The 57671-nt window shown below is 68.2% G+C and carries 40 protein-coding genes and 1 pseudogene (1 of these 41 running past the window's edge); 11 read left to right on the plus strand and 30 right to left on the minus strand.

The window, feature by feature from the left end; genetic code table 11:
- Positions 1 to 416 precede the first annotated feature (416 nt).
- The 8 genes from I4U41_RS17690 to I4U41_RS17725 form a co-directional block, all read right to left on the minus strand.
- Positions 417 to 812, minus strand: coding sequence for a lysozyme inhibitor LprI family protein (locus I4U41_RS17690; RefSeq protein ID WP_206862499.1), 396 nt, complete (start codon positions 810 to 812; stop codon positions 417 to 419).
- Positions 812 to 2560, minus strand: a complete 1749-nt coding sequence (locus I4U41_RS17695) for a hypothetical protein (RefSeq protein ID WP_206862500.1) — start codon at positions 2558 to 2560, stop codon at positions 812 to 814. The genes I4U41_RS17690 and I4U41_RS17695 overlap by 1 nt, the downstream gene beginning before the upstream one ends.
- Positions 2553 to 3155: a hypothetical protein gene (locus I4U41_RS17700; RefSeq protein ID WP_206862501.1), complete on the minus strand. Its 603-nt coding sequence runs from the start codon at positions 3153 to 3155 to the stop codon at positions 2553 to 2555. Before I4U41_RS17700 ends, I4U41_RS17695 begins: the two co-directional genes overlap by 8 nt.
- Position 3156: 1 nt before the next feature.
- Positions 3157 to 4602 (minus strand): hypothetical protein, encoded by a 1446-nt coding sequence (locus I4U41_RS17705; RefSeq protein WP_206862502.1) that lies wholly within the window; start codon positions 4600 to 4602, stop codon positions 3157 to 3159.
- A gap of 14 nt (positions 4603 to 4616) precedes the next feature.
- Positions 4617 to 6695, minus strand: a complete 2079-nt coding sequence (locus I4U41_RS17710; RefSeq protein WP_206862503.1) for a type VI secretion system Vgr family protein — start codon at positions 6693 to 6695, stop codon at positions 4617 to 4619.
- 97 nt (positions 6696 to 6792) lie between these two features.
- Positions 6793 to 8790 carry a protein-L-isoaspartate(D-aspartate) O-methyltransferase gene (locus tag I4U41_RS17715; protein ID WP_206862504.1) on the minus strand — a complete coding sequence of 666 codons (1998 nt, stop codon included), beginning with the start codon at positions 8788 to 8790 and terminating at the stop codon, positions 6793 to 6795.
- 3 nt (positions 8791 to 8793) lie between these two features.
- Positions 8794 to 9282: a DUF6496 domain-containing protein gene (locus I4U41_RS17720; protein ID WP_206862505.1), complete on the minus strand. Its 489-nt coding sequence runs from the start codon at positions 9280 to 9282 to the stop codon at positions 8794 to 8796.
- Between the two features lie 258 nt (positions 9283 to 9540).
- Positions 9541 to 10317, minus strand: a complete 777-nt coding sequence (locus I4U41_RS17725; protein WP_206862506.1) for an SDR family oxidoreductase — start codon at positions 10315 to 10317, stop codon at positions 9541 to 9543.
- Positions 10318 to 10409: 92 nt separating this feature from the next.
- On the opposite strand from I4U41_RS17725, the gene I4U41_RS17730 reads away from it, so the two are divergent.
- The gene (locus I4U41_RS17730; RefSeq protein ID WP_206862507.1) at positions 10410 to 10631 is read left to right on the plus strand and encodes a hypothetical protein; all 222 of its coding nucleotides are present in this window, start codon (positions 10410 to 10412) and stop codon (positions 10629 to 10631) included.
- A 309-nt stretch (positions 10632 to 10940) separates the two neighbouring features.
- Here the strand turns inward: I4U41_RS17730 and sppA are convergent, their stop codons facing one another.
- Both sppA and I4U41_RS17740 read right to left on the minus strand, forming a co-directional pair.
- Positions 10941 to 12824 (minus strand): signal peptide peptidase SppA, encoded by a 1884-nt coding sequence (gene sppA, locus I4U41_RS17735; RefSeq protein ID WP_206862508.1) that lies wholly within the window; start codon positions 12822 to 12824, stop codon positions 10941 to 10943.
- Positions 12825 to 12986: 162 nt separating this feature from the next.
- A complete protein-coding gene (locus I4U41_RS17740; protein ID WP_206862509.1) occupies positions 12987 to 14363 on the minus strand; it encodes an MATE family efflux transporter in 1377 nt (458 codons plus the stop codon).
- 135 nt (positions 14364 to 14498) lie between these two features.
- Between I4U41_RS17740 and I4U41_RS17745 the strand changes: the two are divergent.
- A pseudogene (locus I4U41_RS17745) lies at positions 14499 to 14811 on the plus strand (DUF3667 domain-containing protein); the annotation flags it as partial.
- Between the two features lie 1352 nt (positions 14812 to 16163).
- Here I4U41_RS17745 and I4U41_RS17750 read toward each other — a convergent pair.
- Both I4U41_RS17750 and I4U41_RS17755 read right to left on the minus strand, forming a co-directional pair.
- A complete protein-coding gene (locus tag I4U41_RS17750; RefSeq protein WP_206862510.1) occupies positions 16164 to 16799 on the minus strand; it encodes a DUF3106 domain-containing protein in 636 nt (211 codons plus the stop codon).
- Entirely contained in the window at positions 16789 to 17928 is a 1140-nt protein-coding gene (locus I4U41_RS17755) for a sigma factor-like helix-turn-helix DNA-binding protein (protein WP_206862511.1), read from the minus strand. Before I4U41_RS17755 ends, I4U41_RS17750 begins: the two co-directional genes overlap by 11 nt.
- Before the next feature lie 302 nt (positions 17929 to 18230).
- Here I4U41_RS17755 and I4U41_RS17760 point away from each other — a divergent pair, with 302 nt between their 5' ends.
- Positions 18231 to 20429 (plus strand): primosomal protein N', encoded by a 2199-nt coding sequence (locus I4U41_RS17760; RefSeq protein WP_206862512.1) that lies wholly within the window; start codon positions 18231 to 18233, stop codon positions 20427 to 20429.
- A 195-nt stretch (positions 20430 to 20624) separates the two neighbouring features.
- Here the strand turns inward: I4U41_RS17760 and I4U41_RS17765 are convergent, their stop codons facing one another.
- From I4U41_RS17765 to I4U41_RS17775, 3 genes are read right to left on the minus strand one after another with little or no spacing between them, the layout of a single operon-like run.
- Complete coding sequence (locus I4U41_RS17765) at positions 20625 to 23123, minus strand: spermidine synthase family protein (protein ID WP_206862513.1); 2499 nt, start codon at positions 23121 to 23123, stop codon at positions 20625 to 20627.
- On the minus strand, positions 23120 to 23869 hold the full coding sequence (locus I4U41_RS17770; RefSeq protein WP_206862514.1) for a protein-L-isoaspartate(D-aspartate) O-methyltransferase: 750 nt from the start codon (positions 23867 to 23869) through the stop codon (positions 23120 to 23122). Before I4U41_RS17770 ends, I4U41_RS17765 begins: the two co-directional genes overlap by 4 nt.
- Before the next feature lie 44 nt (positions 23870 to 23913).
- Positions 23914 to 24660, minus strand: a complete 747-nt coding sequence (locus tag I4U41_RS17775; protein WP_206862515.1) for an NYN domain-containing protein — start codon at positions 24658 to 24660, stop codon at positions 23914 to 23916.
- A gap of 191 nt (positions 24661 to 24851) precedes the next feature.
- Between I4U41_RS17775 and tal the strand changes: the two genes are divergently transcribed.
- The 3 genes from tal to I4U41_RS17790 all read left to right on the plus strand — a co-directional run bounded on the left by tal (position 24852) and on the right by I4U41_RS17790 (position 28597).
- Positions 24852 to 25802, plus strand: a complete 951-nt coding sequence (gene tal, locus I4U41_RS17780; protein ID WP_206862516.1) for a transaldolase — start codon at positions 24852 to 24854, stop codon at positions 25800 to 25802.
- A gap of 207 nt (positions 25803 to 26009) precedes the next feature.
- On the plus strand, positions 26010 to 27332 hold the full coding sequence (locus I4U41_RS17785; protein WP_242525345.1) for an MFS transporter: 1323 nt from the start codon (positions 26010 to 26012) through the stop codon (positions 27330 to 27332).
- Positions 27329 to 28597 (plus strand): NAD(P)/FAD-dependent oxidoreductase, encoded by a 1269-nt coding sequence (locus I4U41_RS17790; RefSeq protein ID WP_206862518.1) that lies wholly within the window; start codon positions 27329 to 27331, stop codon positions 28595 to 28597. Before I4U41_RS17785 ends, I4U41_RS17790 begins: the two co-directional genes overlap by 4 nt.
- 3 nt (positions 28598 to 28600) lie before the next feature.
- On the opposite strand, the gene I4U41_RS17795 is transcribed toward I4U41_RS17790, so the two are convergent.
- The 7 genes from I4U41_RS17795 to rhlB all read right to left on the minus strand — a co-directional run bounded on the left by I4U41_RS17795 (position 28601) and on the right by rhlB (position 35467).
- Positions 28601 to 29065, minus strand: a complete 465-nt coding sequence (locus tag I4U41_RS17795) for a DUF1203 domain-containing protein (RefSeq protein WP_206862519.1) — start codon at positions 29063 to 29065, stop codon at positions 28601 to 28603.
- A 136-nt stretch (positions 29066 to 29201) separates the two neighbouring features.
- Positions 29202 to 30077 carry an RNA polymerase sigma factor RpoH gene (rpoH, locus tag I4U41_RS17800; protein WP_206862520.1) on the minus strand — a complete coding sequence of 292 codons (876 nt, stop codon included), beginning with the start codon at positions 30075 to 30077 and terminating at the stop codon, positions 29202 to 29204.
- Between the two features lie 294 nt (positions 30078 to 30371).
- Complete coding sequence (gene ung / locus I4U41_RS17805; RefSeq protein ID WP_206862521.1) at positions 30372 to 31094, minus strand: uracil-DNA glycosylase; 723 nt, start codon at positions 31092 to 31094, stop codon at positions 30372 to 30374.
- Positions 31091 to 31930 carry a response regulator gene (locus I4U41_RS17810; protein WP_206862522.1) on the minus strand — a complete coding sequence of 280 codons (840 nt, stop codon included), beginning with the start codon at positions 31928 to 31930 and terminating at the stop codon, positions 31091 to 31093. The genes ung and I4U41_RS17810 overlap by 4 nt, the downstream gene beginning before the upstream one ends.
- Positions 31927 to 32892 (minus strand): permease-like cell division protein FtsX, encoded by a 966-nt coding sequence (gene ftsX, locus I4U41_RS17815; RefSeq protein ID WP_206862523.1) that lies wholly within the window; start codon positions 32890 to 32892, stop codon positions 31927 to 31929. The genes I4U41_RS17810 and ftsX overlap by 4 nt, the downstream gene beginning before the upstream one ends.
- Positions 32889 to 33575: a cell division ATP-binding protein FtsE gene (ftsE, locus tag I4U41_RS17820; protein ID WP_206862524.1), complete on the minus strand. Its 687-nt coding sequence runs from the start codon at positions 33573 to 33575 to the stop codon at positions 32889 to 32891. Before ftsE ends, ftsX begins: the two co-directional genes overlap by 4 nt.
- Positions 33576 to 33733: 158 nt before the next feature.
- Positions 33734 to 35467 (minus strand): ATP-dependent RNA helicase RhlB, encoded by a 1734-nt coding sequence (rhlB, locus tag I4U41_RS17825; protein ID WP_206862525.1) that lies wholly within the window; start codon positions 35465 to 35467, stop codon positions 33734 to 33736.
- A 294-nt stretch (positions 35468 to 35761) separates the two neighbouring features.
- Here rhlB and trxA point away from each other — a divergent pair, with 294 nt between their 5' ends.
- Together trxA and rho are read left to right on the plus strand one after the other, a co-directional pair.
- Complete coding sequence (gene trxA / locus I4U41_RS17830; RefSeq protein WP_206862526.1) at positions 35762 to 36088, plus strand: thioredoxin TrxA; 327 nt, start codon at positions 35762 to 35764, stop codon at positions 36086 to 36088.
- A 297-nt stretch (positions 36089 to 36385) separates the two neighbouring features.
- Positions 36386 to 38053 carry a transcription termination factor Rho gene (gene rho / locus I4U41_RS17835; RefSeq protein ID WP_206862527.1) on the plus strand — a complete coding sequence of 556 codons (1668 nt, stop codon included), beginning with the start codon at positions 36386 to 36388 and terminating at the stop codon, positions 38051 to 38053.
- Between the two features lie 403 nt (positions 38054 to 38456).
- Here rho and I4U41_RS17840 read toward each other — a convergent pair whose 3' ends face one another.
- Entirely contained in the window at positions 38457 to 39671 is a 1215-nt protein-coding gene (locus I4U41_RS17840; protein WP_206862528.1) for a PAAR domain-containing protein, read from the minus strand.
- A gap of 120 nt (positions 39672 to 39791) precedes the next feature.
- Between I4U41_RS17840 and I4U41_RS17845 the strand changes: the two genes are divergently transcribed.
- Positions 39792 to 41624: a monovalent cation:proton antiporter-2 (CPA2) family protein gene (locus I4U41_RS17845; RefSeq protein WP_206862529.1), complete on the plus strand. Its 1833-nt coding sequence runs from the start codon at positions 39792 to 39794 to the stop codon at positions 41622 to 41624.
- Positions 41625 to 41849: 225 nt separating this feature from the next.
- Here I4U41_RS17845 and I4U41_RS17850 read toward each other — a convergent pair whose 3' ends face one another.
- The 4 genes from I4U41_RS17850 to I4U41_RS17865 all read right to left on the minus strand — a co-directional run bounded on the left by I4U41_RS17850 (position 41850) and on the right by I4U41_RS17865 (position 48025).
- Positions 41850 to 45176 carry an ankyrin repeat domain-containing protein gene (locus I4U41_RS17850; RefSeq protein WP_206862530.1) on the minus strand — a complete coding sequence of 1109 codons (3327 nt, stop codon included), beginning with the start codon at positions 45174 to 45176 and terminating at the stop codon, positions 41850 to 41852.
- Entirely contained in the window at positions 45169 to 45438 is a 270-nt protein-coding gene (locus tag I4U41_RS17855) for a YcgL domain-containing protein (protein ID WP_206862531.1), read from the minus strand. Before I4U41_RS17855 ends, I4U41_RS17850 begins: the two co-directional genes overlap by 8 nt.
- A gap of 170 nt (positions 45439 to 45608) precedes the next feature.
- Entirely contained in the window at positions 45609 to 46622 is a 1014-nt protein-coding gene (gene cydB, locus I4U41_RS17860) for a cytochrome d ubiquinol oxidase subunit II (protein WP_206862532.1), read from the minus strand.
- A complete protein-coding gene (locus tag I4U41_RS17865) occupies positions 46622 to 48025 on the minus strand; it encodes a cytochrome ubiquinol oxidase subunit I (protein ID WP_206862533.1) in 1404 nt (467 codons plus the stop codon). Before I4U41_RS17865 ends, cydB begins: the two co-directional genes overlap by 1 nt.
- A gap of 158 nt (positions 48026 to 48183) precedes the next feature.
- On the opposite strand from I4U41_RS17865, the gene I4U41_RS17870 reads away from it, so the two are divergent.
- Positions 48184 to 50571 (plus strand): S9 family peptidase, encoded by a 2388-nt coding sequence (locus I4U41_RS17870; RefSeq protein WP_206862534.1) that lies wholly within the window; start codon positions 48184 to 48186, stop codon positions 50569 to 50571.
- 119 nt (positions 50572 to 50690) lie between these two features.
- Here the strand turns inward: I4U41_RS17870 and I4U41_RS17875 are convergent, their stop codons facing one another.
- Positions 50691 to 51584: a DUF2950 domain-containing protein gene (locus tag I4U41_RS17875; protein ID WP_242525347.1), complete on the minus strand. Its 894-nt coding sequence runs from the start codon at positions 51582 to 51584 to the stop codon at positions 50691 to 50693.
- A 37-nt stretch (positions 51585 to 51621) separates the two neighbouring features.
- Positions 51622 to 53274 (minus strand): DUF3300 domain-containing protein, encoded by a 1653-nt coding sequence (locus tag I4U41_RS17880; RefSeq protein WP_242525348.1) that lies wholly within the window; start codon positions 53272 to 53274, stop codon positions 51622 to 51624.
- 115 nt (positions 53275 to 53389) lie between these two features.
- Between I4U41_RS17880 and hemF the strand changes: the two genes are divergently transcribed.
- A complete protein-coding gene (hemF, locus tag I4U41_RS17885) occupies positions 53390 to 54313 on the plus strand; it encodes an oxygen-dependent coproporphyrinogen oxidase (RefSeq protein WP_206862536.1) in 924 nt (307 codons plus the stop codon).
- A 668-nt stretch (positions 54314 to 54981) separates the two neighbouring features.
- Here the strand turns inward: hemF and polA are convergent.
- Positions 54982 to 57671, minus strand: partial view of a DNA polymerase I gene (gene polA, locus I4U41_RS17890; RefSeq protein ID WP_206862537.1) — the 3' portion only. 85 nt of this gene lie beyond the right edge of the window; only the last 2690 of its 2775 coding nucleotides appear in the window; the start codon falls outside the window, past its right edge — the gene reads right to left on this strand; its stop codon occupies positions 54982 to 54984.

Consider the following 57671-nt stretch of genomic DNA (forward strand, 5'->3'; position numbering starts at 1 on the left):
GCATCGCCACTCCGGCAGTAGCACTGAAAGTTGAATGGAACTGCACGGAGGCAAGGCCAGTGCCGGGATCAGCTCGTCCAGCAACATTGTCGACGTCCGTTTCACAATCGATCGTGGCGCCGTATCTGGTTACGAAGCAGTAACGCCCCGTGACCTTCGCGCCCGCAGTATGCAACGTCAGCTCGAAGGTCGAGAATGGCACGCGAGCCACTGTCTCCGTCAATACCCACGGGCCCGGTCGCGCGACAAAAACCAACAACTAACAGAAGCAGAGCGAAGGACAGTTTTCGAATGCTACAGACCCTCTCGGGTTCGCCATCATTTCTCATTACATCTCTATGGCTCCCTGTCGCCATCTTTAGCACCCAATCAGCTGTTCTGCACACACATTCAGAACGATCCACTGACGCCCGCCGTTATAACCCATTGGACAGCGCCCTCAGCTCCTTCACTCTTTGGATGTTCAGCGTCATCGGACAAACAGAATTCATGGGCGATCCCACACGGCGACCCGCGATCGCGCAATGGAGCGTGCGATACGAGAGCCAAGTTTTCTGACTCTTTTCCAGGTTATCCGCGTCGTCTGGAAATCTAACCAAGTACTCGCGATGTAATGTCGCGTAAAGCGAGTTCATCTCAGATTTTGCCTTGCTGGAGATGCCCTCAGCACATGCAGTTACAACACCATTACTGATCGGCCCAAGTTCGCGCAAACACGCCTTATACTGCGCGTCGTAGCCGCCTTGATTTCCTTTCGCGCTCGCAAGACACGGAACCAACACAAGCATCATGAGCAAATGCTTAGAGCTCATTAGTTATTCCTTCCTTGTCGAATCTCTTCGAGAATTGATCGTAGATCGGATGTTGACTTCCCATTGGCGCTATTAGCGCTTCCGGCGTAGTACGACATCGAACCGTTTGATACTTCACCATTAAAGATGGTTCGCCCGGCTGGCGTAGCGATGGAAGCCCACTCTTTAGCTGCTGCATGCTGTGCGTCGTCAACGGTCCCCTCCCCGTTGATCACGAATCTTGCGAGGCGGCCACCGCCGGCCTTGTGCAGGAGAAATTCACGGAACGTTCTCTCCTGCATGTCGGCGTCGTACAGCTCATCGCCAGTTAGCCGCATTGTCCTTTTAGCTTCCTTCAAAGTAGCGAATACGGTTTGATACTTTCCGGTGGCGAACATCCGACCCCTATCGGTCCCCGAGAGTGGTTCGGTGGCAAGTATTTCGTTGATTGTTTTTGACGTCACCGTTCCCGGCGGCGGACTGATGAAGCCATGTCCGACCCGGCCACCTGCTACCCCCTTGGTCCCTGTGTTGTACGACTCGTAGCCTCCTTCTCCATGCGAAATGATGTCCCCGATTCGCTGAATCAAATCATTTAACTTACTCGCCCGAAGAGCCAGGAAATTCATGCCCAACGCACCCGGATGAAAGTGGTACACGCGGGGACTCGTCGGAAAGCCTTCGGCGCCGTCTGCCACCTCATCCCACCACGGCAGGCGCGCCGCACGCGGCATTTCGTCTTCTACCTGCTTGACCACACCGAACCCCAATGCGTCGGCGATGCTGCGAGCCACTTGCTGCTGCCGACTGGCCGGCTCCTGCGCCCATTCGCTGTCGTGTCGCACGATCAGCCGACCGACGTGAGCTGCCTTTGAGCGATTGCGAAGCGCCGCATCCAGTTCTTCTTCGCTCAGGCTCCCGTCGCCACTGGTATCAACCAGTTTGCGCAACGCCTGATACAGGGGCGTCTTTTCGGGGCGCGGGCCCTCGCGTTTGATGAAGGCGACCTTCGCCGCAAGATCTATCCACGATGCGCCGGACGCACTGTTAGGTTCATCCACTACCTCGAACCCAGGCCACTCCCACGGTGACGCCAGATGGTTGGCCTCTTCCACCCAGCCCACCGCTTCGGTACCGTTGCTGGAAGTAAGCTTGGCGACCTTTCGCCAACGCTTACCGCCCACCTCCTTAACCTCCAACCCGGCGAGCGGCAGCACCTGCGCCCAGAGGAGCGTGTGAGCGACCTTGCCGTTCGGCTCGTCCAGCAACGTGTCGCCCGGCCGCAGCAGCAGAAGAGTGCGCTCGTTGTCCGGCAGATGCTGTTTGGCCCACGACCGACTTGCGGCCAGGTACCCAGGCACGTCGTCGCCACTGAATACTTCCAAGTGCAGCAGCTTGCGGGACACTGGCCGACCGGCGATCGGGCCGGCGCGCGCAGGCACATCCTCGCCCAGATAGCCCAGGACGCTCCCTCCCTTGACCGCATGCGGTATGGGAAGGACTCTCACTTCGTCGAACACTTCCGGCGATGGATCGGGGTCGAGCTCGCCGAGGAACACCCATCCGTTCGCAGCTTCAGGCGGAATCGCTCCGTCGGATCTAACGGAGTCGATGCCCCCATCAACAACTCGTGTGATACGCGCCCATTTCCTGTCTGGTGAGTGTTGCCCCACCTCAATGACACTGTCGCGCACGAGTAGTCCCAGGCACTCGCTCCGACTTGTTGCCTGTGCGCGGATGTTGAGGCCAACGACATTCTTGTTACTCATTTCTGGATTCCACTTCAAAGAGTTCGTCTGGACATGTGGGCTCTACTTCGTAATCGAAGCCGTAGTAGAGATGGGAAACGATCCTGCCGTCCTGACGAACGAACAGATGGCTGCCTTCCTGGCTGAGACACGAAATGACTCGCATCGGTCCGGACGGAGCATGCACGGTGACGCTATCGCCGGTGGCATCCTGGGTCACCTTCGTCGCGTTGACCGTCGCTATGCCTATGAACGGCACATCGCTCATGCCAGACACGAGGTCGAAACTATGCAAGGACGCGCCAGTCTTCGCATCCAGTGCAGTTACAGCTTCCGACTCTCTCTTGTCCGCACCATCGACAGAAAGATCACGGCAGCACAACGCGTCGCCTGTCGAGGATGGGTACTGGACGGTGAGCGTGTCTCCGCGCTCCAGAGCCTGCGCCAAGTAGAGGCTTGCGTCTGAATGCCCGTAGACAACGAAGCCGACATGCGCCGATGACGGTTGTCTTGCTCCATGGAGAGGCTGATCGCTCGGTGCTTCCCGCATCGATGACGAGCAGGCACTTAACGCGCAGAGCGTTATGAGTGCGATGATTTTCCTGGTCACGTTCATGTCAATGCCCATCGTCGGACCAGTGCGGCGGGTCGCTGAGGAGCTTTATCACGCCGTAGCTCTGGCCCACCGAATGCAGATCGCTGGATGAGTTGACCCTTCGATCAAGCCCGTCGGCACCTTGGACGTCTGCGCCGATTGCCCGGGAGATTGTCATGTCGATTGCGCGCCGTTCTGTATGACGCGACGTCAACGAGGGGCGGTGCACGATTGCGAACCCTGCAACCATTTCCCTGGCAGCTTGTAGCGCTGCTTGATGATCGCTTTTGCCACCCGTGTCCAGATGGGCCCAGTCTATGTTCACACCCGCCATCTCGGGTACGGATGTCGGTGCGAAACCTTCGCGCGCGATACGCCATGAATAGTGCATCAGGTACGCCCTCTCGGGAGGGCGATAGGTCGCATTGATTGCGACGTTCGCACCGGCCGCCCTGAGCGCATGGATGAATCGTCCGACGGAACCGGCAAACGATGGGGTGAGGTCGCCAACCCGATTACTCCCGGGATAGCGTTGTACCCACTGTCTTCCGGAGCGCTCGCGCGCGAGACGTTTCCTGTCCTTCGCCTTCTCGCCCACTCGATATCGCTTCGATGGCCAGTAGCCCGGCCGTACCCAGTTCGGGTTCCTTCCATAACTCTCAAAGTCAGCTAGGTGCATGTAGAGGCTGTACAGCGTCAATGTCGGCGCCGCAGGTGTCGCAGGACGTTCCTGCTCGGCCTTGTTGCGCGCATATACGTCCGACGCTTCCGGGTCAACGGAATCGCCTCGATAGACGTGCGTGGCTATGACATCCTTGAAGCCCAGCATGCTGCGCATGCCCGTCCCCGCGAGCGGGTCGATCGCGAGCCACGTGCGTTCGATCCAACCCTCGCGCGGCAGCCCAAAGCCGGTCGTGTCTAGGACGCGTACGTAGCGCCCTTGTCCCGGCGCGATTTTTCCAATCTCCACCTTCACCGGAGTGCCGTGGCGCAACCATGCACGACGCCGGTGCCCTTGAGGATCATCGTAGAGCCACGCGCCCCAATTGCGGATGTCGGCGCCCGGGTTGTCCATCTTCACCGGCTTGGGCGGCGGTGGCGGGGTGGGCGCCTGCAACCGGTGGCGAACCAGCACGAAGCCTGTGGAGTATGGACGCAGCGCTGGGCCATCGCCCGCCGTGCCAGGCGTCGCATCGTAGTAGCGGCGGTTGATGCGGTACGCCACGACGTCGCCATCGGCAAGGCAGCGTATGCCTTCATTGAGTTCGAACGCGTTGCCGCTGGACCAGGCGATGTGCACGCCACCATGGAAAAAGCCGTGCGGACTGAGCAGGTAGTGCCCGCCCTGTACGACAGCGAGCCCATCGTAGAACAGCTGTGGATCGGTGATCTCCTGACCTTGTTTATTCTTGAACGGGTAGCCGAGACGTGAGGCCGTGATCGGCCTCGGGGTGTTTTGCGCGCTCATGCAGGACCTCCGTGTCAGTCGCCGGTGGGACGCCAGATCCAGCTGAAATCGGGAACGTCCCCTTCGGCGGGCTCGCCGAATATCGAGAAGTCGTTCCCGGCGCCGTCGGGATCCCGTTGAACGGGCCCTTTCAGGAGGATCTCGAGTCCCTCGATGGTCACGCCGCTGCCATCCAGGGTGATCGTGCCGCCGAGGCCGCAGATTCTCAGACTCTCACTCGCCTTCAGTTCGACCACGCGCGTGCGCTGGGTGATGCGCTCGCCGGCTTCGATGTCGTGGCGCTCCGCGACCTTGTGTTCGTAATGGCCGCCGGTTTCAACCTTGCGGTCGGATGCGGTCTTCTCGATGCGAACGTTGCCGACGTCCTCGATCAGGTCCTTGCCAATGGTGAGCTGCCGCGTCCGCCCGATGTCGATGACGTGATCGCGGCCCAGCGTTTCGCGGCGATCCTGGCCGATGCTCAGGGTTTCATCGTTGCCGACGGCTTCCTTGCGGTCGTGGCCAATCTGGATGGTTTCGTCGTTGCTGACGTCCTCGCTGCGGTCGTGGCCGATGCGCGTGGTCTCGTCGTTCTCCACGACGATGTTCTGGTCCTTCTGTGCATGGACGAAGATTTCTTCCTGGCCGGCTTCGTCCTCGAAACGCAGTTCGTTGTAGCCCTTGCCCTTGTGGGTCTGGGTCTTGAACGTCGTCCGCGTCTTGTGCAGCGGCAGCTCGTAGGGCGGTTTGTTCGCCGCGTGGTAGGTGCGCCCCGTGACGATCGGTTGATCGGGGTCGCCCTCCATGAAGCTGACGATCACTTCATGTCCGATTCGCGGGATCGCCATGAAACCGTACATCGGCCCCGCCCAGCCTTGCGACACGCGGATCCAGCAGGTGCTGTTCTCCGACCAGTTGCCCTCGCGGTCCCACGGGAAGTACATCTGCACTCGCCCGTGGACATCGGTGTGGATCTCCTCACCCGGTGGACCGACGACGTGGGCGATCTGCGGCCCTTCGATCACCGAGCGCGGGGCGGGCTCGGGCTTCCAGTCGTAGTGCGCGGGCACCACGGTGGCTTCGTAGCGATAGCGGGTGCCGTGTTCGGCGCCAGCGGCGTCAGCTTCCTGCGAGGTCGCCTGTTCGCCGCTGTGACGCATCGCTATCACACGCCAGCGCGCGTTGAGAGCCTCGGTCGGGTGTCCGGTCAGCTCGAATGCCAGGCCGGGCCACAGGCGCGCGTCGTCGCCTTCGATGGCCGCGTGCTCGGTGAGGTTACGAAGTCCGGAAAGCTTCGTTCGCGTAAAGGGTTTGCCCGCGGCTTCGGCCTTGTACCGGCCCGGATAGTCGTAGTGCTCATAGTCCCCGATGGCCTTGTCGTGGCTCCAGGGCCTCGCTTCGTGCTGCAGGTCATACCGAGGGTTGTGAAATGTCGCGTCCCGCTGCGTCACGCGAGTGGGCGCAAGTTGGCGGCGGTGCGCGAAGTGCCACAGGTGCGGCTGGGGCGCATCGCCGACAGGGGCGGGCTGGTACAGCACCTTGCCGTCGAGCGTCGGCGCGGTGTCGATGCGATCAGTCAGGACGAGACGGCTTTGGTTTGCCGCGTCGTGCCAGTAGACGATGCCTTCTTCCGTCGCGAGACGATGAACGAAGCGGTCGTCGTGTTCCCTGTACTGGGTGGCGTATTCGCGCGGCTCGTGGTGGCCGAGATACGTCGTTTTCGTCCCTTGAAAGCGATGCTCTTTCAGGATTGTTTCCAGGATCTCCGGCGCATTGACCTGCTGGAAGATGCGGCTGTTGTGGCGCAGTGCCAGGCGCGCGAGCGGTGATTCGACGACCGCCCTGTAGCGGGTCAGCCGGAAGCCGGTCTCGCACTGCTCGAACGCGGTGCAGATGCCGTGCACCGTGCGCACCGGCTCACCGTCGCGTTCGATGGTGAAGACCACTTCGGAGTCGAGAAGTATGTCCGACTCTATGTCGGGCTCCGAACTACCGAGCTCCAGTTCGAGCCTGAACGGCTGCGACACCCCTTCGATCAGTTCGAAGCGCACGACGTCGAGTGTCGCTCCTCGCGTTCCTCCAAACCGGAAAACCAATTCCGATTGCGCCGCCATAATCCTTTCGCTCCCTGGGACGGAGCGGCCAAGTTCGGCCGTGACGCGTCACGCGTCCACGGGAATGTTTCTCAGATTGAAGAAGTGCCACGCGGAATCACACCCCGAACGGATACGTCTCCGGCACCTCGCCCGCGTCCGTCGCCGGCGCCTCCAGCGCATCCACCGCCCTGGTTTCGTCGAACCACACATAACCATCGTATTGCCGCGCGAGCGATGCGCGCGCGTAATGGCTCTGCAATTCCGTCGCGGGCCGGTAGATCACGCCGATGAAGCGCTGCAGCAGCGGCTCCGACAGCGCGCGTCGCATCGCATCATCATGGCCTTCGCACAGGTCGAGCAGGAAGCGGGGGACGCCGCTTCCGTGGCACAGATGCTCGATGCTGCCGGTGCGCGACGGGCGAACGTCCATCACTTCCATCTCGTCGCCCCAATCGTGCGCGGCGGCCACGGTCCCGGCGTGCGTGCCGAAACCGACCAGCGCGACCTCGCCGGAATGCCGCTGCCGCACGAGCTGGCCGATGTTGTGTTCGCCGCGCGACTGGCCCATGTCGGTGTGCCGCGCATCGCCGATGTGCGAGTTGTGCGCCCACACCACCGCGCGCGAACGCGGGCCGTGCGCCTGCAGCAACGCGTCGAGGGTGTCGGCCATGTGCTCGTCGCGAAGGTTCCAGCTTTCCGCGCCGCCGTAGTACATCACGCGGTAATAGCGTTCGGCGGAGGCGACCAGGCGCGCGTTCTGCGCGGCGTCAAGATGATCAAGCGACAATCCGTCGACGATGCCGAGTCGATGCTCCAGCAGTTCGCGACACTGGCGCACCACCGCTTCCTCGCACAACGCGTGGCCCGCACGCAGCGCCGCGCGGCCGTACACCTCGGGCGAGCGCTGCCATGGCGTGAGGCAGCCGTAGCGCTCGCGCGCGACGACGGCGGCTTCGGGATCGACGCGATCCAGGTATTCCAGCACCGCCTCGATCGACGCGTTGAGACTGTAGATGTCGAGCCCGTAGAAGCCGACCTGCGCCTCGTAGTCGCGGCCTTCGTTGTACTGGCGCATCCACGCGGCCAGCGCGGCGATCTCGCGGTTGCGCCACATCCATGCCGGAAAACGCGTGAACACCGGCCCATGCGGGCGCCTGGGCAGGTGCCGCACATGGCGGTTGATCACCGACGCATCGGGCCAGTCGGCCTCCACCGCGACGAGGGTGAAGCCGTGGCGTTCGACCAGCCTGCGCGTGATCGCGGCGCGCGCGGCGTAGAACTCCGACGTGCCGTGGCTGCATTCGCCGAGCATCACCACGCGCGCCTCGGCGAAACGTTCGAACGCGTCGGCGAACGCGTCGTCGTCCACGTCGGGCAACGGGATCGCGTGTTCGGCGATGAGCGAGGCCGCATCGTCCCCACGCGCCGCCGCCGGAACATGGCGGCTCGCGGCGCGGCGGCCGTCCTCGGCCCAGCCCTGCTCGCCCACCAGCGGCACGAACATCACCGCGCCCAGGCTTTCCTGCTCGAACGTGTCTTCGCCCGTGCGGCGGATCTTCAGCAGTTCCTGCACGAGCCCTTCGTCGCCGACCGGAATCACCAGCCGTCCGCCGATCGCGAGCTGCTCGCGCAACGCCTGCGGCGGCGCCGGCGCGCCGGCCGCGACGAGGATCGCGTCGAACGGCGCGCCTTCCGGCCAGCCACGCGTGCCGTCGGCGGTGTGCACGTCGATGTTGTCGTAATCCAGCCGCGCGAAGCGCGCGCGCGCTTCATCGGCCAGCGATGCGTGACGCTCGATCGTGTGCACGTGTCGCGCCAGGCGCGACATCAGCGCGGCGGCGTAGCCGGAACCGGTGCCGACTTCCAGCACGCGATCGTTCGGCGAGATCTCGGCCGCTTCCAGCATCAGCGCGACGATGTACGGCTGCGAGATGGTCTGGCCTTCGCCGATCGGCAGCGGGCTGTCCTCGTAGGCGAACTCCTCCATGCCCGGATCGACGAAGCGTTCGCGCGGCACCTGCGCCATCGCGGCAAGCACGCGTGCATCGCTCACGCCGCGACCCGCCAGGTGGCTGCGGACCATGCGCATGCGGGCGGCATCGAAACCGGCCATGCATCAGCCCTCGCGCTTGCGCGTGCGCGCGGCCTTCTTCGCCGCGGCCTTGCGGCCTGCCGCGCCCTTGGTGCGCGCCGCCTTCTTCGCGGCGGCGGAACGCTCGCCCGCGGTGCGCTTGCCCGCCGCCTTCTTCGCCTGCTTCGACAGCGCGGTCTTGCTTGCGGCGCGCGTCCCTTCCTTTTTCAACGCCTTCTTCGTCGCGCGCGAACGTTTCGCCGCCGGCTTGTGCGGATGCTCGCCCGCTTCCAGGTCCTTGCGCGCCTTGCGTCTGGTCTCCGCCGGCGTGTCGTCGGACGGCTGCACCTTGACGCCGGCGCGGCGCGCCTTCGACAGACCGATCGCGATGGCCTGCTTCGTCGATCTCGCGCCGTGCTTGCCTTCGCGGATGTGCTCGATTTCCTCGCGGACGAATTCGCCCGCCTGCGTGCTCGCCGACTTGCCTTCTCGCTTGTCGCGGCGCGCGCGTTCGAGGGTGCTTCGCTCCGGCACGTCATCACCTCCCGCCTCAATGGGTGGTGCCATTGATTCGCGATGCGCGTTACGTCGCGGTCATGCGCGGGCCGGGCAGCCTTCACCTGTTTGTATCCTGGGGCGGTGTACGCTCCATCGTGCCTTGAAGGGTGATACGACCGTTTCGCAACACGACATGTTCGTTCACGATCTTCAAGGTGGACAGCAGGCTTCACGCCTGCCATCGGCCGCCGGGCGATTCAGCACCGCTCGGCGGCTTTTCGTTTGCGCACGTATTCAGAAGCCGTAGCGCAGGAAGCCGCCGTCCACCGCGATGCATTCGCCGGTGATGTAGCCCGATGCGGGCAGGCACAGGAACGCGACCGCCGCCGCCACTTCCTCCGGCTCGCCGATGCGTCCAAGCGGTGTGCGCAGGAGCACTTCGTCGAGGTAATCCGGATCGGCGAGTTTGTCGGAGGTCCGACGCGTGCGGATGTACCACGGCGCGACCGCGTTCACGCGCACGCCGTCCTCGGCCCACTCGACCGCGAGGTTGCGCGTCATCTGGTGCATCGCCGCCTTGCTCATGCCGTACGGTGCGCCGGTGCGCACGTGCGTGGCGCCCGACACGCTGCCGACGTTGACGATGCTCGACGACGCGTGCTTCGTGAGCAGCGGATGCGCGTAGCGCGAGAGTTCGAACGCGGAGAACAGGTTGACCTCGAACACCTGCCGCCATTCGTCCTCGGTGTAGTCGGTCGCCGCCTTGGTGAGGTTGCCGCCGGCGTTGTTCACCAGGATGTGCAGGCCTTCGCCGAAGTCCTCCACCCAGTCGAGCAGTTCGCGACGCTGTTCGTCGTCGGCGACGTCGGCGACGAACGCCTGCACTTCGCGCTCGGGGAAATCCTCCAGCAGTTCGCCGCGCACGGCGTCGAGCCCGGCGACGTCGCGCGCGGCGAGCAGCACGTCGGCGCCGAAGCCGAGCAGTTCGCGCGCGACCGCGCGACCGATGCCGGCGCTGCCGCCGGTGACCAGGGCCAACTGCCCGTCGAGTCGCCAACGTTTGGGATCCATCGCCGTCTCCGTGATTGGGGGCCTGCACCGGTTACTTGCCGCGCGTGGCGGCCGGCGTAGCATAGCGGCGGACCAGCCACGAGGGTGCGGGAATGGTGCGGACGCTGCTGACGGGAATGACGGTGCTGGCATTGCTCGCGGGCTGTTCCAAGCCCCGGCCGCCGGAGAAGGAGCGGCCGGTCGAGCCGCAGGCGACGCAGTTGCGCGATGCGATCAACGCGCCGATCGACAAGGCGAAGAACGTCGAGAAGCAGTTGCAGGAGGCGGCCGATGCGCAGCGTGCGGCAATCGATGCGCAGGAGGGTGGGGGTTGACCGGTTCTTCGAACCGGTCGGATCGGAAGAGGCGCGGATCGGCGCGGGACGATTGGAAGCTTCCGCTCTGGTCCATGCCATTTTTCTGATGTGATTCGCGTCGGACGTTTTGCCGCGCGTTTGTTCGTCATTCCAGCGAACGCTGGAACCCATCCGGCTCTTCGGCCAGGCGAAGAAAGCAGCGTGCCGTGAGCGTCGAAACCCGGCACGTCCCGCCTCCTCACCCAACCCCTCTCCCGTCGGGAGAGGAGCTCAAAGCGCCCGCGTCGTTACTTCTACCGTCGATTCCGAATCCCGAATCCCGGCGACTCAGAAACCGCAGAAGCAATAAGCCAACGCCTTCACCGGCACGCCGCGCGTCGGCGTGATCGCGCCTTCGAGGAAGCGCAGGTCCTGCGCCGTCTGCGGCGAGGCCTTGGCGATCAGCGAACGCGCGATGTCGGAATCGCGCATCAGCGCGCCGCCCGCACGACTGGCGATGAAGCCGGTGAAGAAGCGCTCGAACGGCGTCGCCGCCTTTTCGATGTAGCGCACCTGGTAGTCGCCCGCCTGGCCGAGTTCGGCGCGCTTGGCGGCGAAGGCGACGGCCTGCTGGAGGCCGCCGAGTTCATCGACCAGGCCACGTTCCTTCGCCTGCGCGCCGGTCCATACGCGTCCGCGCGCGATGGCGTCGACCTGCTCCACCGGCTTCTTGCGCGCGGTGGCGACGCGGCCGGTGAAATCGCGGTACCCCTTCTCGATCACCGACTGGATCACCTGCCCGACTTCCGGCTGCAACGGCCGGGTGATGTCGAACGCGCCGGCGAAGCGCGTGGTGCCCACGCCGTCGCTGCGCACGCCGATCTTCTCCAGCGCGCGCGGGATCGTCGGGATCAGGCCGAAGATGCCGATCGAACCGGTGATGGTGGACGCGTCGGCGTAGATGCGGTCGGCGTCCATCGAGATCCAGTAACCGCCCGATGCGGCCAGGTCGCCCATCGACACCGCGACCGGCTTGCCGGCCTTCTTCAGGCCGACGATCTCGCGGCGGATCTGCTCGGAGGCGAACACTTCGCCGCCGGGCGAATCCACGCGCAGCACCACGGCTTTCACGTTTTCGTCGTCGCGCGCCTCGCGCAGCAGCTCCGCCGTGGACTCGCCGCCCACGGTGCCCGGCGGCTGCTCGCCGCCGCGGATCTCGCCTTCGGCCACGACCACGGCGACCTGCGGACGCGGATCGACCGCGCTGATGCCGCTGTCCAGCTGGGTGAGGTATTCGTCGAGCGACGCCTGGCGATAACCGCCCGGCGCGTCCTCGTCGGCGACGCCGCGCTGCGCCAGCAGGTCATCGACTTCCTCGCGCGTCTTCAGGCCGTCGACCAGCCTGGTCTGCAGCGCGAACTTCGCCAGGTCGCCCTGCGCGCCCTCGATGCCGGCAGGCATCTGGTCGATCTGCTGCGACAGCCGCGCCGCGTCGAGCCTGCGCGCCTTCGCGACGTCGGCGAGGTAGCGCTGCCACACGTCGTTCATCCAGTACAGGTCGGCTTCCTTCGCTTCGGGCGAAGCCGCGTCGAGCACATAGGGTTCGGCCGCCGACTTGTATTCGCCGACCTTGAACAGGTGCACATCGACGCCGAGCTTGTCCTGCAGGCCTTCGCGATAGAACGTGCGATAGCGGCCCAGGCCTTCCAGCAGCATGCCGCCCATCGGGTCGAGATAGACCTCGCTGGCCTGCGCGGCGAGCAGGTACTGCTTCTGGTCCATCATCTCGGAGAAGGCGACCACCTGCTTGCCGCTGGCCTTCACCCGCGCGATGGCGTCGGCGGTCTCGCGCAGCGATGCCATGCCGGCGGCCTGCAGCTTGTCGAGGTTGAGCACGACGCGTTCGACGCGCTTGTCCTTCGCCGCGGCATCCAGCGCGCGCACGAGGTCGCGCAGCTGCACTTCGCCGCCCTTCTCGCCGAGCGCGCGTTCCAGCGCGCGGGTCAGCGGATCGCTGCTGAACTGTTCGACCAGGTTGCCTTCCGGCGCGATCACCAGCGTCGTGCGCTCGAGCAGCGGCTTGGTGCGCGGTCCCGCCATGAGGATGGCGAGGAACAGGAACAGCAGCAGCAGGAACAGCAGGTTGAGGACCAGCCGGCGGGTGAAGTTCATCGCATCCCACACGCCGATGAAGAACCGGGCGATGGGGCCGCGACGCGGAATGTCGTTCATACGGTCTCCTGGATCACGCCACCAGCCTAAACGCGCGCGGGCGCGGAATCACCCGCCATTCGTAACACGGTGGTTTGGGAGGGGGAGTGAGGGGGCGGTACTCGGGATTTGAGGCGTATCGGCGCTTTTCCAATCCCGAATACCGACTCCCGAATCCCCGCTTCACGGCCCCCGCATCACCAGGCGGTCCGGATGGCTCGACCGCACGAACCGCACGCACAGCAGCACCGCGGCGAAGGTCAGGCCGGCGATCAGGCCGATCCACATGCCGCGCGGGCCCCAGCCCAGGCCCAGGCCGAGGCCGGCGCCCAGCGGCATGCCGATACCCCAATAGGCAATCGCGGCCAGCACCATCGGCACGCGGGTGTCCTTGAGCCCGCGCAGCGCGCCGGCGGAAAGCACCTGCACGCCGTCCGGGAACTGGAACGCCGCCGCGTACAGCAGCAGCGAGGCGGCCAGCGTCGCGACCGCGGCATCGGCGGTGTAGAAGCTCACCAGCAGGTCGTTGCCGGCCAGCAGGACGATGCCGGAGAACAACTGCGTCCCCAGTACGATCGCGTAACCGGCCTTCGCCGCACGCCGCACGCCGTGGAAATCCGCGCGCCCGAGCGCATGGCCCACGCGCACGGTGGTCGCCTCGGCAAGCCCCATCGGCACCATGAAGCACAACGCGGACAGGTTGATCGCGATCTGGTGCGCCGCCGCCGGCACCTGGCCCAGCCGGCCCATCAGCAGCGCGGTGGCGATGAACAGGCCGCCTTCCATCAGCACCGTCACGCCGATCGGCAGGCCCGTCGCCAGCAGCCCGCGGATGGTCGGCCAGTGCGGCAGGTCGAAGCGTTCGAACAGTTTCAGGTCCGCGAACCGGCGCGAACGCTTGAGCACGATGAAGAAGCCGATCGCCTGCACCCACAGCATGATCGCCGAGGCGAGCCCCAGCCCGCCGGCGCCCATCTCCGGGAAGCCGAACTTGCCGAAGGTCAGCGTGTAGCCCACCGGCAGCAGGATCAGCAGGCCACCGGCACTGAGCACCAGGGTCGGCAAAGTCCAGTGCAGGCCTTCGCTGAGATAGCGCATGCAGAAGAACAGCGTCAGCGCGATCACGCCCCAGCGGATGCCGTGCAGGAATTCGGTCGCGCCCGGGATGATCTCCGGCGCGATGCCCATCGGTCCCAGCGCGTGCGGGATCAGCGTGAGGAAGGCAAACAGCACCAGCCCCAGCCCCAACGCGAGCCACATCGCCTGCCGGAACAGGCCGCCGATGTCCTCGCGGCGGCCCGCGCCGTCGAGCTGCGACACCGACGGCGGCACCGACAGCAGCGTGCCGATCGGCACCATCATCGGCAGCCACCACAGCGCGGTGCCGATGGTGACCGAGGCAAGCGTGGTCGTGCCGTGGTGGCCGGCCAGCACGTTGTCGACGAAGCCGATCAGGCCCGTGGATACATGCCCGCCCACGAGCGGCGCGGCAAGGATGGCGGTGGTGCGGATTTCGCCGAACAGGCCGTTGCGGCCGGGCGAGACGGAAGCGAGCGACATCGAAGCAACCAGACGCACGACTACGGCCGCGCGACCGCATCCAATGTCGGGCGCTGGCGCCGGGTCGCGGCGGCCCGGTATCTTAACCGCTGCCAATGAATGTCTGTGTTCGTGCGCCGGGGAGAGCGTTGACACATGAGTTCCAGCACCGGCCACGCGCCTCACGACGTCCATCCGACCCATTGCGAGAACTGCGGCGCCGCGCTGCAGGGCCACTATTGCCACGATTGCGGGCAGTCCGTGGTGAACCCGATCCGCCACGCCGCGCACGCGGTGGAGGAAGTGTTCGAGGCGTTCTGGCACCTGGACGGCCGCATCTTCCGCACCCTGCGCGACCTGCTGTCGCCGGGGCGCATCGCCATCATTTACCTCTCCGGCCAGCGCGCGAAGTACGTCGCGCCGCTGCGGCTGTTCGTGGTGCTGAGCGTGCTGACGTTCTTCGTCGCGCAGCTGGTCATCCACGTCGATACGCGGGACACGTCGGTCGAACTGCTCGACCAGGGCGTGGAGAAGAGCGCCCACCGCGCGCAGAACGTCAACCGCGAGAACAAGAAGTTCACCACCGCGACGAGCATCGAGGACGTCGAGCGCATCCGCGCCACCGAACTCGCCGAACTCGCCGAGGGCCGCGATGCGGTCTCGACGATGCTGCCGCACGTGCGCAAGCCGTTCGAGATCGCGATGACCGACGTCAACGCCGCCGCCGATCGCCGCGTCGCGGAGCTGATCCGGCAGCACGATCTCACGCCGCGCGAGGTCGAGCGGGAAAAGGCCGCCGCGCAGCGCGAGATCGACGCCGAACGCAGGCAGGCGCGGGCCATCCCGGAGATGGACAAGGCCAAGACGCTGGCCGAGCTGGAAACGCTGCGCAACGATCGCCTCAAGCGGCAGCAGGCGGAGCTGGCCGCGCTCGCGCCGGCGCAGACCGCCGAGCGCCGGCGCATGCTGATGGAGATCCGCGAGACCAACGAAGCGGCCGGATGCCGCGCGGCGCAGCTGCAGATCGCGGTGGCTCGCGGCAGCGAAGGCACGCGTACGCGCAAGACGGTCGACGACGCACGCATCTACGGCGAAACCAACTGCGACGGACGGCTGACGCTGTTCGGCAGCAACGAGCCGTGGGACGAGGAACTCAACCCGGTGACGATTTCCTGGGCGCCGCGCTTCGTCAACGCGTGGATCAACCGGCAGATCGCGCACGGCAAGGACAACATGGCGCGCGTGCAGCACGACTACGGAATGCTGGTGAAGGCGATGCTCGGCGCGGTGCCGTCGGCGCTGTTCCTGCTGGTGCCGGTGTTCGCGCTGCTGCTCAAGCTGGCGTACCTGGGCTCGAAGCGGCTGTACCTGGAGCACCTGGTCGTCGCGCTCTACAGCCATGCGTACCTGTGCCTGGCGATCCTGACGTTCTTCCTGCTGATCGCGCTGGACAACGCGATCGAGCCGAAATGGGCCGGTTTCGGCTGGATTTCCGGCACGCTGGAACTGCTGCTGTGGCTGTGGATGCCGATCTACCTGTGGATCATGCAGAAGCGCGTGTACGGCAACGGCTGGCTGCTCACGTCGCTGCGCTATTTCGTGATCGGCAATCTGTATTTCGTGCTGCTCGGCTTCGCGGTGGTGTTCATCACGCTGGCGAGCATCGTGCGGATGTGAGGCGCGCGAGGGCTCGGGCAACGGCCCAAGGCAACGCCCGCGTTTGTAGCCCGGGTAAGGCCGAAGGCCGCACCCAGGGTCGCGTCACGTCGAGGGATTCCCGGGTGCGCTTCGCTTAGCCGGGCTACAACGGCAACGCAGCGCTCAGTGCTGCAACCGCCGCCACAACCAGTCGCCGCGCTCGCTCGCGCTGACCGACACCAGCTCGCGCCGCAATTCCGCGCGGGCGGCCGGTGGCGTGCGCTGCGCGAGGACGCCGAGGTCGCGCCGCTGCTGCGGCGTCATCGATCGCAGCGTGCGCAGCAGCGCCGCGTGCTCGGCTTCCGGCACCTGCGCCAGCAGCGGCTGAAGGGCGACGTAGTCCGCGCCGAGCGACGGACCGAACAGCCAGCCACGACGTTCGCTGCGATCCATCGCCTCGAACTGCGCGCGCCACGCGGCCTGCACGTCCGGCGCCATCGCCGCGTACTGCGCGGCGGCGGCCTGCGCCTGCGCGCGTTCGCCAGGCGACAGCGCCTGCCAGGCCTGGTAACGCTCGCGACGCTGGTCGCGCTCGGCGCGCGGCAGGGCGTCCCACTGCGCGGCGCGCTGCCGGAAGGCGGCCTGCTCCGCGGGCGGGAATCCGTCCCAGCGGCGCGCGTTCTCGCGCACGCCGGCCTGGGCCGCGGGCGGCAGGCGTTCGAGCAGGTCCTTCAACTCCGGCGGTGTCGCGACGGCAGTGGCGGTCGCCAGCGTCAGCGCGAACAAGAGCCCGCGACGGCGCGACAGGTCACGGCGCATCTTCGGTCTCCGCCTGCGTCTCGCCGGCGATGCCGTCCGCCACCGGCGACGGGGCGACGTTCTCGTCGGCCGGCGCATCGACCGGCGCGGCCGGCGGCGCCGGCGCGGTGACGCCCGCCGCCTGCTGCGCGGCCAGCCAGCTGTTGAATTCCAGGTCCTGCGCGGCGGCCTCGCCCTGCGGATCGGCGAGCAGCGCGAAATCGCGATGGGTGATCATCGCGGTTTCCTCGCCAAAGCCCGACGCGGGCGAATCGGCTTCCGGCAGCGGCTGGACTTCGATCCGGCGCGAGCCGCCGACGCCGTCGACCGTCGAACCGATCGGCAGGAAGGTCGCCGCCAACCCGGCCACGCACAGCGCCAGCAGGCCCCAGAGCAGCGGCATCAGCCAGCGCGGACGCGACGCGGGAGTCGCGTCGGCCCGGGGTGCCGTCGCTCCGGTTTCGCCCCGCAGCACGGTTTCGCGGGCCGAGCTCAGGCGCACCAGCCGGTCGGGCGGCAGGGTCTTGATGCGACGGTGGATCTGCTCGCGCAGCTGCTGCCAGGCGAGCGGGTCGGCGCGCCCGTCGGCGTGGTGAGGGAGCGCCCGCTGGAGCGCTAGCCGGTAGCTGGGCAGCCCCACGCCGAGCACCTCCGCGGCCTCCTCCTCCGACAGCCCGGCGGCGACGCGCAGCAGCAGGGCCGCACGCGGGCCGCTGCCGAGTTCGCCGAGCCGGTCGGTGGCCTCGACCGCGATGGCAACCGCCGTCCGGTGCTGGAGCCGCGGCTGGGCCAGCAGCAGCGACCAGAAGCGGCGCGGCCATTCGGCCATCGGAAGGCTGCCGGCCTCCGGCCGGAACTGACGCATGGCGTCGGCCAGCGCGGAATCGCCCGCGGTGGCATCGCCGGCCTGGAGCTCCGCCAGGACCGCGCCGCGGCGCTCGATCCCGCGCAGGAAAGCGGACAGCGCCGGGGCGCCTGAAGGACGGGGGGAAGCGGACGGAACGCTCATCGGGACTGCATCACCATGCGCCGATGATAACGACGCGGCCCGGTGAAATTCCGCTTGACATTGCTGAGCCAGCCGCTCCTCCAAGCGGGACGCGGCCTTCGCCGGAAAAGCGGTTGTGCACAGCAGTAATCGGACCGTCATGCAGGGCTTCCTGAACGCGGCCTTCAGCTGGGTGACAACCGTGTTTCACGCCTAAGCTCATGATTTCAAAAGAAATATCGGCTTTGGCACTTTTTTCACCAACATAGCTGCGAGGCTTGTTTTCCGGGAATCGGGCCCCGCTCGCAACCCGCCATGCACAGATTTATCCACAGATCGTGTGGATAAGGACGTTTTCGCTTTGTGGCCGGGCACTTGCGTGATTTTTGTCACAGACGGTGCAGCAATGCCGCGCAAGCTTCGCGGCGGCTTTCGTGCCAGACCGGGCCCGGTAGACTTCGCCGATGCCCGACGCCCTCACGACCCCGCCCGCCGTCTGGCGGGTGGCCCTGCCCGTGCCGCTGCCGCGCCTGTTCGACTACCGGCCGCCGGAAGGCGAGGCGGTCGGCGGGGACGACGTCGGCCTGCGGGTGCGCGTGCCGTTCGGCAGTCGCGAACTGGTGGGGATCGTCGCCGAAACCGGGCCCGCCGAGCCGGATGCGCCCGAGTTGAAGCACGCCCTCGCCCGGCTCGATGCGGAGTCGGTCCTTCGCGGCGAGCTGTTCGAATCGCTGAACTGGCTGGCGCGCTACACGCACGCGCCGCTCGGCGAGGTGCTGGCGACCGCGCTGCCCGCCGCGCTGCGCCGCGGCGAGCCGCTGCCCGATACCCACGCCTGGGCCTGGCAGCTGACCGAAGCCGGCCAGACCGCCCGCGAACGCCTGCGCGCCGGCAAACCGCGCCGGTTGGCCGACCTGCTCCAGACCGGCGCGCTGGACGAGGACCGCCTCGACGTCGAGCTCGAGGACTGGCGAGCCGCCGCCCGCGCGCTGGCCAGGCGGGAGCTGGCCGAGCGCATCGCCGTGCCCGCCGTCGCCTATGCGGTGGAACCGCGTCCCGGCCCGGAACTGCATGCCGAACAGCAGGCCGCCGTCGACGCCATCCTCGCCGCGCGCCACGGCTTCGCCGCGCTGCTGCTCGACGGCGTGACCGGCAGCGGCAAGACCGAGGTCTACCTGCACGCCATCGCCGACTGCCTCGCGCGCGGCAAGCAGGCGCTGGTGCTGGTGCCGGAGATCGGCCTGACCCCGCAGACGCTGGCGCGGTTCCGCGCGCGCCTGGGCGTGCCGGTGCACGCGCTGCATTCGGGCCTGGGCGACGGCGAACGCGCGCGCACCTGGACCGCCTTCGCGCGCGGCGAGGCGCGCGTGGTCGTGGGCACGCGGTCGGCGGTGTTCCTGCCGCTGCCGGAGGCCGGGCTGATCGTGATCGACGAGGAACACGACGGCAGCTTCAAGCAGCTCGACGGCATCCGTTACCACGCGCGCGATTTCGCGCTGGTGCGCGGCAAGGCGCTGGGCGTGCCGGTGCTGCTGGGCAGCGCGACGCCGTCGCTGGAATCGCTGCGCAACGCCCACGCCGGCCGTTACGAACACCTTCGCCTGCAGCAGCGCGCGGGCCAGGCGCAGCCGCCGGCGGTGCGCGTGTGCGACGTGCGCAAACGGCCGCTCGAAGCCGGGCTGTCGCCGGAAATGCTCGATGCCATCGCGCACGCGCTCGACGCCGATGGCCAGGTGCTCGTCTTCAAGAACCGCCGCGGCTACGCGCCGGTGCTGCTCTGCCACGACTGCGGGTGGAGCGCGCAATGCCAGCGCTGCGACGCGCCGATGACGGTGCACGGCGGCGGCCGGCGCCTGCAATGCCACCACTGCGGCGCGCGTCGTCCGGCCCCCAACGCCTGCCCCGACTGCGGCGGCCTGGCGCTGCAACCGCAGGGCGCGGGCACCGAGCGTATCGAGGAGGTGCTCAGCGCGCGTTTTCCCGACGTGCCGGTACTGCGCATCGATCGCGGCACCACGCAGCGTCGCGACGCGCTCGAACACGCGCTGGCGAAGTTCGGCACGCAGCGCGGCATCCTGGTCGGCACGCAGATGCTGGCGAAGGGGCACGATCTGCCCAACCTCACGCTGGTCGCGGTGGTCGGCGTCGACGAAGGGCTGTTCTCGGCCGATTTCCGCGCGCCGGAGAAGCTCGCGCAGCTGCTGATCCAGGTCGCCGGCCGCGCCGGCCGCGCGCAGCGCAAGGGCGAGGTGCTGCTGCAGACGCATCATCCGGGCCATCCGCTGCTGGCGACGCTGCTGGCCGGCGGCTACCACGCGTTCGCCGACGTGGAACTCGAACAGCGGGAGATCGCCGGGTTCCCGCCGTTCGCGCACATGGCGATGTTCCGCGCGGAGGCGCAGCAAGTGGATGCATGCGAGGCGTTCCTGCGCATGGCACGCGAGGTGCTGCGCGACGTGCACGCGCCACTCGACCTGCACGGCCCGCTGCCGGCACCGATGCCGCGCCGCGCGGGATACCAGCGCATGCAGCTGCTGCTCTCCGCCGCCGACCGCCGCAGCCTGCATGCGGCACTGGAAGCCGCGCTTCCGGCGATCCATGCCTCCCCGGAAGCGCGGAAGGTTCGGTGGTCGCTGGATGTGGATCCGGTGGATCTGTATTGATCGGGACGCGGGACTTTGGAAAGCTGATCACGTGAGCTTTCTTCATCCGCCACCGTTTCCGTCGTCCCGGCGAAGGCCGGGATCCAGGCCCGTAACGCAAGGCCACTCCCTCACCGGCAATCCACCACTCCGTCATTCCAGCGAAAGCTGGACCCATTTTGCTCTCGCTCCAGATCGTCATTCCGCGAACCAGCCCTAACGCACATCACCCCGCCACACCCACGCTGCCGCCCCATACAACACGACCGCGATCACCAGCGTCGCCTGCAAGCCGATCGCGATCGCCAGCAGCAACGCCAGGATCGCCGCGATCACCGACGCGCAACCGTTCAACCCCCACGCCCACGGCACGAACGCCGGCGCGCTGCGCGACAGCCGCGCGAGACCGAGCGGAAACGGCATGCCCATCGCGAACGCGAGCGGCGCGATGCCGATGAACCCCAGCAGCGCGCGCAACGCCAACGGCCACGACGACGCCAGCGCATGCGCCGCCGCGAAGACGGCGATCTGCCACGCAAGTCCCAGCACGATCGCCCGTACCGCCCACGCGATGCGCGAGGCGAGCGCGGCGTCATCGGGCTGCGATCCGGACATCCAGCGTTGCGCATGCAGGCTGCCGAGCCCCGCGCACAGCAGGATCGCGGCGAGCCCGACGTTCGCCGCCAGCCATGGATGCCCGACCAGCAACGTCAGGCGCGAGAGCGTGGCGATCTCTACCAGAAGGAACGCCAGCCCCAACGCGAGGAAGTACGCGCCGACGCGCAGCCGCGAAGGCGGCGCCGCGCCGCCATCGCGCGACAGCGCGCGCAACGGCAGCAGCACGAGCACGAGCGCCAGCACCATCGCCTGCACCAGCGTCGCCACCAGCACGAGATAACCCGAATCCAGCAGCACAGCGCCGCCCTGCGCGCGCAGGCGCCACAGCTCCGGCAGGCTGCGCCAGCGGAAGAAATGCCCGAAGTACGGGCGATCGTCGCGCGCGGGCTCGATGTCGAAGCGGTACGCGCGGACGTACGCGCGCGCGTCCGCCGACAGCAGCGCCTGCACGCCGTCGAACAGGGTCGACGGTTCGAGCAGGTGGAAGCGTTCGTCCGCACGCGCACGCCATCCGGGCGCGTGCACGACATCGAATCCATGACGGTCGGCGAAACGCAGCAGCGCGCCCGCCGCTCGCGGCTCGATCGCGGAGCGCGAGAGCAGCCACGTGCTCGCATCCCAGTTGCGGATCGCCGCCACGTGGCGCGACGGATCGGCCACGCCTTCGCCACGCAGCGCTTCGACGACGGTGCCGAAGAGCTTGAGTTCGTCGCGTGGCGGCTGCTTGCTCCAGCGCGTCGCGACCACCATGCCGTGTGGCGTGAGCGTTCGCAGGTAATCGCGCATCGCCTCGACGGTGAGCGCGTACTGCTCGCTCGCCGACTGCACGCCCGCGCCGCCGCTGGCGAAGGATTCGCCACCTGCGAGCACGACCAGGTCGTAGCGGTCGCGGATCGTGCGGACGAACGCGCGCGGCTCGGCGACGAAAGCGCTCACGCGCCGGTCGTCGAAAAGATGGCCCGAGTAGGCGCCGAAATCCCCGCGAATCCACTGCATGCGCTGGGCGGACCCTTCGACCGCGTCGACATGACGCGCGCCGAGCGTGAGCGCCTGCAGCACCTCCATGCCGCCGCCCGCGCCGAGCACGAGCACGCGATCGGGCGTGCGCATGCGATACGGCAGCGCCGAGGTCATCGCTTCGAGCCACTGTCCGTCGGAGTGCCCATCGTCCCGCACGATCGGCGACATCGCATCGCCATCGGTGTAGAGCGCCAGTTGCGCCGGCGGCTCGGCGGCGTGCGACAGGCTCAGGCCCGGCGCGTACCGGATCGGCACGCGCGGGCTTTCGACCATCGCGAAACTGCCGTAGGGATCGGATCGCTCGGCGATCACGCGCGCGCCCGGCAGCAGCAGCGTCTTGCTCAGTCCCTTGAACTCGTTCGGGCGCGGCGCGAGCAGCTGCGTGGGCCAGGTCATCAGCAGCGCGAGTGCGACGACGCATGTGGCCACGCGCACCGCGACGCTGCGTGCGATCAGCCACGCCGCCACCGGTCCGCACAACGCCGCGATCAACAGCCCGTAACGCACCGGACATGCACTGGCAGCGAGCGCGGCGAGCGCGCCGATCGCAGCGCCGACCAGATCGGCGCCGTACAGCGCCGGGATGCGCGATCCGTGTCGCGCGAATGCGAGGCCGAAGCACGCCGCCGCGAAGAAGAACGGCACCGACAAGGTGAGATACAACGCGCCGAGCCACAGCAGCTGGCGCGGATTCCACACCAGTTCCAGGCCGTTGAACGGAATGGCGCGCGCGATGACCAGCGTGATCGCCGCACTCGCCGCGAACAGCAACGCGCACCCGGCGAACGCCGCGTCGAAATCGCGTGCGAGCCGCGCGTGCCGCGCGCCGCGCAACCACAACGCCAGCCACGTACCGCTGGCGCCGTGGCCGAGCAGCGCGAGGCTGATGATCATCACCGCGAACGGATGCCAGTGCGCGATCGCGAGCCATCGCATCAACAACAGCTGCCACGCCAGCGCGGCGGCCGACAGCAGCGCGATGGCGATGGGAAGCGCGATGGAATGTCCGGCGGCCCGTGCATCCGCGCGTTCGCCGGCGGACGCGAAGCGCAACGCCGCGGGGTCGGACGCGCTCACGGGCCACCGGTGAGCGGCACGAAGCGCACCGGCAGTACCTGCCGCGTGCGCACGCGACCACGCGCGTCCTTCTCCACCAGCAGCAGCGTCTGCGTGAAAAAGCTGCTGCCCACCGGGATCACCATGCGTCCGCCGGGCTTGAGCTGTTCGACGAGTGGCGGCGGAATCGACGATGCCGCGGCGGTGACGACGATGGCGTCGAACGGCGCGTGTTCCTTCCAGCCGTAATAGCCGTCCGCCGTGCGCGCCTGCACGTTCGGATAGCGGCGCAGGCGCTGCGCCGCCTGCTTCGCCAGCGGCGCGACGATCTCGACCGTGTACACCTTCGCCTGCGTTTCGGCGAGCACCGCCGCCTGGTAGCCCGATCCGGTGCCGATCTCCAGGATCGCCTGCCCCGCGCGCGGCTTCGCCAGCGTGGTCATCAGCGCGACGATGTACGGCTGCGAGATCGTCTGCCCGTGGCCGATGCCGAGCGGCCGGTTCTCGTAAGCGTCGTTGCGTTCGCTTGCCGGCACGTACTCGTGGCGCGGCACGCGCGCGAGGACGTCGAGCACCGCCGGATCGATCCGCCTCGCCGTGCCCGCGTCGGCGCGCGACTGTTCGCGCAGTTCGGCGATGAGCGCGGCGCGCGGCGCGGCATGGGGATCGGCCGCCCTCGCCGGCGGTACGAGCATCGCCGCGACGAACAACGCCAGCGCCACCGCGCAGCGATGCGGGACCCGCGCGAGGGCGACGCCGCCGTCCATGGCGCGAGTCTAGGCCGGGGGGCGTTAGCGTCCCGGCAACGCGGTCATTCCTTCTTCGCCGCGGGCGGACGCTTGCGCGGCCGCAAACGCACCCACACGACCTGCTCGTCCTGGCGCACTTCGAACACGCCGGTGGCCTCGATCAGGTCGCGCAGCTTGCGATAGCCGTAATTGCGCGAATCCAGCGAGGCGCGGTTGGCGATCTGGTGGCCGACCGCGCCCAGGTGCGCCCAGCCGTCGTCGCCGCTGGCGGATTCGACCGCGCCGCGCAGCACGCGCATCAGGCGCGTGTCTCCGCGCAGTTCCTTCTCGGGTCTGGGCAGCGTGGCAGGCGCTGCGGCCTCGCTGGTCGGCTGGCCCAGGGCTTCCAGGTAGGTGAACTTCGAGCACGCGTTCACGAACGGCAGCGGCGTTTTCTTCTCGCCAAACCCATACACCTTCACGCCATCGGTGAGCAGGCGCATCACCAGCGGGGTGAAGTCCGCGTCGCTGGACACGATGGCGAACGCGTCGAGGTTGCGCGCGTACAGCAGGTCCATGGCGTCGATCACCATCGCCATGTCGGAGGCGTTCTTTCCGGTGCTGTAGGCGAACTGCTGGATGGGGCGGATCGCGTATTCGTGCAGCGTCGCCTCCCAGCCCTTCAGGTGCGGGCTCTTCCAGTTGCCGTAGGCGCGGCGCACGTTGGCCGCGCCATAGCGGGCGACCTCGGCCAGGATCACGTCGATCTTGCCGGCCGGCGCGTTGTCGGCGTCGATCAGCAGGGCGATGCGGCGCTCGGGTTCGGCCATGGCGGATTCCGGGGACGCGCCGGGGCGGCGTTGCGGCGAGCCTATCGCAGGCGCTTGCGTCCGGTGCAACGCGGCCGTCACGACCCGGTCCCGCAATGCGCCACGACAGGCGGGGTAGCGCTACCCCGTGCACGCGCGATCCCCCACAATGGGGCGGAACCCTCGACACGACCCTCGACAGCAACCCCACCATGACCAACCAGCTCGAACAACTCCGCGCCTACTCGGCCGTCGTGGCCGACACCGGCGACATCGATGCGATCGCCCGCTTCCACCCGCTCGACGCCACCACCAATCCCTCGCTGCTGCTCAAGGCCGCCTCGCTGCCGCGCTACGCGCCGCTGATCGACTCGGCGATCTCGCAGGCACGTGGCACCGATCTGGTCGCGCGCGTGTCCGACGCCGCCGATCTGCTGGCGGTGACGGTGGGCGTGGAGATCCTCAAGCTCATCCCCGGCCGCGTTTCGACCGAAGTCGACGCGCGCCACAGCTTCGACACGCAGGCCACGCTGGCGCAGGCGCGCAAGCTGGTCGCGCTGTACGAACAGGTCGGCATCGGCCGCGAGCGGCTGCTGATCAAGATCGCCTCGACGTGGGAAGGCATCCGCGCCGCCGAGCAGCTCGAGCGCGAAGGCATCAACTGCAATCTCACGCTGCTGTTCTCCTTCGCCCAGGCCGTGGCCTGCGCGGAAGCGGGCGTGTTCCTGATCTCGCCGTTCGTGGGCCGCATCCTCGACTGGCACCTGGCCAACGGCGCCGGGAAGCCCGCGACGCCGCAGGACGACCCGGGCGTGCAGTCGGTCACCCGCATCTGGCAGCACTACAAGCGCCACGGCTTCGACACCGTGGTGATGGGCGCGAGCTTCCGCAACACGGGGCAGGTGCTGGCGCTGGCCGGTTGCGATCGCCTGACGATCTCGCCGGATCTGCTGCACGCGCTGGCCGATGCCGAAGGCGAGGTGCCGCGTGCGCTGGTGGACAGCGGCGAACGCGCGCCGGCGCCGGCACGCATCGACGAACGCACCTTCCGCTGGGACCACAACGAGGACGCGATGGCGACCGACAAGCTCGCCGACGGCATCCGCAAGTTCGCCGCCGACCAGCGCAAGCTGGAGGCGATGCTGGCGCAGCGGCTGGGGTAAGCATTCAGGCTGCCGCGTGATGCACTGGAAGCCCGGCGCGTGCCGGGCTTCCTGCTTCTGTAGCCAGGGTAAGGCCGAAGGCCGCACCCGGGTGGGGGCCGCATCGACGCAACCCGGGTGCGCTTCGCTTACCCGGGCTACAAGGGCGGCGTCAACGCGTCATCGGGTTCGTTCGGGCAAACTATCGGCATGGATGCCACCGCCCCGATGACACCCACCCAGCGCCTGCGCAGCATCTTCAGCGGTTCGGTCGGCAATCTGGTCGAGTGGTACGACTGGTACGCCTACTCCGCGTTCGCGATCTATTTCGCGCCGCACTTCTTCCCCAAGGGAAACACCACGGCGCAGCTGCTCGACACGGCGGCGGTGTTCGCCGTGGGCTTCCTGATGCGTCCGGTCGGCGGGTGGCTGATGGGCCTGTACGCCGATCGCCACGGCCGCAAGGCCGCGCTGATGCTCTCGGTGCTGCTGATGTGCGCCGGCTCGCTGCTGATCGCCCTCGCGCCCGGCCACGAGCGCATCGGCGTCGCCGCGCCCGCGCTGCTGGTGTTCGCGCGATTGCTGCAGGGCCTCAGCGTGGGCGGCGAGTACGGCACCTCCGCGACGTACCTGAGCGAGATGGCCGAATCGAAGCATCGCGGTTTCTGGTCCAGCTTCCAGTACGTCACGCTGGTGATGGGCCAACTGCTCGCGCTGGCGCTGCTGGTGCTGCTGCAGCGCGCGTTCCTCACCGAGGAGCAACTGCACGACTGGGGCTGGCGTATCCCGTTCGTGGTCGGCGCGCTGTGCGCGCTGACCGCGCTGTGGCTGCGGCGCGGCATGCAGGAAACCGAATCCTTCGCCGTCGCCAGAACGCGCGAGCGCACGCAGCGAGGCAGCCTGCGCGTGCTGCTGCAGCATCCGCGCGAAGTGCTCACCGTGATCGGCCTCACCATGGGCGGCACGCTGTCGTTCTACACGTTCACCACCTACCCGCAGAAGTTCCTGGTGAACACCGGCGGTTTCAGCAAGGCCGATGCGACGCTGATCTCCGCGATATCGCTGTTCGTGTTCATGCTGCTGCAGCCGCTGGTCGGCGCGCTGTCGGACCGCACCGGGCGGCGTCCGATCCTGATCGCCTTTGGCGTGCTCGGCACGCTGTTCACCTACACCATCCTCAGCGGCATCGCGGCCTCGCGCACGGTGATGGACGCGTTCTTCTGGGTGATGTCGGGCCTGCTGATCGTCACCGGCTACACATCGATCAACGCGGTGGTGAAGGCCGAGCTGTTCCCCGCGCACATCCGCGCGCTCGGCGTCGGCCTGCCGTATGCGCTGACGGTGTCGGTGTTCGGCGGCACGGCGGAATACATCGCGTTGTGGTTCAAGCAGATCGGCCACGAATCGTGGTTCTACGTCTACGTGACCGCATGCGTGGCGGCGTCGCTGTGCGTGTATGCGCTGATGCGCGACACCCGGAAGCACTCGCGCATCGACCGCGACCACGACATCGCCGACCATCTCGACTGCAACGCAAGGGAACGCGCATGACGGATTCAAACGCACGTCCGCACGCGATCATCGTGGGCGGCGGCTTCGGCGGCCTGTGGGCGACGCGCGCGCTCGCCGGCAACGACGTCCGCATCACGCTGATCGACCGGCGCAACCACCACCTGTTCCAGCCGCTGCTCTACCAAGTCGCGACCGCCGGCCTGTCGTCGCCCGACATCGCCGCGCCGCTGCGCCACATCCTGCGCAACCAGGACAACGTCGAAGTGCGACTGGGCGAAGTCATCGGCCTGGACATGCAGGCGCGCACGGTGTCGCTCGCCGATGGCGATGCGTTGCGCTACGACTACCTGCTGCTCGCCAGCGGCGCGACGCACGCGTACTTCGGCCACGACGAATGGAGCAAGGATGCGCCCGGCCTGAAAACGCTGGACGACGCGCTGGCGATCCGCCGTCGCCTGCTGCTCGCGTTCGAACGCGCCGAAGCCTGCGACGATCCCGCCGAACGCGACGCGTGGCTGAACTTCGCCGTCGTCGGCGGCGGCCCGACCGGCGTGGAGCTCGCCGGCACGCTGGCGGAGATCGCCCGCCACACGCTCACCCGCGAGTTCCGCAACATCGATCCCTCGCACGCACGCGTGCGGCTGATCGAAGCCGGGCCGCGCGTGCTCGCGTCGTTTCCCGAATCGCTTTCGGAGAAGGCGCGCAGGCAGTTGCAGAAGCTCGGCGTGGACGTCGTCACCGGCACGCCGGTGAATGCGATCGATGCGAACGGCTACACGCTCGGCGACACGTTCGTTCCCTCGCGCACGGTGCTGTGGGCCGCGGGCGTGGCGGCCTCGCCGCTGGGCGCGCTGCTCGGCGTGCCGCGCGATCGCGCCGGCCGCGTGCCGGTGGAGGCCGACCTGAGCGTGCCCGGGCATCCGGAGATCTTCGTCGCCGGCGACCTCGCCAGCGTGCAGCAGGACGGCAAGCCCGTGCCCGGCGTCGCGCCCGCCGCGAAGCAGATGGGCGCGCACGTGGCGAAGGCGATCCAGGCGCGGCTGGCGGGCCGTCCTTCGCCCGCGTTCCGCTATCGCGACTTCGGCAATCTCGCGACGATCGGCCGCATGGCGGCGGTCGTCGACCTGCACGGCTTCAAGCTGTCCGGCCTGCTCGCGTGGTGGTTCTGGCTCGCGGCGCACGTGTTCTTCCTCATCGGCTTCCGCAACCGGCTGATCGTGCTGCTCAATTGGGCATGGTCGTACTGGAGCTACCAGCGGCACGCCCGGATCATCCTCGGCCGCGACGCACCGCCGCCGGGCTGATGTTCATGCACGCGTGACGCGGCACGCGTAGCAGCCGTAACGCGCGAAGTGCACGTGCAGGTAGCCGACGTCGGCGCGATCGAAGAAGCGCGCGATGAGCGATTCAATCGCCGCGCCTTCGACGACGTCGGCGATGCGCATCATGCCGTCGTCGCCGTAGGCGCGGATCGAGAGCGGGCGGCGGCGCAGTTGTTCGGGAACTTCGCCGATGGCCGGCGTCGTGTCCGTTGCGTTCTCGCGCACGAAGATCGGGCCGGATGCGCGATACGGCGTGGCGACGGCATGGTGCTCGTACGGCAACAGCACCAGGCGTTCGCCCGGCTCCGCATCGCGCAGGCTCACGCGACAGGGAAACGATGCGGCCTGGTCGGCGACGACGCGGCGGATGTCGCGCGCGGCGAGTTCGTCGTCGGTGAGCGCGAACAGCGGCGCGAACCGTGCAGCGGGCAGTGCGTGGATGCGGAACATGACGGGCTCCTGTTGGATGCCGTCATGCTCGCCGCGACGCGCGGGGTTCGATATCCGATCCTTGCGGCGAGTCGCGGGGCCGCAACGAAGAACGGCCCGGTTTCCCGGGCCGTTTCGCATGCATCGCGTTGCCGACTTACGCCGCGAACAGCGCGCGCATCTTCTTCAGCGCGTTGGCTTCGATCTGGCGGATGCGTTCGGCGCTGACGCCGTACTCGTCGGCCAGTTCCTGCAGCGTGATCTTGCTTTCCGAATCCAGCCAGCGACGCTTGACGATGTCGCGCGAGCGCTGGTCCAGGCCCGACAGGCCTTCGCGCAGCAGGGCGAGGTGGTTGTCCTCCTCGTCCTCGCGCTCGTACGCCTGCGAGGGGTCCTCGGCGTCGGCGCGCAGGTAGGCGACCGGCGACGGCGGCGCGTTGTCGTCGTCCTCGTCCGGCGCATCGAAGCCGATGTCGCGGCCCGACAGGCGCGATTCCATCTCCAGCACTTCGCGCTCGGACACGTTGAGGTCCTGCGCGACGGCGCGGACTTCCTCGGCGTTCATCCAGCCCAGGCGGGTCTTGGACTTGCGCAGGTTGAAGAACAGCTTGCGCTGCGCCTTGGTCGTGGCGACCTTCACGATGCGCCAGTTCTTCAGGATGAACTCGTGCATCTCGGCGCGGATCCAGTGCACCGCGAAGGACACCAGGCGCACGCCCTGGTCGGGGTCGAAACGCTTGACCGCCTTCATCAGGCCGATGTTGCCTTCCTGGATGAGGTCGCCCATCTGCAGTCCGTAGCCGTTGTAGCCACGGGCCACGTGGACGACGAAGCGCAGGTGGGAATGCACCAGCTCACGGGCGGCGTCGAGGTCCTCTTCGTCGCGGAAGCGGCGTGCCAGGGCCTGTTCGTCCTCGGCGGTGAGCACCGGGATGCGGTGCACGGCGTTGACGTAGGCATCCAGCGAACCGAGCGCGCTCGGCACCGGGAGGTTGTTGGAGACCAGCGGGAGGGACAGGGTGTTCTGGGTCATGGGGGGCATCTTAGCAGTCGATATGGTGGTCTGCTAAAGGTCGAAAGGGCCTCAGTGTTTCATGGATGGGATAAAGCGAGGAACGAGCCAGGACGGAACGAGAAGTGAGAGGAAGCGGCGTCGCTTCGCGTCTTGTTGGCTTGCGAATCAATCATTTGGGCCGTGAGCGGGGCGTCGGGACCACGTGACCGCACGCCCGTGGCACGGGCCATTCATAGACCGGAACGGGGCCGGAAAGTTCACGCGAACGAACGCCGGGCCGCCGGGGCCCCGATGAGCCCGCCCAGCCCGCGTTCAGACCCGCAGCGCGGCCCGGCCAGGGAGCGACCAGTCGATCGGCGTCTTGCCATGGCGGGCGAGGTACTCGTTGGCGGCCGAGAAATGGCCCGAGCCGATGAAGCCCCGATGCGCCGACAGCGGGGAGGGATGCGGCGCCTTCAGCACCTTGTGGCGACGCGGGTCGATGACCTTGCCCTTCGCCTGCGCGTAGCTGCCCCAGAGCATGAACACCAGGCCCTCGCGCTCGCGGTTGAGCACGTCGACCACGTGGTCGGTGAAGCCTTCCCAGCCCTTGCCCTGGTGGGCCCCGGCCCGGCCTTCCTCCACCGTCAGCACGGCGTTGAGCATCAGCACGCCCTGCCGCGCCCACGGCAGCAGGCAGCCGTGGTCCGGCCGCGGGAGGCCGAGGTCGCGCTGGATCTCCTTGAAGATGTTGTCCAGCGACGGCGGCACCGCCACGCCGGGCTGCACCGAGAAACACAGGCCGTGCGCCTGGCCGATGCCGTGGTACGGGTCCTGGCCGAGGATGACGACCTTGACCTCGTCGAAGGGCGTCGCGTCGAAGGCCGCGAAGATGTCCGGTCCCGGCGGGAAGATCCGCGCGCCGGCCGCCTTGCGTTCGCGCAGGAAGGACGCGAGCTCCCGCATGTCCGGCCGCTGCAGGTAGTCGCCGATCCTCGCCTTCCACGACGGGTCCAGCCGGACGCGGTCGTGGCTGCTGTCCGCCGCCTCGTTCATGCGTCCAGCGCCGCCTGCTCCGGCAGTCGCGCCAGGCGCAGCTGGAACAGCGTCTTCGTCACCAGCAGGCGTTCCTCGATCGGCTTGAGCACCAGATCGTTCGCGCCCGCGCGGATCAGTGCGCTCTGGTTGTCGGCGTTGCCGTCGCCGGTCATCACCAGCACCGGCAGGCGACGCTTGCCGTGGCCGTAGTCCTCGCGCAGGCGGGCGAGCAGGTCGTTGCCGCCCAGTGCGCCCTTCAGGTAGACGTCGGTCAGCACGAGATCGCAGCCGATGTCGTCCTGTCCACGGTGCGTTTCCAGGTAGTCCAGCGCCTCTTCCACGCCGACGAAGTGCAGCACGGTCAGGCCGTGGCGTTCGAGCATGCGCTTGGTCGCCAGGGCGACGACCTTGCTGTCCTCGACGTAGAGCACGCGCGCGCCCGGGATCGGCTGCGGCTGCACGTAGCCGCGGATGAACGCCGCCAGCGCGGTGTGGCCAAGCGATTTGTCGAAGTAGTCGGTGACGTCTTCGGTGAAGCGGCGCGATTCCAGGTGCGACTGCGCATCGCCGGAGACGACGATGATCGGCACGTACGCCTGCCCCGCCGATTCGCGCACGGCGCGCGCCAGCGCGATGCCGTCGCCGTCAGGCAGCACGAGCGAGGTCGTCACCAGGTCGACCGCGCCGTTCGCGAGCGCCGCGCGCGCCTCGGCGATGTCGGCACAGGGCACGACGACCGCGTCGGTGAGTTCGCGCGCGAGCACGTCGCCGATCAGCTTGCGCACCAGCCTGGAGCCGTCGACCACCATGATCCGGGGCGCGGCGTTGGCGAGATGGCGGAGGTCCTGGCTCATGTCGTCGGTCGCGTCTGGCGCAGGTAGTGGCCGGTCACCAGGCCGGCACCGATCCAGCCGAGCAGGCCGGCGCCGATCACGATCGCAATGGCGTCGACCAGATCGAAACCACGCAGCGCGAAGCGGCTTCCGTAACTCTGTGCGAGCGCGGCGAGCGGCTCGCGCAGCGCGTGGTCGGCGGCGGTGAGCAGCGCCAGCGCGAGCACGCCGGCGACCAGGCCGTAGCTCAGGCCCAGGTACAGGAACGGCCGGCGGATGAAGCCGTCGGTGGCGCCGAGCTGCTGCAGCACGGCGATTTCCTCGCGGCGCGACTGGATGTCCAGCCGCACCGTGTTGCCGACCACCAGCAGCGCGCCCAGGCCGAGCAGCAGCGCCAGCACCCACGCCAGGCGCACGCCGAAGCGCAGCCACTGGTCCAGGCGCTGGCGCCACGCGGCGTCGTGCTGGACGACGTCGACTTCGGGCAGCGTGCGCAGCGAATCGGCGAGCATCGTCTCGTCGCCCTTCGGCGTCACGATCAGCACGCTGGGCAGCGGATTGCCTTCCACCGCGGTGATCGCCTCCGCGAGGCCGCTGCTGCGGCGCAGTTCTTCCATGCCCTGCTCGGGCGTGCGCAGGTCCAAGGTGGCGATGTCGCCACGGCCGCGCAGCTGGTCGGCCAGCGCGCGGGCGCGGTCGAGCGTGATCTGGGGCTTGAGGAACAGGCTGATCTGCCGCGACTGCTCCACGGTGCCGGTAAAGCGTTCGACGTTGCCCAGCGCCGCCCACAAACCGAGCGGCAAGGTGATCGCCACCGCCATCACGCCGATGGTGAGCGCGGTCGCCCACGGCTTGCGCAGCATGCGGCCGACGCTGGCGACGAGGCTGTAGACGTGGTGGTCGAACCACGTGGCAAGCCGGGAACGCGCGCCCGAATCCGGGCGCGACGGACGGGTCGATGCATTGGCGGTCGGCGCGCTCACTGGGCCAGGTCCTCCGGCGAGATGTCGTCGACCAGGCGGCCCTGGTTGAGCACCAGCACGCGCTTCTTCATGCGCTTGACCAGCGCGAGGTCGTGGCTGGCGACGAGCACGCTGGTGCCGAGTTCCGGCAGCGATTCGAACAGCGCCATGATCTCGGCCGACAGCGTGGGATCGAGGTTGCCGGTGGGTTCGTCGGCGACCAGCAGGCGCGGTTCGCCGACGATCGCGCGGGCGATGCCGACGCGCTGCTGCTCGCCGGCCGACAGTTGCGACGGCAACGCGTTGGCGCGGGCGCCCAGCGACACCTTGTCGAGCACCGCGCGCACGCGCTTGCCGATGTCGCCGCGACGCATGCCGCGCAGGATCAGCGGCAGCGCGACGTTGTCGGCGACGCTGCGATCGCCGAGCAGGCGGTGATCCTGGAACACGACGCCGACGTCGCGGCGATGCAGCGCGATGCGGCGGCCACGCACCTTCAGCAGGTTGCGGTCGCCGAACACGACGGTGCCGCGGCTGGGACGTTCGGACAGGTGGATCAGCTTGAGCAGCGTGCTCTTGCCGGCGCCGGAATGGCCGGTGACGAACAGCATTTCGCCCTGCGCGACGTCGAAGCTCACTTCGCTCAGCGCGTCATGGCCGCCGTCGTACCGCTTGCTGACGTTGTCGAAGCGCAGGACGCTCATCGCTCACCGGTGAACACACACGTGCCGCCCAGTATCGGCGGCACGGGCGGCGCTGGCTAGGGCGAAATCGACCGCGGCGCGCAAACCGCGACGCGGTTCGCGACGGACGCGATCATCAGAGCCGGGCCGCTCGCATGGAACGGCGCCTGGGGGGTTCCTCAGTGCTGGCTGCGCGGCGAACGCGAGATCAGCGACTTCAGGCCACGGCCGATGCGATGCAGCAGGCCGAGCTTGTCGCCGTCTTTCGCGGCCGGCTTGCCGGCGGCCTTCTGCGCATGGACCTGGGTCGGCGACTTCGGTCCGGTCTGCGGGGGCGCGGCGGCCTGCGTGGCGGCGTCGGCGCCTTCGATGCGACGACCGCCACGACGGCGACGGCGCTTGCGCGGGGCGCGTTCGGTATCGCCCGTCGGCGGCGTCGCCGCCTCGACGGCCTGGTGCGCCTGCGCGGCGGCATCGACCACCGGCTGTGGACGCGGCTTGCGCTCGCCACGCGGCGCGCCATCGCGGCTTTCGCCGCGACCACCTTCACGACGCCCGCCTTCACGACGGCCCTCGCTGCGACCGCCGCCCGGCTTGCCGCCACGGCTGCGGCCACCGCCGCGGCGTTCTTCATCGGCCGCTCGCTGTTCACGCGCTTCCTTGAAGATCGAACCGATGCTTTCGTTCTCGCCCTCGCCTTCGGCGCCTTCCGGCACTTCGCGCGGCGGGCGCGGGATGGCGACCAGCAGGTCGGCCTCGACCGCCGCCACCGGCAGCTTCTGTTCGATGTAGGCCTCGATGTCCGGCAGCGACATCGCATAGCGCTCGCAGGCGAAGCTGATCGCGTCGCCCTCCGCGCCCAGGCGCGCCGTGCGGCCGATGCGGTGGACGTAGTCCTCCGCGTCGAACGGCAGGTCGTAGTTGTAGACGTGCGAGACGCCGTCGATGTGCAGGCCGCGCGCGGCCACGTCGGTGGCGACGAGGATTTCCAGCTGGCCCTTCTGGAAGCGGTTGAGCAGCGTCTCGCGCTTCTTCTGCGGCACGTCGCCGGACAGCACGCCGACGCGGTAGCCGCCCTTTTCCAGCGCACGCGCGACACGTTCGACGAACGCCTTGGTGTTGACGAACACCATCGTCCGCGCGCCTTCGCTGCGCGAGAGCAGGCCGAGCAGCAGCGGGATCTTCTCGTCGTCTGCCGGGAAGAACACCTTCTGGCGCACGCGCGCCGCGGTGACGGTCTCGGCCTCGACGACGAGCTTCTCCGGCTCGTTCATGTGCTCGTACGCCAGCTCCAGCACGCGGTGGCTGAGCGTCGCGCTGAACAGCAGCGTCTGGCGCTCGGTGCGGATCGGCATGCGGCGCAGCAGGAAGCGGATGTCCTTGATGAAGCCCAGGTCGAACATGCGGTCGGCTTCGTCCAGCACGCACATCTCGCAGGCGTGCAGCGACACGACCTTGTGCTGCTTGACGTAGTCGATCAGGCGGCCGGGCGTGGCGATGATGATGTCGGCGCCCTTCTGCAGCAGCTCGCGCTGCTTGTCGTAGTCGACGCCGCCGTAGACCAGGGCGAACTTCAGGCCGAGGTCGGAACCGAACTTCACCGCGTCCTTGTGGATCTGGATGGCGAGTTCGCGCGTCGGCGCCAGGATCAGCGCGCGCGGGTCTTCCGGCTTGCGCTCGGCCAGCGCCGGGCGGGTCAGCAGGCGGTTCATCACCGCGACGAGGAAGGCCAGCGTCTTGCCGGTGCCGGTCTGCGCCTGGCCGGCGACGTCGCGGCCCTGCAGCGCGATGGGAAGCGTCAGCGCCTGGATCGGCGTGCAGCGGGTGAAGCCGGCGGCTTCGAGCCCGGCCAGCAGGCTCGGATGCAGGTCGAACGAGGAAAAGGAAACGTCGGTTAGAGGCTTGTCGCTCATCAGCTTGGAAGTCCGCGCGCGCCGTGCAGTTGCGGCATGCAATGTTGCGTTGGCGCGCTTGCGTGGGTGGCGTCCGCATCGCAGACTGCCGGGGCCGGGCCCGCTCGGGCGCCGGCTCGGAAAGGGGTCGGGAACCGGCCGGATCGGACCGCTGGTCCGGGCTTGAAGTCCCCGCGAAACGCCCCAGTTTACCGTAACGACCGATCCGGCACGCCCGTCGGGCAAGCCGGGCCGATCAACCGCCCGAAGGCCGGCCCAGGGCCGGCCGTCATGCCCCACCCGCAGGAGAGTCCCGTGAGCGAGAAAATTTTGCACGTTGGCGATGCCGACTTCGACGCCGCCGTGCTGCAGTCGTCCGAACCGGTGCTGGTCGATTTCTGGGCCGAATGGTGCGGCCCGTGCAAGATGATCGCACCGGCCCTGGACGAGCTCGCCCAGGCCTACGACGGCAAGGTCAAGATCGCCAAGGTCAACGTGGACCACAACCGCGCCACGGCGATGAAGTACCACGTGCGCTCGATTCCGATGCTGCTGCTGTTCAAGAACGGCCAGGTCCAGGCGACCCAGATCGGCGCCGTCGGCAAGGCCCAGCTGAGCCAGATGATCGACAAGGCGATCTGACGCCTTCCGCTGCACCGGCCCTCTCCCGGCGCGGGAGAGGGCAAGGGCGGGACTGCGACCGCCCAACCGCCTGTTGCTTCAGGCTTTCCTGCCCACCCCGGCAGACGTGAACGCCTCCTGTCCCGGCGCTTGCCGCCGCGCGAAGGCAGTGCTAGTTTCATTCCACCCGGCGTTCCTGACCTTCCGCGACGTAGCCCGTACGGACCCGTCTCGCGCCGCACCCCACTTTCGAAACCATCGTCCCTGACGTTCCGCTCGCCCTCTGCGAGCGCTCGCCGCTTAGCGAGGATTCCCTGCTTGTCCGATAACACCCCTGACGCCGGCGAAGTCGCCGAGAAGCGCGTGCGCAAGGCGCGCGTGAGCAAGGCCGCCGACAACGCGCCGTCCGCCGTCTCCACCGAGTCCGCCCCCAGCGAAGCGCCCGCGCCGCGCGCCGAAGCCCCGGCTCCGGCCGCCGAAGCCGCCGCGCCGTCCGAGTCCCGCGCCGAAGGCGCCTCCGCCCACGGCGGCGAAGGCGGCCAGTCGCGCGAAGGCCGCGATTTCGAAGGCGGCAACCGCGGCAATCGTCGCGACCGTTTCCGCAACCGCCGCGAGCGCCAGCGCGAACGCTACCGCGACCAGAACGGCGGCATGCAGGACGACGGCGGCAACGGCGAACAGTTCGTGCCGCGCCCGCATCCGCAGGTGCCCGAAGGCTTCCCGCAGTACTCGCTGGGCGACCTCAAGCGCATGCCCACGCCGAAGCTGCTGGAGATCGCCGAGCAGCTGAACATCACCGACGGCGTCGCCCGCGCGCGCAAGCAGGACGTGATCTTCGCCCTGCTCAAGGTGCTGACCCGCCACGGCGAAGGCGTGGCCGCCGACGGCGTGCTGGAAATCCTGCCGGACGGCTTCGGCTTCCTGCGCGCCGCCGAGGCCAGCTACCTGGCCGGCCCGGACGACGTCTACATCTCGCCCAGCCAGATCCGCCGCTTCAACCTGCGCACCGGCGACCACCTGTCCGGCCGCATCCGCTGGCCGAAGGATGGCGAGCGTTACTTCGCCCTGGCCGTGGTCGACACGATCAACGGCGAGCCGCTGGAAGCGTCGAAGAACAAGGTCCTGTTCGAGAACCTGACCCCGCTGTTCCCGCGCAAGCGCTTCCGCCTGGAGCGCGGCGACGGTTCGACCGAGGACATCACCGGCCGCATCCTCGACCTGATGGCGCCGCAGGGCAAAGGCCAGCGCGCGCTGATCGTCTCGCCGCCCAAGGCGGGCAAGACGATGATGATGCAGCAGGTGGCCACGGCCATCACCAGCAATCATCCGGACGTCCACCTGATCGTGCTGCTCGTCGACGAGCGCCCGGAAGAAGTGACCGAAATGCAGCGCACCGTGCGCGGCGAAGTGGTGTCCTCGACCTTCGACGAACCCGCCGGCCGCCACGTGCAGGTCGCCGAAATGGTGATCGAGCGCGCCAAGCGCCTGGTCGAGCACAAGAAGGACGTCGTGATCCTGCTCGACTCCATCACCCGACTGGCGCGCGCGTACAACAATGTCGTGCCGTCCTCCGGCAAGGTGCTCACCGGCGGTGTCGACGCGAACGCGCTGCATCGTCCGAAGCGTTTCTTCGGTGCCGCGCGTAACGTGGAGGAAGGCGGTTCGCTGACCATCATCGCCACCGCGCTGATCGACACCGGCAGCAAGATGGACGAGGTGATCTACGAAGAGTTCAAGGGCACCGGCAACTCCGAAGTGCACCTGGACCGCCGCATCGCCGAGAAGCGTGTCTATCCGGCCATCAACATCAACCGCTCCGGCACGCGTCGCGAAGACCTGCTGATCGAGCCGGAACTGCTGCAGAAGATCTGGATCCTGCGCAAGCTGCTGCACGGCATGGACGAGATCGGCGCGATGGAGTTCCTGCTGGACAAGATGAAGACGACCAAGTCGAACGACGAGTTCTTCAGTTCGATGAAGCGTTGAGGTCCGTCGAAGCAGTACAAGAAAAACGCCCCGCATTGCGGGGCGTTTTTGTTTTGACCGACAGTGAGCCTGCGGAGAGCAGGCGACGCTAGTTCAACAACATCAAAACGAAAGGAAGTGAGGCCCAGGCAATCGCAAGGTAATGCAGGACCATGGAGAACCGAGCCTTTCGAAAACCCGCCCACGAGGCGAGGGCGAACAAGATGCATCCGGGCGGGAAATAGAGCATCGCGCCCCAGATTGCATACGCGTATATGTCGCGACCGATTCCATTGACCCTGGTCGCCTCCGCGTCTACTTGAGCTGTCCATATACAGATTACGCCGACGCAAAGGAACACCCCAGCCAGGACGGCGTCCGCCCATGCAACCCATCGTTTCACTTCCTTGCTCCCGAACTCACGTTACCGGCCCCCATTCGGCAGAAGATTTCGGCTTCTCGGGAAGGCGATGAAATCAAGTAAGACTCGGTAGAACTTCGCCCAGTCATCTACTTGCTTTCCGCTTTCAGTGAGCGCCCCTTTGTGTCGCTTGTTGACTAGGCCCGTATGGATCAGGAAGTAGTCCGCAATAAGGTCGCCTTGCTGCTCCATATTGAAATCCTGAAGCCGGGGAATGGAGCCGTCAGCGTTCGTGAGCTCATAGCTGTAAACATCCCCAACCACCCTCCCTGGGAAAAGCATTGCACCATTGAGCCGAACGGAATAACCAAGCTGGGCTTGCCACACATGCACGATTTCGTGGATGAGCCACCATCTATCGACGACGCTCTCCCTTGAGAAGTCCTCCTTATAGCCTGCTTGACTGAAGTAGATCTCACCATCAGGCGCCATTGCGGTTTTTGCGTCTTGCATGCCGAACCACATGTACTCTTCGTTATGAATCTTTACCTTGTTGTAGTCGATGGCGTCTCCGAATACAGATCGCACCATGGCGATCTCGCCCGTCGTCAGGTTCCTTGACTCGCCTTCAAGAGTTACCGTTGAGCTCGAGTAGCCGACGCGATCCGAATTCGTACGCACGTCCCTTATCGCTACGGTCCGGGCACCAATCGGAGCCCTCCTGGCGCAACAGGGCTGCATGCGCCCGGACGGAAGGAATGTCGCCTCGACGACGGGAATGGGCTCTCGGGTCACAAGACGCGCGGTGTTTCCATCGGCGTCGGTAAGTCCAGAGAAGGTTTGGCCATTCGCCATCGTTAGCGTGTAACGCGTTTGACCGAGGGCCTTCCCTCTTTTGGACACGAACCGGATCTGCTCGTCGTAAGTCCCATCGCCAAGTGTGGAGACGGACGACGCTGCAAATGCGGCTGCTGCCCCAGGGTTGATTCCTCGTGATGACGGACTCACGGCAGCGAACGAATTCCGGACCGTCGAGATCAGCCCACAACCACACTGCAGCCGACTGAGATCCTCGACGGCAGCGCGCTTTCCGTTGTCTATCCAGCCGTCGTAGCCTCCAACGATCTTGAACACGCCACCGTGGGCCGGGCACTCCGCAAGATCGCCCTCCAGTGAAGCTGGCGTTCCGTCGATTGTGAAGAACGGACCACCGCTTGCGGTCATCACCTTGCCGCCGCTCGTGGTGGGATCGCCAAGTCGGATGAAGCCGAGTCGCACCGCTCCTCCCTTCCGGCCGCCAGGCCGATGCTGTGGAAGGAATGAACGTGACGAACCCATCATCCAGCAGCAACGAGAAATAGCCTCGCAGAAGGCATAATTCCCAAAACGGAGGCGATCATGCACGGCGGCGGTCTGGAACTGGCACTGGTATTCCTGCTGGCCGCGGTCATCGCGGTGCCGGTGTTCCGGCGTTTCGGGCTGGGCGCGGTGCTGGGGTACCTGGCCGCGGGCGTGACGCTCGGGCCGTACGGACTGCGGTTCGTCGCCAACGCGGAGCCGGTGCTGGCCGCGTCGGAAATCGGCGTGGTGATGCTGCTGTTCGTGATCGGACTGGAGCTCTCGCCGTCGCGCCTGAGGGTGATGCGCAAGCCGATCTTCGGCGCGGGCGGCGCGCAGGTCGCGCTGAGCGCGCTCGCCATCGGCGGCGCGGCGATGGTCGCCGGCGCGTCGTGGAAGCCGGCGCTGGTGATCGGCATGGGCCTGGCGTTCTCGTCCACCGCGATCGGCCTGCAGCTGCTGTCCGAACGCAAGGCGATGACCACCGATCACGGGCGCCTGTCCTTCGCGATCCTGCTGTTCCAGGATCTCGCGGCGATCCCGCTGCTGGCCGCGATTCCCCTGCTCGGCCGCGCCGCCGCGGCCGACACGCAGCTGGGCTGGGCCGAAGTGGCCCGGGCGCTGGGCGCGATCGCCGCCGTCGTCATCGGCGGGCGCTTCATCCTGCGCCAGGTGTTCCGCATCGTGGCGCGCGCGCAGATGCCGGAAGTGTTCACCGGCGCCGCGCTCCTCGTCGTGCTCGGCACCGCGTGGATCATGCAGGGCGCGGGGCTGTCGGCGGGCCTGGGCGCGTTCCTCGCCGGCGTGCTGCTGGCCGACTCGGAATTCCGCCACGAACTCGAAGCGCAGATCGACCCGTTCAAGGGCCTGCTGCTCGGCCTGTTCTTCATGGCCGTGGGCATGAGCATCGACCTCAACCGCGTGCTGTCCGAGCCGCTGCTCATCACCGGGCTGGCGCTCGCGCTGTTGCTGGTGAAGTTCTCGATCCTGTATTTCGTCGGCCAATTCCCCGGCGGCCTGAACACGCGCGAATCGCTGCGCCTGGGCGCGGTGCTCGCGCTGGGCGGCGAGTTCGCCTTCGTGGTGTTCAACGAAGCGGTGAAGGCGGCGCTGATCGACGATCCCACGCGCGACCGCCTCGTCGCCGCGGTCGGCATCTCGATGGCGCTCACGCCGCTGCTGGTGATCGCGATGGCGCGCGCGATCTCGGCCGCGCCGCGCGCGCAGGAGCGCGCGTTCGATTCGATTCCCAACGACCAGCCCGAAGTGCTGATCGCCGGCTTCGGCCGCTTCGGGCAGATCGTCGCGCGCCTGCTGGTGGCGCAGCACACGCGCTTCATCGCGATCGAGCACAGCGCCGACCAGGTCGACTTCGTTCGCCGCTTCGGCAACCCGGTCTACTACGGCGACCCGGCCAAGCCCGAGCTGCTGCGATCGGCCGGCGCGGACCAGGTGAAGGTGTTCGTCATCGCCATCGACAGCATGGAGGAAAGCCTGCGCACGGTGGAGACGATCCGGCGGCTGTATCCGAACGCGACGGTGTTCGCCCGTGCGCGCGATCGCCGCCACACGTGGGAACTGATGGACCTGGGCGCGCGCGCGATCCGCGAGACGTTCTACAGCAGCCTGAAGATGGGCGAGAAGGTGCTGGTGGAACTGGGCGTCGCCGAGAACGTGGCGCGCGACCACGCCGAGCAGTTCCGCGAACACGACCTGCGCCTGCTGCACGCGCAGTACCTGATCCGCGACGACGAGGACGCGCTGCTGCAATCCACGCAGGATGCGCGGCGCGAACTGGAAGAACTGTTCGACGCCGATCGCGGTACCGGCGTGCTGAACGAGATCGCCGATGCGACGCGCAAGGACATGGCGTCGGTCGACGAGGAAGAGTGACCGGTCGCGCGGCGACGCCGCTCCCGTAGCCCGGGTAAGCGCAGCGCACCCGGGGAACACGCCTGTTGGGCGAGACCGTCAACGGTCGCAGCCAGCGCGCCGGAAGAAGGCACGACTTCGCCCAGCGACGTCACGTCGTCGCGGCACTTGAGCTCGCTTGGCGCTTCCGCATAACCCGGGTGCGCTTCGCTTACCCGGGCTACAAAAGCGCTGTTTTGTCGGAACCTAGCGCGGCTCGCGCAGGAACCTCGCCATCGACAGGTTCTGCCCCGGGGCCGCGGGCGCGAATTCCGCCGCGATGTCGATGAAGCCGCGCATGACCGCGATCTCGCGCGGCGTGCGGTTGAGCGCGTCGCGCAGGTCCGGGTCGGCGCCGGCGCGCAGCAGGAACTGCACCACGCGCGGCAGGCCGTGCAGCGCGGACAGGTGCAGCGGCCCGAAACCGCGCGGGTCCTTCGCATCGAGCGACGCGTCGTGGTCGATCAACAGTTGCAGGCCGGCGATCAGCACGTCCTCGTCGGCATCGCTGCCCGGTTCGGCGCGCGCGCCGAGCAGGAGCAGCAACGGCGTCGCGCCCGCCGCCGGCTGGTCGGCATCCACGCCGGCCAGCAGCAGCGTGTCGAACAGCGCGACCAGGCGCGAACGCTCGCGCGCGTTGAAGCCGTACATCGCCGCGCAATGCAGCGCCTGCCGGCCCTGGGCGTCGCAGGCCTGCACGTCGGCGCCGGCGGCGAGCAGGCGCGCGGCCAGATCGGTGAGGCCCAGCGCGCACGCGACCATCAGCACGGTGAGATCGCCCGGCAGGCGCTGTTCCAGCGGCGCACCGGCGGCAAGCAGGCGATCGACGATGTCCGCGTGGCGCATGCTCACCGCGGCCGAAAGCGGCGTCGCGCCGGAATTCGCGGTGCGCTGCGGATCCGCGCCGCGCGCGAGCAGCAGGTCGACGACGGCGCGATGCCCGCCGCCGGCCGCGCGCAGCAGCGCGGTGCAGCCCTGCGTGTCGGTGGCATCGACCGGCAGGCCGAGGTCGAGCAGGCGACGCACCGCATCGGCGTCGCCGACGATCGCCGCGGCCGGAATGTCCTGCGCCTGCAGCGGACGGCGCGGCAGCGGCCAGCCGCGCCAGTCGAGCCAGTCCGCCAGATCGCGACGCCCCGACGACAGCGCGACGCCGAGCGGCGTCTGGCCGTCGGCGGCGAGCAGGTCGGGCGCCGCGCCATGCGCGACCAGGCGCTTGAGCATGCCGTCGCGCCCGAGCGCGGCGGCGAGGTGCAGCGCGCTCATGCCATGGCTGTCGCGCGCGTTGAGGTCGGCGCCGATCGCGAGCAGGCGATCGAGCAGCCGCGCCCATCCGAGGCGGACGGCGAGTGCCAGCGGCGGATCGCCCACCGGCGAACGCGCGAACGGATCGGCACCGCGATCGAGCAGCTCGAGCGCGAGGTTCTCCAGCGTCGTCGAATCGCGCGCGCCGCCCTGCGAGGCCGCGAGGAAGCGCGCCAGCCCGCCGGCACCCGCCGGCGACACCGCACGTTCGAGCAGCGCGCGCAGCGAGGTTTCCGCCTCCGGCATGCGGGCGAGCATCGCGTGCACCGGCGTGTCGCCCTGCGGATCGCGCACGTCCGGATCGGCGCCCTGCGCGAGCAGCCAGCGCACGCGCTCGGCCGAACCGATCGCGTCCTCATCGTGCAGCAACGCGCCGCGTTCCTTAGCGCTGAGCAACTGCGCGAGGCCGCCGAGTTCCTCCGCTCGACCGTCGCGCAGGCCGTCGCGCAAGAGCACGGTCGGCGCGCGATCGGGCAGCGGCGCATCGTCGTCGGCATCGCTGAGCGCGGCCGGCAGCGGATAGGCGCGATCCAGCGCGGCGACCAGCGACCAGCGGCCGGCTTCGGCGGCGCGGTCGATCGCGCGCTTGCCGTCGGCATCGCGGTGTTCGGCCTCGCTGCCCAGGTCGAGCAGCTTCTGCACCAGCGAAGGCGATGCGGATTCGGCCATGCACGCCAGGATCAGCGCGGTGCGACCGCGCGCATCGGCGCTGGCCACCGCGTCGGCACCGGCGCGCGGAAGGTGTTCGAGCAGGCGGTCGATCAGCGCCTCGCGCGCGGCACGCGCGGCCTCGAGGAACGGCGTGCGTCCGTCGTGGTCGCGGATCGACGGATCGGCGTGCGCGCCCAGCAGCGTCGTGGCGATGTCGAGGTGCCCGGCGAACGCCGCCTCGTGCAGCGCCGTACGGCCGCGGCGATCGCGCGCGTCCACCTTCGCCTTGTGCTTGAGCAGCAGCGCCACGCCGGCCGGATCGTCCTCTTCGCCGCCGGCCGCGGCGAGCAGCGCCGGCTGGCCGTCGCCCGGCTCCGGGCGCGCGCCGCGTTCCAGCAGGAATTTCGCCAGGCGCCAGTTGCCGACCGCGCAGGCCATGCCGAGCGGGGAAAGGCCATCGCGGTTGAGCGGGTCGAGTTCGGCCGCCGCATCGCGCAGCAGCGCGGCGACGCCCGGGTCGGAACTGCGCGCGGCGTGATGCAGCGGCGTGTTGCCTTCGGCGTCGGTCAGGCGTGGGTCGGCGCCGTTGGCGAGCAGGGTCATCACCGCATCGGGGCGGCCGTGCCAGCTGTCGCGCGTGGCGGCCAGCAGCGGCGTCATGCCGGCGTGGCTGGCGTTGAGGTCGACGCCGTTGGCGATCAGCGCGCGCAGCAGGCGCAGGTCGGGCAGCACGGCGGCGAGCACAGCGAGGCTGCGCTGGTCGCGATCGTCGGCCGGCGGCGGCGCGGTGACGTCGGCGCCGAGTTCGATCAGCTCCAGCGCGCGCTCCACGCGTCCGGCGCGCGCGGCGGCGTAGAGCAGCGGTGCGAGCGGTTCGCCTTCGAGGACCGCGACCGGCTCATCGGATTCTTCCTCGTCCTCGTCGGCATCGAAGGCGAAGCCCGGCAGCGGATCGGCCGGCTCGATCTGCTGGAGCAGCGCATGCAGCGCCGGCGCGCCGAACGCGAGCACCGCCGCAAGCGCCCAGCGGGCGCCGCTCCCGAGCCATTGCGGCCACGCCAGCAGCAACACGGCGGCGGCGATGACCAGCACGATGCCCGCCACGCCGAGGCCGCGCCACGCGCCGAGTTCGAGCTCACCCAGCGCCTGCGAATGTTCGCGCAGCGGTCCACCGTCGCGTTCCAGCCCGAGCCACAGCGGCCACACGCGCCACAGGCCGAGCAGCCCCGCGCCGACGACCACGCTGACGCCGAGCGCGGCGGCGAGCGATCCGCTCGCGAGCAGCGACGACAGCGGCCAGGCGAGCAGCGCGGCGAGCACCGCGACGGCGCCGATCCAGACCAGCGCGAGCGCACCGGCATCGCGCAGCGCGTCGCGGCGTTCGGGCAGGCCGCCGTCGCGCCAGGCGCGCACGGCCAGTGCGTTCAACGGCTGCGCGAGCGTGCCGGCGATGGCCGCGACCACGCCGCCGAATCCGGCGAGCAGGCCCAGCACGATGCCGCCGGCGAGCAGGCCGCCGACGCGCAACGGCAGCGACGCGGCGCGGGGCGCGCGGACGGAAGGCGTCGGCTCAGGCATCGGTGCCCCAGTCCTCCCGCATCGGGTCTTCGACGGAGGGCGGGAACTGCAGGTGGAAACCGCGCATGACCAGGTTTTCGCGCACCACCGCCACGTCTTCGCGGGCCAGCTTGCGCTCGGGGGTCAGGGCGACTTCCAGCACGAACTGCAGCGTGCCCAGCTGCGTGCGGAGCGGTTCGGGCAGGCGCGCGAACTCGTCGCGCTGCGCGAGATAAACGTAGGTGTCGGCCTTGCGGAGGCTCTTGTAGACGTAGGCTTGCATCGGTTCCGGCGGCGTGCGCACGCGGGGGGACGGCGCGGCGAGATTTTCGCCACAGCATAACGTCGGAACGCCGGGATTCGGGATTCGGGATTGGGGTTTCGTAAAGCGCGCGTGTGAAGGCGTCCGCGAATCGGCGCCCGACCGCGTCATCGCGAATCCCCCATCCCGATTCAGTGATACCCCGCGTCCGCCGCCACCTTTCCCTTGAACACGCTGTAGGACCAGTACGTGTAGCCCAGGATCGCCGGCAGCAGGATGATCAGGCCGACCAGCACGAAGCCCTGCGACGACGGCGGCGAGGCCGCATCCCAGATCGTCAGGCCCGGCGGCACGATGTGCGGCCAGATACCCAGCACCAGCCCGATGAAACCCAGCGCGAAGAAGCTCAGCGTCAGCACGAACGGCGTGGCGTCGCGACCGTGGCGCATCGCCGCGCGCCACAGCGCCCAGGCGTTGGCCAGCGCCAGCAGCGGCACCGGCGCGAGCCACCAGAAGTTCGCGCCTTCGAACCAGCGCGCCATGATCCGCGAGTCCAGGAACGGCAGCCACGCGCTCACCAGTCCCATGAACGCGACGACCACCAGCACCAGCGGGCGGGTGAGGCCGCGCGCGATCTCCTGCATGCGGCCTTCGGTCTTCAGGATCAGCCACGTGGAGCCCAGCAGCGCGTAGCCGAACAGCACCGCGATGCCGGTCAGCATCGAGAACGGGCTGAACCAGCCGAACGCGCCGGCCATGTACTTGCCGCCCTGCAGCGGCATGCCTTCCACCAGCGCGCCGAGGATCACGCCCTGCGCGAACGCGCACACCATCGAGCCCAGCGCGAACGCCAGCCCCCACGCGGGCTTGGCGCGGTTGGCCTTGAAGCGGAATTCGAAGGCGACGCCGCGGAACACCAGCGCGATCAGCATCAGCAGCACCGGCAGGTACAGCGCCGAGAGCACCACCGCGTAAGCCTTCGGGAACGCCGCGAGCAGCCCCGCGCCGCCCAGCACCAGCCAGGTTTCGTTGCCGTCCCAGATAGGCGCGGCGGTGTTCATCATGTGATCGAGCTGCTGCTCGGTTTCCGCGAACGGCGCGAGGATGCCGAGCCCGAGCACGAAGCCGTCGAGCACCACGTACATCAGCACGCCGAAGCCGATCACGCCGAACCAGATCACCGGAAGCACGGTCGCCATGTCCATCACACGCCCTCCTCCAGGTTCTCGCCCGCGGCGGACAGCGGTCGCGCCGGCGTCTTCTCGCCGCCTTCGGTGTGTTGCGGCGGTTCGTGCGGCAGCGGGCCCTTCTTCACCAGGCGCGTGAGGTACCACATGCCGGCGCCGAACACGATCGCGTACACGACCATGTAGACGATCAGCGACGTCATCACGCTGGCCGCGGCCAGGGTCGGACTCACCGCGTCGGCGGTGCGCAGCAGGCCGTAGATCACGTACGGCTGGCGGCCGATCTCGGTGACGTACCAGCCCGACAACATGCAGACGAAGCCCGCCAGCGTCAGCAGGCGCCAGCCGCGCAGCGCCAGGCGCGATTCGTACAACCGCCCGCGCCAGAACTGGAACAGCGAGAACAGCGCGAGGACCAGCATCAGCGTGCCGAGCCCGACCATCACCCGGAACGCATAGAACACCGGCTTCACCGGCGGGCGTTCGCTCGCGGGCACCGATTTCAGCGGCGTGATCTCGCCGCTCCACGAATGCGTGAGGATGATGCTGCCGGCGCGCGGAATCGCGAACTCGAAGTCGTTGCGCTCGGCGCGCTCGTTCGGCACGGCGAACACCACGAACGGCATGCCGTGGCCTTCGGGCTCGCTCTCCCAGTGGCCTTCCAGCGCGGCGACCTTGGTCGGCTGGTGTTCCAGCGCGTTCAACCCGTGCAGGTCGCCGACGACGACCTGCGCCGGCACCGTGATCGAGGCGAACAGCACCGCCGCCTTGAGCATGCGTTTGCCCGCGTCCACGTGCACGCCGCGCAACAGGTACGACGCGCCCACGCCGCCGATCACGAAGCATGTCGTGATGAACGCGGCGAGCACCATGTGGGCGAGCCGCACCGGGAAGGAGGGATTGAAGATGATCGCGAACCAGTCGTCCGGATGGAACACGCCGTCGACGATGCTGTAGCCCTGCGGCGTCTGCATCCAGCTGTTGGCCGAGATGATCCAGAACGTGGAGATCAGCGTGCCCAGCGCGACCATCGCGGTCGACAGGAAATGCAGCCGTTCGCTCACGCGCCCCCAGCCGAACAGCATCACGCCCAGGAACGTCGCTTCCAGGAAGAACGCGGTGAGCACTTCGTAGCTCAGCAGCGGCCCGAGGATGTTGCCGGCCTGTTCGCTCAGCGTCGCCCAGTTGGTGCCGAACTGGAAACTCATCACGATGCCCGACACCACGCCCATGCCGAAGGACACGGCGAAGATCTTGATCCAGAAGAAATACAGGTCGCGCCAGAGCGTGTCGCGCGTGCGCAGCCAGCGCCATTCGACGAACGCCAGCCAGCTCGCCAGGCCGATGGTGAAGGCCGGGAACAGGATGTGGAAGGAAATCACGAACCCGAACTGGATGCGCGAAAGCAGCAGGGCGTCCACGGCGTCACTCCATCGAAGGGGGCCGGGCGCAGAGTGTGCGCGCCGTCGCAGTGGGTGTCTTCGGACAGAACGTCCCACCCATGACGCATGGCCCGATCCGGCACAGCGGTGGGCTGATACGCTGCGGGGGTTTTGTCCAACCGTGCCGGTCCGACCTCATGCCATCGAGTCCCATCCGCCTCACTTCCCTCGCGTTTTCCGTCCTGTTGTTCAACAGTGCGCTGCTGGCCAGTACTGCGCAGGCGCAGACGCCGGTCACGCTGACCCAGGCGATGGCCGATCCCGACTGGATCGGGCCGCCGGTCGAACAGGCCTGGTGGGCCTGGGATGGCCAACGCGTTCAGTACCAGCTCAAGCGTGAAGGGGCCGCGATCCGCGACACCTACCAGCAGCCCGTCGCCGGCGGCGCCGCCACGGTGCTCGACGGCGCCGCACGCGCCGATCTCGACGCTCCGCGCGCCGTGCTCGACGCCTCCCGCACGCGCACCGCGTTCGTGCGCAACGGCGACGTGTTCGTGCGCGACCTGCGCACCGGCGCGCTGACGCAGGTCACGCGCACCAACGCCGACGAGGCCACGCCGCAGTGGAGCAGCGACGGCAACCTCGTCTTCCGCCAGGCCAACGACTGGTACCAGTGGCGCGCCGGCCGCGGCGTGAGCCAGGCCGCGGTGGTGAAGGCCGAGAAGGATCCCGCCGCGCCGCCGAAGGCCGACGACCTGCGCGAGCGCCAGCTCGCCACGATCGCCACGCTGAGGAAGGACAAGGAACTGCGCGACGCCGCGCGCGACCAGAGCGACGCTTGGCGTCGCGCCGATCCCACGCGCGCGCCGGCGCCGACGTACCTGGGGCCGGACGTCGTCGTGGCCGACAGCGCGCTCTCGCCCGACGGCAAGTGGCTGCTGGTCGTCACCACCGCCAAGGGCGCCGAGGAAGGCCAGGCCGGCAAGATGCCCAAGTACGTGACCGAATCGGGTTACGAGGAATTCGAGGACGTGCGCACGCGCGTCGGCCGCAACGCGCCGCTGCCGCACAAGCTGTGGCTGGTGGACGTCGATGCGTCGAAGGCGACCGAACTCAAGTTCGACACGCTGCCCGGCATCAAGGACGATCCGCTCGCCGCGATGCGCAAGGCCGCCAAGCAGGAACCGCTGAAGGGCGATCGCGCCGTGCGCATCGAAACCGACGGCGACGGTTCGGGCCCGGCGATCCACTGGAGCGGGGATTCGCGCAACGTCGCGCTACTGGTGCGCGCGGTCGACAACAAGGATCGCTGGATCGCCAGCGTCGACCTGGCGAACGCGAAGCTCGTCACCCGCGACCGCCTCACCGACAAGGCGTGGATCAACTGGGGTTTCAACGACTTCGGCTGGACGCGCGACGGCGTGCTGTGGTTCCTGTCCGAACGCAGCGGCTATTCGCACCTGTACGTGAACGATGGCGGCAGGTCGCGCCAGCTCACCAGCGGCCAGTGGGAAGTCTCGGCGCCGGCGCTTTCGCCGGACGGCGCGACGTTCTTCTTCGCCTGCAACCGCAAGTGGCCGGGCGATTACGAAGTGTGCGCGGTGCCGGTCGCCGGCGGCGACGTGCGCGAAGTGACCTCGCTGGACGGCGTGGAGGACTTCTCGTTGTCGCCGGATGGTTCGAAGGTGCTCGTGCGCCATTCGGCCAGCTACATGCCGCCGCAGCTGTCGGTGGTGAGCGCCGCCGGCGGCAACGCCACGCAGCTCACCGACACGCGCAAGCCCGAGTTCAGGAACCGCGAGTGGATCCAGCCCGAATACGTGCAGGTGCCGAGCAAGCACGGCGCCGGCGTGGTGTGGGGCAAGTTCTACGGGCCGAAGAACTACGAGCCGGGCCGCAAGTATCCGATCGTGATGTTCGTGCACGGCGCGGGCTACCTGCAGAACGTGTCGGAGCGTTATCCGAATTACTTCCGCGAGCAGATGTTCCACAACCTGCTGGTGCAGCAGGGCTACGTGGTGCTCGATCTGGACTACCGCGCGTCCGAAGGCTACGGCCGCGACTGGCGCACGGCGATCTATCGCCAGATGGGGCATCCGGAGCTCGAGGATTACCTGGACGGCCTGGACTGGCTGGTCGCCAACAAGCAGGGCGACAAGGACCACGCCGGCATCTACGGCGGCTCGTACGGCGGCTTCATGACGTTCATGGCGCTGTTCCGTTCGCCGGGCACGTTCAAGGCCGGCGCCGCGCTGCGCCCGGTGGCCGACTGGTCGCAGTACAACCACGAGTACACCAGCAACATCCTCAACACGCCCGAACTCGATCCGGAGGCCTACCAGGTCTCCTCGCCGATCAACTTCGCCGACAAGCTGCAGGACAACCTGCTGATCGCGCACGGCATGATCGACGACAACGTGTTCTTCAAGGATTCGGTGATGCTGAGCCAGCGCCTGATCGAACTGCGCAAGGACAAGTGGGAGATCGCGCCGTATCCGCTGGAGCGGCACAGCTTCACGCGTTCGGACAGCTGGTATGACGAGTATCGGCGGATCTATGAGTTGTTCGAGCGGACGTTGAAGTAACGTCTGCTGCGGTTTAGCCCCTCTCCCATCGGGAGAGGGGTTGGGGTGAGGGGACGGGGCGTGCGATGCAGTGATGTGCCGATGCTTTCGTCAGCGGTACGGCGTCGTGCACGCCACCCTCACCTCCCCGCAGTCGCACCCGCAGCCGATGCCGCCTCGCTCCAGCTCGAATCCGGATCGAACGCCTTCATCCCCTTCGCCAGCGCTTCGCTGCCCGGGCCCAAGTCCTTCTCGAACACCTGCCCGTCCGGCCCGATCATGAAACTCATCACGCCGGTGTCGCCGTATTTCGCCGGCCACGCGATCAGCGCGAAGCCGCGCGTCATCCGTCCGTCGATGCGGTAATCGCGCGCGCCGCCCGGCGCCGACGCGCCCTGCGACGTGAGGATGCGATAGCGATAGCCGAGGTAATCGCCCTTCGGCAGATCGTCGCCGAACAGCGGACCGAGCGGGCTCACGTCGCCGCTGCCGTCGTCGGGCCAGTACAGCCCGTCGTGCCGTCCATCGCTGCTGAGGATGTGCTGCGCGTACTCGAGCACGCCGTCGCCGTCGTGATCGCGTCCGGCGTAATCCAGCTGCGCGTCGCGATACGCCTGCACCGCCTGCAGCACCGCAAGCTCGTTGCGGCCGATCCGGCGCACACGCATTTCCTCGCCGCCGGCCTTCGGATCGAACCGCCAGCCGCCCTTGTCCTGCTTCAACGGGATCGGCAGCGTCCAGCCGGCGTCGCCGACGGCGAGCCTGGCCTGCGCACCCTCGGTCACGATGCGATGCGAGCGCTTCCATTGCGTGAGGAACGCATCCACGTCCTCACGCTCGACGCCTTCCAGCGGAATGTAATCGCGCCATTGCGCGCCGAGCACTTTCTGCAGCGCCGCCTGGTCGCGTTGTTCGACCGCGGCGACGAACGCATCCGCCGCCGCGTCGGCGGTGGGATAGGCGCTCTGCGCGAACACCGGCGACAGGCACAGCGCGATCGGCAAGGCCAGGACGATCCGGGTTGCACGCTTCATCGAAGGACTCCTCATCGAACCTGCGATCGAATGGCGATCAACCGCGCCGCCGCGCGCCGCCACCGCCGCGCGACTGACGCTGCACCTGATGTCCACCGGCCCGCGCCGATTGCGGTCGCTGCTGCATCTGCCGGCTCTGCTGTCCACGCTGGACCTGCGCGTGCGTCTGCTGCGGATGCCTCGCGCCCTCGAACGCGTTGTTGCGCGAGACCTCGTGCGCCGGGCGGTGTTGCGCGTGGTCCTGCAGGCGCGGCTGGCTCGCCTGCGAATGCTGGAGGCTGCTCGCATGCGTCCCGCGCGCCTGATTGCGCGCCTGCTGGTTCGCGTGCGTGGTACGCGGCCCGGCATCGCGATGCTGCGCCTGCTGGCCGCGCGATTGCGCCACCTCGCGCGCGTGATCGCGCGAGCCATCGCGTGAGACCTGCTGCGTGCGCGCCTGTGCGGTTTCGCGCGCCCGTTCGCGCGAGGCATCGCGCTGCAGGCCCGCACCGCCCTGCCCGGCCCGCGAATCCAGGCCGCCCGGAGGTTCGCGCAGATCGCGTCCGGCTTCGCGCGCACGTTCCTGCGCCTGGCGATTGCTCGCGGCCGGCGTTTCGAATCCGCGCCGCTGCATTTCCTGCCGCGCGCGATCGCGACTGGCCTGGTGCGCCGCGTCGTTGCCGCGGAACGCCTGGCGCTGCTCCGCGCCCGGCAGCGGACGCTGGCCGAACTGCTCGCGGCTGCGTGCATCGCGATACGGCACGTCGCCACGGAAATTCGCGTCGTGCTGCCACGTGCTGCGGCTCGCGTCGATCTGCCGGTTGACGTTGATGTTGTTGTAGCGGTTCACGTCGATGTCGACGTCGCCGCCGTGCCAGTCCCAGTCGCCCCACAGCGCGTCGGCGACCGCGACGCCCGTGCCGAATGCGAGGCCGGCCGCTAGCACGCTTCCCGGATACCACGCCGGCGCCGGCGGGTAGTACGCGGGCGGATACGACGGATAAGGCCACGACCCGTACACCGTGGTCGGGTTGTAGCTGGGCACGTAGACGACTTCGGGATTCGCCGGCTCGATCTGGATGATCTGCGTCGGCGGCGGCGGAGGTGGCGCCTCGCCCTGGACCACGACGGGCGCTGGCGCGGGTGAGGCTGGCGCTGCCACGACCGTCACCTTCTGCTGTTCCGAACTCTGCAGGTTGCCGGCGGCCTGCGCGGCGCGGCGCAGGCGTTGCACCGCGTCCATCACGTCGCCGGGCTGCGCGAGGAACGCGTCGCCCAGGCGTTGCACCCAGCCGGGATCCTGCGAGAGCGTCGACATCACCTGCGGGAAGGCCACCAGCGACTGCACGCTCGGATCCCACGGCTGGTCGGCCACGAGCTTCACCGCCGCATCGCCCTTCGCATCGGGATGCGCCTTCGACCACGCCACCGCATCGGCCACGTTGCCCGGATACGTGGCCGCCATCAGCACCTGCGTGAGCAGCGAATCGGGATACAGCGCGATCGGCGCGACCATCTGGTCGAGTTCTTCCTGCCCGAACACGCGTTCGGCCTGCGCCGTGGCGGCTGGTGCGGCCGGCGATGGCATCGCGGGCGCCTGCGCGGCGGGCGGCGCGGTGGGCGCGTCGGGCGCGGCCTCGCGCTTGCACGAGACCGCCGACAACGCGGCGATCAGGGCGGCGGACAGGACACACGGGCGGAGCATGCGCATCACACACCTCCCACACCTTGGCATCGGCGATGCCCGGCGAACGCCGGTCCGTCGACGGCTCCCTGAACGGAGCGGCGGCTATCATGCGCGCCTGCCCCGCTATGTCCCTGTGAACATGAGCTCGCCTGCCCCGGCCTTCGACGACGTCCGCGCCTACCTCACCGACCTGCAGGACCGCATCTGCGCGGCCATCGAGCACGCCGACGGCAGCGCGCGCTTCCGCGAAGACCTGTGGCAGCGCGCAGAAGGAGGCGGCGGGCGCACGCGCGTGCTGCGCGACGGCGCGGTGTTCGAACAGGCGGGCATCGGTTTTTCCGACGTGTCCGGCACCAAGCTGCCGCCGTCGGCGACCGCCGCGCGGCCTGAGCTCGTGGGCGCGTCGTGGCGTGCGGTCGGCGTGTCGCTGGTGTTCCATCCGCGCAATCCGCACCTCCCGACCACGCACGCGAACGTGCGCCACTTCCGCGCCGTGCGCGATGGCGAGACCGTGGCGTGGTGGTTCGGCGGCGGCTTCGACCTGACGCCGTTCTATCCGGTCGACGAGGACGTGCTGCACTGGCATCGCGTCGCGCGCGAGCTGTGCGAACCCTTCGGCGGCCAGGCGCGCTACGAGAAGCACAAGCACTGGTGCGACGAATACTTCTTCCTCAAGCATCGCAACGAAACCCGCGGCGTCGGCGGCCTGTTCTTCGACGACCTGCACGAGGACGCCGATGCCGACTTCGCCTACCTGCGCGCCGTGGGCGACGGCTTCCTCGACGCGTACCTGCCGATCGTCGGCCGCCGCAAGGACACGCCGTACGGCGAGCGCGAACGCCAGTTCCAGCTCTACCGTCGCGGGCGCTACGTCGAGTTCAACCTCGTCTTCGACCGCGGCACCCTGTTCGGCCTGCAATCGGGCGGCCGTACCGAGTCGATCCTGATGAGCCTCCCCCCGCTGGTGCGCTGGGAATACGGCTTCGCGCCGGAGGAAGGCAGCGCAGAGGCGCGCCTGGCCGATTACCTGCGCCCGCGCGATTGGTTGGACGAACTGGTCTGAGCTTTCGATCGCGCTTGGCGGACGCGCTGCGGGCCTGGATCCGGCCCTCGCCAGGATGACCTTGGAGACGTCGGGGTAGAACCACGGGCGCCAGGCAACGTCGGGCGGAGCACATCGGATAGGCAGTCGCGCCCCGGGTGCGCTTCGCTTACCCGGGCTACAGAACCGGAGCTTTCGATCGCGCTGCGGGCCTGGAGCCCGGCCTTCGCCGGGGTGGAGGAAAGCGCGCGCAGCAGACAGGCACGCAGCACCGATCGAAGCACCAGCCCCCTTGGTAAGGGGGCGCGGCGGCAGCCGCGGGGATTGGAAGCATCGGCGCGGGGCCCGAAGTTTTGCCTCGCAAAACTTTGGCTTTATTTCTGGCGACGCCAGAAATAAAAAGCCCCGCAGGCAGGGGGGGCCGGCGGGGCTGGGGAGCGGGACCTGGGGAGGGGTCTTCGCTCCGGGATCACTCCAGGGGAGGGAGAGATCGGCGACAGGCGTTGCACCTGTCGCGACCTATATGACCATTCCGTACATGGATGGTTCGTGAAGATCCGGGTTAACAATTTGTTGGATTCAGGGTGCATTCACCCAGCTGAAAACGTTTTTCCCCGGGGATTCCGGCAGGAGCGGTCGCGCGCGGCCGATGGCACGGAACCTGACGGTCACACCATCCCGACGAACGGTCAGTGCGCCTCGTCCCAGTTGGCGCCGACGCCGGTGTCGACCACCAGCGGAACCCGCAGACCCGCCGCCCGCGCCATCCGCTCGCGTGCCTCATTCACCAGCGTATCGACGAAGCCGGTCTCGACCTCGAACACCAGTTCGTCGTGCACCTGCAGCACCATCAGCGCGCGGTCGCGGTGGTCGGCCAGCCAGCCGTCGATGGAGATCATCGCCAGCTTGATGATGTCCGCCGCCGTGCCCTGCATCGGCGCGTTGATCGCCGCACGTTCGGCACCGGCACGCAGGCCCTGGTTGCGCGCGTGGATGTTGTCCAGGTAGAGCCGGCGCCCGAACACGGTTTCGACATAGCCCTGCTCGCGCGCCTGCTGCCGCGTGCGCTCCATGAAATCGCGCACGCCCGGGTAGCGACTGAAGTACAGCGCGATGTAGTCCTGCGCCTCGCCGCGCGAAATGTTGAGCTGCCGCGCCAGCCCGAACGCGCCCATGCCGTACATCAGGCCGAAGTTGATCGCCTTGGCCGCACGACGCTCGTTGTGGGTGACATCATCGAACGGCTTGCCGAACACCTCCGCCGCCGTCGCACGATGGATGTCCGCGCCGGATTCGAACGCGCGCAGCAGGCTCGGATCCTCCGACAGGTGCGCCATGATCCGCAGCTCGATCTGCGAGTAGTCGCAGGCGACGATGCGGCGCCCTTCCGGCGCGACGAACGCCTGACGGATGCGGCGCCCGTCGTCGGTGCGGATCGGGATGTTCTGCAGGTTCGGATCGCTCGACGCGAGCCGTCCCGTCGCCGCGCCCGCCTGGTGGTAGCTGGTGTGCACGCGGCCGGTGTCGCGGTTGACCATCTCCGGCAGCTTGTCGGTGTAGGTGCTGCGCAGCTTCGACAGGCCGCGGTACTCCAGGATCACCCGCGGCAACTCGTGCTGGTCGGCGATCGCTTCCAGCGCTTCCTCGTTCGTCGAAGGCGCGCCCGACGGCGTCTTCACCAGCGCGGGCAACTTCAGTTCGTCGAACAGCAACTGGCCGAGCTGCTTGGGCGAATCGAGGTTGAACGTACGACCGGCCAGTTCCGTCGCCTTCTGCTGCGCGGCGAGCATGCGCTTGCCCAGGTCGGCCGACTGTCGGCGCAACTCGTCGGCGTCGACCATCACCCCGTTGGCTTCTACGCGTTCGAGCACCTGCACCAGCGGCATCTCGATCTCGTGGTACACGTGCGCCAGGCCCGACACCGCTTCGACCTTCGGCGACAGCACGCGATGCAGGCGCAGCGTGACGTCGGCGTCTTCCGCGGCGTAACGCGTGGCGTCCTCGATGGACACCTGCGAGAACGGAATCGACTTCGCGCCCTTTCCCGCGACGTCCTCGTAGCGCACGGTCTCGTAGCCGAGATAGCGCTTGGCCAGCGAATCCATGTCGTGGCGCGTGGCGGTCGCGTTGTAGACGAAGCTCTGCAGCATCGTGTCGTCGGCGTAGTTGCGCACGTCGATGCCGTTGCGACGCAGCACGTGCAGATCGTACTTGCCGTGCTGGCCCATCTTCTTGCGCGTGGGATCCTCGAACAGCGTGCGCAACGCGGCCAGCGCTTCGGTGCGGTCGAGCTGCTTCGGCGCGCCCGGATAATCGTGGCCGAGCGGCAGGTACGCGCCGCGACCGGGTTCCGCCGCGAGACTCAGGCCGATGAGGTTGGCCTGCATCGGGTCGAGCGAATCGGTTTCGGTGTCGAACGCGAACTCCTCCGAGTCGCGCAGGCGCGCCAGCAGGTCGTCGAACTGCTCCGGGGTCAGGATCGCCTCGTAATCGCCCTTCGCCGACAGCGACGGATCGACTGCTTCCGCCGGCGCGCCGGAACGCGCGTGGCCGGCCGCGGTATTGCGAAGGCCCGTCGGGCTGTTCGCGTGATCCTCGACCACCGCGCCCGGGCCTTCGAGTTCGCGCAGCGCCTGCTTGAAGCCGTAGCGCGCGTACAGCTCGCGCAGTTCGTCGACATGGCGATCGCGCAGCACCAGGTCGGTCGGCGCGCGATCGAGCTCGACGTCGGTCCTGATGGTCGTCAGCGTCCGGTTGAGCGGCAGGCGCGGCAGCGCGGCGCGCAGGTTCTCGCCGATCTTGCCCTTGATGTCCTGCGCATGCGCGATGACGTTATCGAGCGTGCCGTATTCGCCGAGCCACTTGGCCGCGGTTTTCGGGCCGCATTTCTCGACGCCGGGAATGTTGTCTACGGTGTCGCCCATCAGCGCGAGCAGGTCGATGATCTGGTCCGGGCGCACGCCGAACTTGTCGATCACGCCGGCTTCGGAATCCAGCCGGCTGCCGCTCATCGTGTTCACCAGCGCGATGCGCGGGCGCACCAGCTGCGCGAAATCCTTGTCGCTGGTGGAGATGGTCACGTCGATGCCCTGCTCCGCCGCGCGCACGGCGAGCGTGCCGATCACGTCGTCGGCTTCGACGCCTTCGATGCGCAGGATCGTCATGCCCAGTGCGTTGACGATGTCGCACATCGGCTGCACCTGCGCGCGCAGTTCGTCGGGCATCGCGGCGCGGTTGGCCTTGTATTCCGGATACAGGTCGTCGCGGAAGGTCTTGCCCGGCGCGTCGACCACGAAGGCGACGTAGGCGGGTTGCTCCTTCAGCGTCGCGCGCAGCATGTTGACCACGCCGAACAGCGCCCCGGTGGGTTCGCCGGCGT

The sequence above is a fragment of the Lysobacter changpingensis genome, from assembly GCF_017308985.1.
Lineage (GTDB): Bacteria > Pseudomonadota > Gammaproteobacteria > Xanthomonadales > Xanthomonadaceae > Lysobacter_J > Lysobacter_J changpingensis.

Excerpts from the sequence above, each read along its gene's own strand:
- rhlB (WP_206862525.1), bottom strand. The coding sequence starts at position 35,467 with ATGAGCGACAAGCCTCTAACCGACGTTTCCTTTTCCTCGTTCGACCTG.
- I4U41_RS17690 (WP_206862499.1), bottom strand. The coding sequence starts at position 812 with ATGAGCTCTAAGCATTTGCTCATGATGCTTGTGTTGGTTCCGTGTCTT.
- I4U41_RS17785 (WP_242525345.1), top strand. The coding sequence starts at position 26,010 with ATGACACCCACCCAGCGCCTGCGCAGCATCTTCAGCGGTTCGGTCGGC.
- I4U41_RS17750 (WP_206862510.1), bottom strand. The coding sequence starts at position 16,799 with ATGCGCCGTGACCTGTCGCGCCGTCGCGGGCTCTTGTTCGCGCTGACG.
- I4U41_RS17775 (WP_206862515.1), bottom strand. The coding sequence starts at position 24,660 with ATGGCCGAACCCGAGCGCCGCATCGCCCTGCTGATCGACGCCGACAAC.
- I4U41_RS17855 (WP_206862531.1), bottom strand. The coding sequence starts at position 45,438 with ATGCAAGCCTACGTCTACAAGAGCCTCCGCAAGGCCGACACCTACGTT.
- I4U41_RS17880 (WP_242525348.1), bottom strand. The coding sequence starts at position 53,274 with ATGCGCATGCTCCGCCCGTGTGTCCTGTCCGCCGCCCTGATCGCCGCG.
- I4U41_RS17770 (WP_206862514.1), bottom strand. The coding sequence starts at position 23,869 with ATGGACGGCGGCGTCGCCCTCGCGCGGGTCCCGCATCGCTGCGCGGTG.
- I4U41_RS17715 (WP_206862504.1), bottom strand. The coding sequence starts at position 8,790 with ATGGCCGGTTTCGATGCCGCCCGCATGCGCATGGTCCGCAGCCACCTG.
- I4U41_RS17810 (WP_206862522.1), bottom strand. The coding sequence starts at position 31,930 with ATGAGCCAGGACCTCCGCCATCTCGCCAACGCCGCGCCCCGGATCATG.
- I4U41_RS17695 (WP_206862500.1), bottom strand. The coding sequence starts at position 2,560 with ATGAGTAACAAGAATGTCGTTGGCCTCAACATCCGCGCACAGGCAACA.
- rpoH (WP_206862520.1), bottom strand. The coding sequence starts at position 30,077 with ATGACCCAGAACACCCTGTCCCTCCCGCTGGTCTCCAACAACCTCCCG.
- sppA (WP_206862508.1), bottom strand. The coding sequence starts at position 12,824 with ATGAACGACATTCCGCGTCGCGGCCCCATCGCCCGGTTCTTCATCGGC.
- ung (WP_206862521.1), bottom strand. The coding sequence starts at position 31,094 with ATGAACGAGGCGGCGGACAGCAGCCACGACCGCGTCCGGCTGGACCCG.
- I4U41_RS17760 (WP_206862512.1), top strand. The coding sequence starts at position 18,231 with ATGCCCGACGCCCTCACGACCCCGCCCGCCGTCTGGCGGGTGGCCCTG.
- I4U41_RS17700 (WP_206862501.1), bottom strand. The coding sequence starts at position 3,155 with ATGAACGTGACCAGGAAAATCATCGCACTCATAACGCTCTGCGCGTTA.
- ftsE (WP_206862524.1), bottom strand. The coding sequence starts at position 33,575 with ATGAGCGTCCTGCGCTTCGACAACGTCAGCAAGCGGTACGACGGCGGC.
- I4U41_RS17740 (WP_206862509.1), bottom strand. The coding sequence starts at position 14,363 with ATGTCGCTCGCTTCCGTCTCGCCCGGCCGCAACGGCCTGTTCGGCGAA.
- I4U41_RS17705 (WP_206862502.1), bottom strand. The coding sequence starts at position 4,602 with ATGAGCGCGCAAAACACCCCGAGGCCGATCACGGCCTCACGTCTCGGC.
- hemF (WP_206862536.1), top strand. The coding sequence starts at position 53,390 with ATGAGCTCGCCTGCCCCGGCCTTCGACGACGTCCGCGCCTACCTCACC.
- I4U41_RS17870 (WP_206862534.1), top strand. The coding sequence starts at position 48,184 with ATGCCATCGAGTCCCATCCGCCTCACTTCCCTCGCGTTTTCCGTCCTG.
- I4U41_RS17795 (WP_206862519.1), bottom strand. The coding sequence starts at position 29,065 with ATGTTCCGCATCCACGCACTGCCCGCTGCACGGTTCGCGCCGCTGTTC.
- cydB (WP_206862532.1), bottom strand. The coding sequence starts at position 46,622 with ATGGACATGGCGACCGTGCTTCCGGTGATCTGGTTCGGCGTGATCGGC.
- I4U41_RS17725 (WP_206862506.1), bottom strand. The coding sequence starts at position 10,317 with ATGGATCCCAAACGTTGGCGACTCGACGGGCAGTTGGCCCTGGTCACC.
- I4U41_RS17875 (WP_242525347.1), bottom strand. The coding sequence starts at position 51,584 with ATGAAGCGTGCAACCCGGATCGTCCTGGCCTTGCCGATCGCGCTGTGC.
- tal (WP_206862516.1), top strand. The coding sequence starts at position 24,852 with ATGACCAACCAGCTCGAACAACTCCGCGCCTACTCGGCCGTCGTGGCC.
- I4U41_RS17730 (WP_206862507.1), top strand. The coding sequence starts at position 10,410 with ATGGTGCGGACGCTGCTGACGGGAATGACGGTGCTGGCATTGCTCGCG.
- I4U41_RS17850 (WP_206862530.1), bottom strand. The coding sequence starts at position 45,176 with ATGCCTGAGCCGACGCCTTCCGTCCGCGCGCCCCGCGCCGCGTCGCTG.
- I4U41_RS17790 (WP_206862518.1), top strand. The coding sequence starts at position 27,329 with ATGACGGATTCAAACGCACGTCCGCACGCGATCATCGTGGGCGGCGGC.
- I4U41_RS17755 (WP_206862511.1), bottom strand. The coding sequence starts at position 17,928 with ATGACGGTCCGATTACTGCTGTGCACAACCGCTTTTCCGGCGAAGGCC.
- I4U41_RS17710 (WP_206862503.1), bottom strand. The coding sequence starts at position 6,695 with ATGGCGGCGCAATCGGAATTGGTTTTCCGGTTTGGAGGAACGCGAGGA.
- I4U41_RS17845 (WP_206862529.1), top strand. The coding sequence starts at position 39,792 with ATGCACGGCGGCGGTCTGGAACTGGCACTGGTATTCCTGCTGGCCGCG.